43 protein-coding genes (1 of these 43 running past the window's edge) are annotated in these 57671 nt (G+C 69.4%); 25 read left to right on the top strand and 18 right to left on the bottom strand.

What is annotated here, in order from left to right; translation table 11 throughout:
- The 3 genes in view from ACLJRL_RS39955 to ACLJRL_RS39945 are tightly spaced (at most 20 nt apart) and all read left to right on the top strand, a layout consistent with a single transcriptional unit that may run on beyond the window.
- Window positions 1-39 carry the final stretch of a hypothetical protein gene (locus ACLJRL_RS39955; RefSeq protein WP_410661618.1) on the top strand. 288 nt of this gene lie to the left of the window's left edge, so only the last 39 of its 327 coding nucleotides appear in the window; the start codon falls outside the window, past its left edge; it ends in the stop codon at window positions 37-39.
- A 15-nt stretch (window positions 40-54) separates the two neighbouring features.
- Complete coding sequence (locus ACLJRL_RS39950) at window positions 55-14817, top strand: toxin glutamine deamidase domain-containing protein (RefSeq protein WP_410661617.1); 14763 nt, start codon at window positions 55-57, stop codon at window positions 14815-14817.
- A gap of 20 nt (window positions 14818-14837) precedes the next feature.
- Window positions 14838-15410 carry a hypothetical protein gene (locus ACLJRL_RS39945; protein WP_410661616.1) on the top strand — a complete coding sequence of 191 codons (573 nt, stop codon included), beginning with the start codon at window positions 14838-14840 and terminating at the stop codon, window positions 15408-15410.
- A gap of 102 nt (window positions 15411-15512) precedes the next feature.
- Here ACLJRL_RS39945 and ACLJRL_RS39940 read toward each other — a convergent pair whose 3' ends face one another.
- Both ACLJRL_RS39940 and ACLJRL_RS39935 read right to left on the bottom strand, forming a co-directional pair.
- Window positions 15513-16760, bottom strand: a complete 1248-nt coding sequence (locus tag ACLJRL_RS39940) for a sensor histidine kinase (RefSeq protein WP_410661615.1) — start codon at window positions 16758-16760, stop codon at window positions 15513-15515.
- The gene (locus ACLJRL_RS39935) at window positions 16757-17422 is read right to left on the bottom strand and encodes a response regulator transcription factor (protein WP_410661614.1); all 666 of its coding nucleotides are present in this window, start codon (window positions 17420-17422) and stop codon (window positions 16757-16759) included. Before ACLJRL_RS39935 ends, ACLJRL_RS39940 begins: the two co-directional genes overlap by 4 nt.
- Before the next feature lie 180 nt (window positions 17423-17602).
- On the opposite strand from ACLJRL_RS39935, the gene ACLJRL_RS39930 reads away from it, so the two are divergent.
- Genes ACLJRL_RS39930 through ACLJRL_RS39920 form a run of 3 tightly spaced genes read left to right on the top strand, consistent with a single transcriptional unit; the run spans window position 17603 to window position 20583 of the window.
- On the top strand, window positions 17603-18256 hold the full coding sequence (locus tag ACLJRL_RS39930) for a helix-turn-helix transcriptional regulator (RefSeq protein ID WP_410661613.1): 654 nt from the start codon (window positions 17603-17605) through the stop codon (window positions 18254-18256).
- Entirely contained in the window at window positions 18256-19911 is a 1656-nt protein-coding gene (locus tag ACLJRL_RS39925; protein WP_410661612.1) for a right-handed parallel beta-helix repeat-containing protein, read from the top strand. Before ACLJRL_RS39930 ends, ACLJRL_RS39925 begins: the two co-directional genes overlap by 1 nt.
- Window positions 19912-19920: 9 nt before the next feature.
- The gene (locus ACLJRL_RS39920) at window positions 19921-20583 is read left to right on the top strand and encodes a winged helix-turn-helix domain-containing protein (protein WP_410661611.1); all 663 of its coding nucleotides are present in this window, start codon (window positions 19921-19923) and stop codon (window positions 20581-20583) included.
- An 81-nt stretch (window positions 20584-20664) separates the two neighbouring features.
- On the opposite strand, the gene ACLJRL_RS39915 is transcribed toward ACLJRL_RS39920, so the two are convergent.
- Window positions 20665-21114 carry a hypothetical protein gene (locus tag ACLJRL_RS39915; protein ID WP_410661610.1) on the bottom strand — a complete coding sequence of 150 codons (450 nt, stop codon included), beginning with the start codon at window positions 21112-21114 and terminating at the stop codon, window positions 20665-20667.
- Window positions 21115-21178: 64 nt separating this feature from the next.
- Here ACLJRL_RS39915 and ACLJRL_RS39910 point away from each other — a divergent pair, with 64 nt between their 5' ends.
- Window positions 21179-22159: a helix-turn-helix transcriptional regulator gene (locus tag ACLJRL_RS39910; protein ID WP_410661609.1), complete on the top strand. Its 981-nt coding sequence runs from the start codon at window positions 21179-21181 to the stop codon at window positions 22157-22159.
- A 61-nt stretch (window positions 22160-22220) separates the two neighbouring features.
- Window positions 22221-22613, top strand: coding sequence for a hypothetical protein (locus ACLJRL_RS39905; RefSeq protein WP_410661608.1), 393 nt, complete (start codon window positions 22221-22223; stop codon window positions 22611-22613).
- Between the two features lie 97 nt (window positions 22614-22710).
- On the opposite strand, the gene ACLJRL_RS39900 is transcribed toward ACLJRL_RS39905, so the two are convergent.
- The gene (locus ACLJRL_RS39900) at window positions 22711-23412 is read right to left on the bottom strand and encodes an IclR family transcriptional regulator (RefSeq protein WP_005158149.1); all 702 of its coding nucleotides are present in this window, start codon (window positions 23410-23412) and stop codon (window positions 22711-22713) included.
- Between the two features lie 79 nt (window positions 23413-23491).
- On the opposite strand from ACLJRL_RS39900, the gene leuC reads away from it, so the two are divergent.
- From leuC to ACLJRL_RS39880, 4 genes are all read left to right on the top strand, one after another.
- Entirely contained in the window at window positions 23492-24910 is a 1419-nt protein-coding gene (gene leuC / locus ACLJRL_RS39895) for a 3-isopropylmalate dehydratase large subunit (protein WP_410661607.1), read from the top strand.
- A gap of 34 nt (window positions 24911-24944) precedes the next feature.
- Complete coding sequence (leuD, locus tag ACLJRL_RS39890) at window positions 24945-25553, top strand: 3-isopropylmalate dehydratase small subunit (protein ID WP_410661606.1); 609 nt, start codon at window positions 24945-24947, stop codon at window positions 25551-25553.
- Window positions 25554-25799: 246 nt separating this feature from the next.
- Window positions 25800-26474 (top strand): HU family DNA-binding protein, encoded by a 675-nt coding sequence (locus ACLJRL_RS39885; protein ID WP_410661605.1) that lies wholly within the window; start codon window positions 25800-25802, stop codon window positions 26472-26474.
- Window positions 26475-26635: 161 nt separating this feature from the next.
- Window positions 26636-29413 (top strand): BTAD domain-containing putative transcriptional regulator, encoded by a 2778-nt coding sequence (locus ACLJRL_RS39880; RefSeq protein WP_410661604.1) that lies wholly within the window; start codon window positions 26636-26638, stop codon window positions 29411-29413.
- Window positions 29414-29552: 139 nt separating this feature from the next.
- On the opposite strand, the gene ACLJRL_RS39875 is transcribed toward ACLJRL_RS39880, so the two are convergent.
- The 3 genes from ACLJRL_RS39875 to cofC are packed head-to-tail and all read right to left on the bottom strand — an operon-like array spanning window position 29553 to window position 33419.
- Window positions 29553-30488, bottom strand: coding sequence for an NUDIX hydrolase (locus ACLJRL_RS39875; RefSeq protein WP_410661603.1), 936 nt, complete (start codon window positions 30486-30488; stop codon window positions 29553-29555).
- The gene (locus ACLJRL_RS39870; RefSeq protein WP_410661602.1) at window positions 30485-32731 is read right to left on the bottom strand and encodes an RNA degradosome polyphosphate kinase; all 2247 of its coding nucleotides are present in this window, start codon (window positions 32729-32731) and stop codon (window positions 30485-30487) included. Before ACLJRL_RS39870 ends, ACLJRL_RS39875 begins: the two co-directional genes overlap by 4 nt.
- Before the next feature lie 58 nt (window positions 32732-32789).
- Entirely contained in the window at window positions 32790-33419 is a 630-nt protein-coding gene (gene cofC / locus ACLJRL_RS39865; protein WP_410661601.1) for a 2-phospho-L-lactate guanylyltransferase, read from the bottom strand.
- Window positions 33420-33517: 98 nt separating this feature from the next.
- Here cofC and ACLJRL_RS39860 point away from each other — a divergent pair, with 98 nt between their 5' ends.
- The 3 genes from ACLJRL_RS39860 (at window position 33518) to ACLJRL_RS39850 (ending at window position 35923) form a co-directional block, all read left to right on the top strand.
- A complete protein-coding gene (locus tag ACLJRL_RS39860) occupies window positions 33518-34222 on the top strand; it encodes a lysophospholipid acyltransferase family protein (RefSeq protein ID WP_410661600.1) in 705 nt (234 codons plus the stop codon).
- Window positions 34222-35247, top strand: coding sequence for an NAD(P)H-dependent glycerol-3-phosphate dehydrogenase (locus tag ACLJRL_RS39855; RefSeq protein ID WP_410661599.1), 1026 nt, complete (start codon window positions 34222-34224; stop codon window positions 35245-35247). The genes ACLJRL_RS39860 and ACLJRL_RS39855 overlap by 1 nt, the downstream gene beginning before the upstream one ends.
- A 196-nt stretch (window positions 35248-35443) precedes the next feature.
- The gene (locus ACLJRL_RS39850) at window positions 35444-35923 is read left to right on the top strand and encodes a cysteine dioxygenase (protein ID WP_410661598.1); all 480 of its coding nucleotides are present in this window, start codon (window positions 35444-35446) and stop codon (window positions 35921-35923) included.
- A gap of 95 nt (window positions 35924-36018) precedes the next feature.
- Here ACLJRL_RS39850 and ACLJRL_RS39845 read toward each other — a convergent pair whose 3' ends face one another.
- The 3 genes from ACLJRL_RS39845 to ACLJRL_RS39835 form a co-directional block, all read right to left on the bottom strand.
- Window positions 36019-37029 carry an asparaginase gene (locus ACLJRL_RS39845; RefSeq protein WP_410661597.1) on the bottom strand — a complete coding sequence of 337 codons (1011 nt, stop codon included), beginning with the start codon at window positions 37027-37029 and terminating at the stop codon, window positions 36019-36021.
- 40 nt (window positions 37030-37069) lie between these two features.
- A complete protein-coding gene (locus ACLJRL_RS39840) occupies window positions 37070-37912 on the bottom strand; it encodes an NAD(P)H-binding protein (RefSeq protein ID WP_410661596.1) in 843 nt (280 codons plus the stop codon).
- 79 nt (window positions 37913-37991) lie between these two features.
- Window positions 37992-39419, bottom strand: a complete 1428-nt coding sequence (locus ACLJRL_RS39835) for a short-chain fatty acyl-CoA regulator family protein (RefSeq protein WP_410661595.1) — start codon at window positions 39417-39419, stop codon at window positions 37992-37994.
- Window positions 39420-39648: 229 nt separating this feature from the next.
- Between ACLJRL_RS39835 and aceA the strand changes: the two genes are divergently transcribed.
- The 4 genes from aceA to ACLJRL_RS39815 all read left to right on the top strand — a co-directional run bounded on the left by aceA (window position 39649) and on the right by ACLJRL_RS39815 (window position 43951).
- Complete coding sequence (gene aceA / locus ACLJRL_RS39830) at window positions 39649-40935, top strand: isocitrate lyase (RefSeq protein ID WP_410661594.1); 1287 nt, start codon at window positions 39649-39651, stop codon at window positions 40933-40935.
- Window positions 40936-41036: 101 nt separating this feature from the next.
- The gene (aceB, locus tag ACLJRL_RS39825; RefSeq protein ID WP_410661593.1) at window positions 41037-42641 is read left to right on the top strand and encodes a malate synthase A; all 1605 of its coding nucleotides are present in this window, start codon (window positions 41037-41039) and stop codon (window positions 42639-42641) included.
- A gap of 267 nt (window positions 42642-42908) precedes the next feature.
- The gene (locus ACLJRL_RS39820) at window positions 42909-43700 is read left to right on the top strand and encodes a class I SAM-dependent methyltransferase (RefSeq protein ID WP_410661592.1); all 792 of its coding nucleotides are present in this window, start codon (window positions 42909-42911) and stop codon (window positions 43698-43700) included.
- Window positions 43701-43819: 119 nt separating this feature from the next.
- Window positions 43820-43951 carry a hypothetical protein gene (locus tag ACLJRL_RS39815; protein WP_410661591.1) on the top strand — a complete coding sequence of 44 codons (132 nt, stop codon included), beginning with the start codon at window positions 43820-43822 and terminating at the stop codon, window positions 43949-43951.
- A 200-nt stretch (window positions 43952-44151) separates the two neighbouring features.
- Here the strand turns inward: ACLJRL_RS39815 and ACLJRL_RS39810 are convergent, their stop codons facing one another.
- The 6 genes from ACLJRL_RS39810 to ACLJRL_RS39785 form a co-directional block, all read right to left on the bottom strand.
- Window positions 44152-45405, bottom strand: a complete 1254-nt coding sequence (locus ACLJRL_RS39810; RefSeq protein WP_410661590.1) for a glycosyltransferase family 4 protein — start codon at window positions 45403-45405, stop codon at window positions 44152-44154.
- Between the two features lie 68 nt (window positions 45406-45473).
- Window positions 45474-45704 (bottom strand): hypothetical protein, encoded by a 231-nt coding sequence (locus ACLJRL_RS39805; RefSeq protein WP_410661589.1) that lies wholly within the window; start codon window positions 45702-45704, stop codon window positions 45474-45476.
- Window positions 45705-46766 (bottom strand): serine protease, encoded by a 1062-nt coding sequence (locus tag ACLJRL_RS39800; RefSeq protein WP_410661588.1) that lies wholly within the window; start codon window positions 46764-46766, stop codon window positions 45705-45707.
- Between the two features lie 317 nt (window positions 46767-47083).
- Window positions 47084-47572 (bottom strand): glutathione peroxidase, encoded by a 489-nt coding sequence (locus ACLJRL_RS39795; RefSeq protein WP_410661587.1) that lies wholly within the window; start codon window positions 47570-47572, stop codon window positions 47084-47086.
- Between the two features lie 13 nt (window positions 47573-47585).
- The gene (locus ACLJRL_RS39790) at window positions 47586-49097 is read right to left on the bottom strand and encodes a 1,4-alpha-glucan branching protein domain-containing protein (protein WP_410661586.1); all 1512 of its coding nucleotides are present in this window, start codon (window positions 49095-49097) and stop codon (window positions 47586-47588) included.
- Window positions 49094-49867, bottom strand: a complete 774-nt coding sequence (locus tag ACLJRL_RS39785; RefSeq protein WP_410661585.1) for a methyltransferase domain-containing protein — start codon at window positions 49865-49867, stop codon at window positions 49094-49096. Before ACLJRL_RS39785 ends, ACLJRL_RS39790 begins: the two co-directional genes overlap by 4 nt.
- A 136-nt stretch (window positions 49868-50003) precedes the next feature.
- Here ACLJRL_RS39785 and ACLJRL_RS39780 point away from each other — a divergent pair, with 136 nt between their 5' ends.
- Window positions 50004-50426 carry a hypothetical protein gene (locus ACLJRL_RS39780; protein ID WP_410661584.1) on the top strand — a complete coding sequence of 141 codons (423 nt, stop codon included), beginning with the start codon at window positions 50004-50006 and terminating at the stop codon, window positions 50424-50426.
- On the opposite strand, the gene ACLJRL_RS39775 is transcribed toward ACLJRL_RS39780, so the two are convergent.
- On the bottom strand, window positions 50407-51258 hold the full coding sequence (locus tag ACLJRL_RS39775; protein ID WP_410661583.1) for a DegV family protein: 852 nt from the start codon (window positions 51256-51258) through the stop codon (window positions 50407-50409). The genes ACLJRL_RS39780 and ACLJRL_RS39775 overlap by 20 nt on opposite strands.
- 243 nt (window positions 51259-51501) lie before the next feature.
- Here ACLJRL_RS39775 and ACLJRL_RS39770 point away from each other — a divergent pair, with 243 nt between their 5' ends.
- The 4 genes from ACLJRL_RS39770 (at window position 51502) to ACLJRL_RS39755 (ending at window position 55100) form a co-directional block, all read left to right on the top strand.
- Complete coding sequence (locus ACLJRL_RS39770; protein ID WP_410661582.1) at window positions 51502-52287, top strand: electron transfer flavoprotein subunit beta/FixA family protein; 786 nt, start codon at window positions 51502-51504, stop codon at window positions 52285-52287.
- A 26-nt stretch (window positions 52288-52313) separates the two neighbouring features.
- Window positions 52314-53273, top strand: a complete 960-nt coding sequence (locus ACLJRL_RS39765; RefSeq protein WP_410661581.1) for an electron transfer flavoprotein subunit alpha/FixB family protein — start codon at window positions 52314-52316, stop codon at window positions 53271-53273.
- Window positions 53274-53427: 154 nt separating this feature from the next.
- Complete coding sequence (locus ACLJRL_RS39760; RefSeq protein ID WP_410661580.1) at window positions 53428-54210, top strand: GNAT family N-acetyltransferase; 783 nt, start codon at window positions 53428-53430, stop codon at window positions 54208-54210.
- The gene (locus ACLJRL_RS39755) at window positions 54207-55100 is read left to right on the top strand and encodes a lysophospholipid acyltransferase family protein (RefSeq protein ID WP_410661579.1); all 894 of its coding nucleotides are present in this window, start codon (window positions 54207-54209) and stop codon (window positions 55098-55100) included. Before ACLJRL_RS39760 ends, ACLJRL_RS39755 begins: the two co-directional genes overlap by 4 nt.
- Before the next feature lie 87 nt (window positions 55101-55187).
- On the opposite strand, the gene ACLJRL_RS39750 is transcribed toward ACLJRL_RS39755, so the two are convergent.
- On the bottom strand, window positions 55188-56078 hold the full coding sequence (locus ACLJRL_RS39750; protein ID WP_410661578.1) for an NADP-dependent oxidoreductase: 891 nt from the start codon (window positions 56076-56078) through the stop codon (window positions 55188-55190).
- Between the two features lie 134 nt (window positions 56079-56212).
- Between ACLJRL_RS39750 and ACLJRL_RS39745 the strand changes: the two genes are divergently transcribed.
- A complete protein-coding gene (locus ACLJRL_RS39745; protein ID WP_410661577.1) occupies window positions 56213-57490 on the top strand; it encodes a LuxR C-terminal-related transcriptional regulator in 1278 nt (425 codons plus the stop codon).
- Window positions 57491-57671: the final 181 nt, after the last annotated feature.

The raw sequence follows: 57671 nt of genomic DNA, 5'->3' as shown, positions 1-57671 counted from the left end.
AGCGCGCAGACCGAGGCGACCGACCGGCTCGGTTCCTGAGCGGGTTCGCAGACGATGGCTGATTTGTGGAGCATGACGGTCGCCGCGTGGGAGTGGATGGGTGGCGTCGTCGACGACATCTGGCCGCCGGACAACCCGCACGCGGCCGACGACCTCGGTGACGCGTGGGACAAAGCCGCGACGTTGCTGGAGAACGCGATCACCAGGTCGTCGGCTGTCCACGACCGTCTTCGCGAAACCTGGCCGGACCCGAACGGCGCCTTCGTTCAGGCGCGCATCAGGGAGGCCAACGACGGCGAGTTCGGCGGTGGCGGATCCGGTCACCGGGAGCTCGTCGTGAGCATGCGGAAGATGGCGACGTTCTGCCACAACTACGCGGATCAGATCGAGCGTGTGCGCAACCAGATCTGGTCGGAGATCATTCACGCCAGCGTGGAATTCGCTCTCATGGCCGCGATCCCCGGTGGGCAATGGCTGTTCGCCGTGCGCATGGCGAAGCGGACCGCCAGGATCATGGAGATCGCCGCGTCGATCGCCCAGGCGGGGAACAAACTCGGCAAGCTCGGCAAGCTTGTCACGATTCCCGTGCGCGAGGCGGCGGACGAAGTCATCACCAACAGCTTCGAGCAGGGCCTGAACATCTGGCAGGGCAACCAGGACGGGTTCAGCTGGAAGGAAAGCGCCACCAACGCGCTCGGCGGTGCCATCGGCGCCCCGGTCAGCGGCATCGTCGGCGCGCCGGGCAAGGCCATCGGGGCTCTCGCCAGGAAGAACCCGGCGGCCAAGAACGTGTTGGACAGCGGGCTCGGCAAACACGCGACGACTGCGGTCAGCTCGGCGAGCACCAACGCGGTGTCGTCGCCGATCTCCAGCCATGCCGCGCAAAGCATCATGAACGGGGACGGGGTTCCCACCGATCTCGCCGGCTATGGACAGTCCATCAAGGACAACTGGCTCACCTCGGCCGCGATCGGCCCGATCCGGGGGAACGCGCACCTCGCCGGCGAGCAGGTGATGGAATTCGGCAGGGAGAAGCTCGGGCTGCAGAAGCCGGCCGCGATGACGGACATGGGAACGTCGTCCGACGGTCCGCCACCGACCAACCCGCCGGGCGAGGTGAAATCGCCGGAGATGGCCGACGTCGGCGCCGGGCTGGGCGACAGCGGCGCCGCGGTAGGGCAGGGCGAGTCCGGGGCCGGTCAGTCCGGTAGCCCTACCGCGGAACAGGGCGGTGCGCCGGCTGCTGACGGTGCCGGACATGGCAGTTCCACCAATAAGTCCACTGTGGACACCTTGGCCGCTGGTCCGCAGCAGCACATCGGGGCGGGTTCGTCGTCGGGTCAGGCCACGATCGGATCCTCGGTGTCGCAGGCGGGAGCCGGCTCGGTGCCGCAGGCCACCACCGTCGGGGCGGCGCCGGCCACGACCGCGGCCGCCACTCCCGGTGCCGTGCCGTCGGCTACCGCCACCTCGGCTTCGGCGCCTGCCGCTTCGACGGGTCAGACCACTTCGGCACCGGCGGCGAGCGCCACGTCGAGCACCACGGCGACCGGCACGGCGCAGGCGAGCGCCGCGACCGCATCGACTGCTTCGACCACGACCGCTTCGACAACATCGGCCCCCGCCGCCACGGCTCCCACCAGCTCGCAACCCGGTGCGGCACAACCGGGTTCGGCACAACCAGGTTCGACACCGTCCACTGCACCTCAGTCCACTGCACCTCAGTCCGGTTCGGCTCAGCCTCAGGGCTCAACGCCCGCGGGCTCGAACCTGGGCACCGCGGCGAAGCCCGGCAAGGGCGAGCCGGAAGCCGATCGCGCGGAAGCCGCGCCGGAGCCCGACGACGACGGCCCGAACCCGCCCGAATCCGAAACTCCGGAACAGGAGCAACAGCAGAAGCTGGAGCAGGAGGAAGCTGCCGAATCCACTGTGGACGATCCGGCCGGAGAGGCCGGCGGGCGTCCCGGTCCTGGGACCGGGCAGGTCCTGGCCGCCGCCGGACCGGCCGCCGCGGCGGCACAGCAGGTTCAGCAGTCCCAGCAACCGAATCCGGCCCAGCCCGGCAAGCCGCGTCCGGCGCCCGCCCATACGACGATGCGCCGGCCCGCCGAGCCTCGGCGCACGCAGAGCGACCCGCCCGCCGATCCGCCCCGGCGGCCACCCGGCCCGCCGCGCGGCACCGGCGAGACCCCGGATATCCCGCGCGGCGTGCCGTCGCGGCTCGCCGCCGTGTGGGACCTGCTGCCGCCGACCGCGCGGCAGGCGATCACCGAGCTGATGAGCTCGGTCGATCCGGATGCGCTGGCCGATCAGGTGCATGAGTTCGCGGCGCGCCTTTCGCCGGGCCGGATGGACCGTTCGCTGGGCGAGATCCTCGGCGAGATGTCGGATTTCGCCAGGCAGGAGCTGGGTAGGCGGCTGGCCGCCGAGGCCACGGTGCACCGCTTGTGGGGCGCGTTTCCGGCCGCAAGGGAAGCGATGTCCGAGCTGCTCGGCCGCCTGCACCCGGCGGAGGCTGCGGCCACGCTGGCCCGCCTCGCACCGCTGCTGGCCAGACCGCCCGAACTGGCCGAGGCATGGGACGCGTTGTCGCCCTCGGCGCGGGAAGCGGTTGCGGGTCTAGCGGCCAAGATGAATCCGGACAAGCTGGTGAAACGGCTGACCGATCTCGCCGCGCGGGTGTCCACCGGGCCGAAGGGGCGTTCGCTCGGCGAGCGCGTCTCCGCGATGAGTGCCGACCAGCTCGCCGCGTTCGCCGAACAGGTGACGGCCGTGGCCGACCGGATCCCTGCCAGGGCCCCGGACGAAGGCGCGGCGACTCCGGCCGACCTGGCGAGGGTGGACCGGGGCAAGGGCCTCCTGCTCGAGGCCGCGGACATCCAGGCCAAGCTGGACGAGCTCACCGCGCTCGGCGTGGACGTCCGGGCCGCCGAGGAGGGCCTGCGGGAAGAGCTGGGCAAGGCGCGACGGGTGCTGGAAGGCAACACCCAGGTCCCGAAGACCGCGCTCGATTCCAACTACGAGAACGTCCGCGCGAAGTACGCCGCGGCCGACGTCGCGCTGGCGCTGGCCAGGCTGGACGAGCACCTGCTGGCCGAGATCGGGTTGCCCGGACTGCGGATCACCGGTCTCGAGGTGCCGGTGGACGACGGCGGACGGGCCGGTACGGAGGCCCGGAACAACGCCGGAACCGACATCGACATTCGCGGCGTGCTCGAAAACGGCACCGAGGTCCGCTTCGAGGTCAAGGACCGGACCGCGCTGGTCGCGTCCGACCTCGCACAGACCGCGAGACAACGGGAATTGGCCGGGCCCGGCCCGAAGGTCGTCCTGATCGCCACCCACCGGATCGAGCCCGGGTTCGCGGAGAAAGCCGTGGCGAACGGCGCCGACCAGGTCCTCCAGTACGACGGTTTCGAGGTGTTCATCGAGGTCGCGGCCACGGGAACGGAGGGCGCGCAGACGCCGACAACGCCACCCGCGCCGCCGCCGGACCAGACACCCCCTGGGACCCGGCAGGGACCGCCGGCGCCGGAACCGCCGTCTGCCGCGGCACAACGGTTCTACCATCCGGAGAACCCGAAGCGGGACTCCCATCCGATGCCGGGCAGCGACCTCACCGACGCCGAGCTGGCTTCGAGCAGGCACAGCGAGCGCGCACTGCGGGCGCTGATCGGCAAGTCGCGGCTGGCGTGGAACGACCTCCGGTTGCTGCTGCTCGAACACGGTCTGCTGCCCGCCGACTCGCGGCCGCTGCGCCTTCGTGATGTAGAACGAATCCTGGACGGCGCCCGGGTCCGGGCGCGGATCGCACCCGCGCTGCGAGCCGCGTTCGACAACGCGATCCAGGAGTTCGAGCGGCTGGCTCGTGGCGAAGCGCCCACGGTGAATTCGGAGTCATCGCGGAACCGGGCCTGGCAGGTCCGGAAGGAAATCCGCGACGGCTCGATGACGCCCGGCAGGCGCGAGCGGTTCATCCAGGAGATCTTCGCGGACGACGTTCTCGCCCGGCAGCAAGAGATTCTCGGTGAGCGGTTCGGCCGGTTCCAACTCCGGGCCGGGGTTGCGTACGGCCTCGACGGACGCGGGGAGAACGGCGATGGACGCTCCCACTACGCGGGGTCGACGGTCCCGGCCCTCACCCTCGATCTGCATCCCTCGGACGATCCGCGAACGCCGGGATCGCCGGTGGTGGTGCAGAGCTACCACCTGAACGCGGGCACCGAACCGTCCGCTCTGGACGTGCACCGCGACGATACTTTCACCCGCGCGCTGTTCGAACCGGAAATCCTGCTCCCCACCACGGGGGTGCCGCCGAACGAAACGCGACCCGAGCCCACCGAGCGCGCCCGCTGGTTCGACCGGATCACCTTCACCGGCCTGCACGTGCGCAAGGGCATAGCGCTGATCACCGCGCTGATCGAGGCGGGCAGCGTCTCGCGGCCCCAGCAGCGGGCCCTGACGCACGCGCTGGAGGGGTATGCCAGGGCCGCGGCGCGCCTCGATGAACGGCTTCCGGACGTCAAATGGCTTGTCCAGCGGGGGATCGAGCTCACCAGCATGGGGCAGGACCAGCTGATCGATGTCGTGGCGCTGGCCTACGGGATGTCACCGGCGATGGTCGCCGCCCTGGTGACCGATCCGTCGGTGCGCTCGCGCGTGCCGCGCGAGCTGATGCCGTCGATTCAGGAACTGGCCGACTTCTCCGAGGTCCTGGCCAAGGCGCGAACACAGTACGAGGAGCTGCTTCGGCAGACCGAGAAGACGGCAAGGGAACTGGAGTTCGCGGAGCGGGAGTGGCAGCAGGCCAGGGATGCCGCGCTGGAAGAGATGCAGCGAATCGGTGACGAGGCGGTCGCGAACGGGCTCCCGGAATGGGCGCGCCGAGACGCCGCCGCCGGATTGGTCGCCGAGCTCCGGTCGGTGGCCACCAGGGCGCGGGTCAGCCCGGAGGCCGATCCGGCGGTACCGGAACCGGTGCGCCGGCGCGGCTGGAGCGTCCGGGACCTCGCGGGGACCCGCGCCGCGCTCGCCGCCGCGACGCGGGCGGTGGAAGAAGCACGGTATGCGGCGGAAGTCGCCTACCACGCCGCGATGGCCGAGTTGCGGGCGGCGAGGGAGGACGTCCGCGCGCTGACCGAATGGGTGCCGCACCTGCTCGCCGCGGGCGACCGGACCGACGTCGCCGAGGCGCTGGGCCTGCCGGTCGAGAGCGCGGCCGCACATCGGCTGCTACCGGGCGCCGAGCCCGGTCTTTCGCTGGACGGAACCACCGAGGACGTGCAGGCCAGGGTGCGGGCCGAGGTCGCCGCGCGGCAGGACCGGCTGGAGCGGGCGACCGAACGCATGCGGCTGGCCGACACCGCTCGCACCGAGGCGCACGCCGAGTACGTCCGGGCGCTGGTTCCGGCGATCGAACAGGCAGCCGGCCGAGGACTGTCCAATGTGGAGATCGCCAGGATCGCCAAGCTCCTCGACAGCGAGGTCGCCGGCATCACCCGGCGGGCGGAGAACCTGCCGGCGAACCGGAAGCCGGTGGTGGACGCCTACGTCGACGCGCGTGGCTGGCTGCTCGGAGTGGGTAACCGGGTCGTGGGCCGCGATGACCTCGCTCCGCGTCGCGGCGCCCAGTTCGCCGCACTCGATCCGGACAGCCCGGACTACGCGGCGAAAGCCAGGGAACTCGGCGTCGACGCGGAACTCGCGGATCGGCTCGGCAAGCCCCGTCCCGTCCACTTCTTCCACGACATCCACATGCACCCGAAGGGATATGACGCCGCCAACATCAACTACAAGGACCTGGTGGGGTGGCTGATCGGCCAGGGACTGCCGAACATCCTGGTGGCGTCGCCGATTCCGCAGAGCGGGCTCGGCGTGATCGGTGGCTCCAGCGGTTCCTTCTATTACGCCCTCACCAACGTGGTCCGGATGACCACCGTCTTCGGCAAGAAGATGCTGGGCCTGCACGGCCAGCTCTCCGACATGCGTTTCTTCTCCGCGCGCGACGAGATGTCGGAGGAGGAGAAGTCACATTGGTTCCCCGGCGTTTCCGGGGCCAGAGTGGACATTCCCGGGGTCGGCGGCTATCTGATGGCGATGGCGGTCCTGTTCGGCGACGCGGCCCGCTACCTCGCCGAGACCACTTTCGTGAAGGAAATGGTCCGGACGATGCTGGGCCGGCAGGCGAGCGAGGTGATCAACCCGGAGTGGGTCGACTACTTCGGAAAGCTGATCGCCGCGGCGGAACTGGTCCAAGAGTCGATCCACAAGGGACGGATAGCGCCGGAGTTCTTCGCCGCGTATCTGGCCGACGGTTCGCCGATGGCCGAGCTGTTCCCGGTGGACGGCAGCCCGAGTGACCTGACCGAACTGGACTTCTACGACTCCCTCCTCGAGAACACCGGGCAGATCAGGGCCTTGCTGAAAGCGGCCGGACTGCGCGCCGAACTGCGGAGCCTGCCGGAAAACCCGCCGGAGATGTACAACCCGAACACCGTCGAACTGCTGGAGACCATCGCCGCCACCGGACAGGTGCTGATCCTGCACGACGACATGGGCCTGGCCAGGTTGCGCGGCAACGGGATGTACAAGGCGGGCCCGTCGGACGGACGCAATCTCGGCCCGATGGCCTACCTCCTCCAGCAGGAGAGGCTCGCCGGCGCGAGGGTGGTCTGGGCGCATCTCGGCATCGGGCACTGGACCACGCTCACCGTCGAACACATCGAGCGGTTGCAATGGCTGCTCGACACCACGAACACCGCGATGGACATCTCCTGGAATGTCCTCGCACAGCACGCGAAGGCGGATCCCGACGTCAAGGAGGCGTTGATCCAGTTCCTGATCCGGAACCAGGATCGGCTCATCTTCGGTACGGACACGGTGAATCCGCAACCGGGTGCGCACTATGTCCGCCACCGCAACGAGATGGACCCGCTGTTCGCCGAGGCCGCGCGCAGGCCCGAGGGAGCGGAGGCGGTCACGAAGATCCTGCACGGCAACTTCGCCCGGCTGCACGACGAGGCGGGTCAGCGGGTCACCGCGTTCGTGTTCAACGAGATCCTGTCGGGAGCCTGGGACGGGTTCCTCGAGTCGCTCGGTGGGCACTGGCAGCGCAAGGTGGACGGCTGGGTCGAGGCGAGAATCGCCGAGGGCTGGGTCGCTGACCCCGCCTATCAGCCACGCGGACCGTTGTACGGGCTGGACCTGACCGACGCGCAACGTGCGAAAGACCAGCCATGGCTGGCGAATCCGCAATTGCGGACGATGAAACTCTGGTACACCGCCGCCGATCCGCGACACGGCGCGAACGCCAACCCGCTGCGGCTGCAGGCGGTCGCGGCCAGGATCGCCGCCACCGATACCGCGGCAGGGGTCAAGTCCGCCTTCGATTCGCTGAAGCGGCGCTGGGACGAACGCGGTGGACTGCGACCGGTGAGCGGTGCCGACGCGCTGCTCAGTCGCCCGTTCACCACCCAGGCGCTGATGGCGGGCGAACGCATCAGGGCGGCCCTGGCCGCGGGAGAGATCTCCCGGGCCCGGCTGAACATGGATCCCGGACGGCTCGCCACGCTGCCGTTGGCGCCCGCCGAACGGGACGCCATGCTCGGGTCGTTGATCGAGAGCGTCGAGAAGACCGAGCGAGAACAGCTCGCGGAGCTCGAAAAGATCGCCGGGCTGCGGTCGGACTGGCTCTGGCGTGACGTGAAGGGCTGGGCGGTAGCGGGCGCCGCCGCGGCGACCATGTTCGGGGTCGGCGCGACGGTGGGCCTTCCGTTCGCGCTGTCGGCGGGGGTGAGCATCGTGGCGGGCAACGTGGCCTTCGTCGTCCGCGGGATGCTCAACATCGCGAAGACCGGGCACGCCCAGAGCAACCGGGTGAGCCTGGAAGGGATGCTCGAACGCGGCAGGCTCGACCAGCGGTCGGCCGAGGCGCTCGCCAGAGTGATCCGGGACTACCTGGAGTACGACGTCAACCCGCTCGACAAGTTCGACGACATCTTGCAGGAGGTGCGGGACGAGGTCGAGGTGAGAACCCGGCAGTTCCTGATCGACCTGCAGGCCATCATCCACACCCCGCTGGCGACCGGGGAACGCCCTTCCCAGCGCCAGGAAGACGTGAGCCTCGAGGTCTCCCGGTACCTGAACGAGGTCGGCCGGTCGTACGGCGCCGCACCCGAGTCGCTCAACAAGACGAACCCACATGCGGGCAGGCTCGGCAAGCTGATGGCCGCCGGTCTCGCCGGCACCTTCCTGGTCAACCTGCCGGTGCACGTCGCCCAGGCGACCAGCCTGACCGGGCTGGCGGCCGCGGTCGCGGGGGCCTACGCGATCGCGGACGGGCTGTTTCTTTCCACCGCGCTGTCCAACGCCATCGGGGGGATCGCCGGCTACGACAACGCGCTCCGGCCGCTGTACCGGAGGATTCAGAACGCGCTCGCGTTCCCGATGCTGACCGTGGCCAACGGCATGCTGGTCGCGCTGGAGCTGAGTCAGGGGGAGTGGCTGAAGGCGGTCGCTGCGACGACCCTGACCGGCGCCACCCTCTACATCTCCAAACTCGGTACCGAGCTGGAACTCCGGCTCGGCCGCCAGGCTGCTCGCAAAGGTCCGGCAGCCCTCTGGGTCACCGCGTCTTCGCTGGTCGGGCTGGGCATGATGGGCCTGTCCTCGGCGCCACTGGTCGCCGCCGCGGGTACCGCGCTCGCCTTGTCCGGCCCGGCGATCTACGTCGTGCGAGCCGCTCTGAACAAGGCGTACGACGTCTACCAGGCGCGGACTCCGTCGGGAATCGTGTACGCGTCGAACATCCCGGTGCTCGGCGTCGGCGCGGCCATCGACCTGAGCCTGCCGCGTACTCCACCGGCACCGAAACTCATCGAGCCGTCGCAGCCCGACAAGAACCCCGACGATCCCGATACGCCGGACGACGATCCCGGCGGTACGCCGTCGCCGGAACCGACGCCACCGACGCCACCACGCCCGGCCGGTCCGTCGAACCGGCCGGACCCCGGGACGAATCCGCCGGGCACCGGTCCCGTCGGCCTGGCGACCTCGGATTCGCTGCCGTTGAAGGGAAAACCTGACTCCACCGGTGTGCGCACCGATGCGCGGCGTGCGTTGGGGCGCGCCGTGCCGGACGCCGGTATGCGTGCGGTCGAGCGCCCGGCGAGCGGCAGCCGGTATGTGGTCACCGGTCCGGCCGGGAACACCTTCGACGCCACCGTGCGGGCGGGAACGCTGAATCCCGGCCAGGTCGCCGAGTACATTGTGGACACTGCGGAGAACTCGCTGGAGATCAAGATCTCCGAACTCGCCACCGAGGACGCGACGCGGGCCGCGGTCGCGAGGGCGCTCGGTGCGGCGGCGGCCGAGCTGGCCGGGACCCCGCATGGCGACGACTTCCTCAGCTCCACCGCCGATCCCACCGCGGATCCGTTGCTGAGCCCGGCCGATCACGGGCGTGCGGCGCAGCTGCTGACGTTCGGCGGTGCGCTGGCGGCCCATCCGCTGCCGTTCCAGCGGTCCGGGCTGAGCGCCGCGCTGCGGGCGCTGATCGCGGACATGGGCTTGCGTCCGACCGAACCCGGCGCCGCGCGGCGGCTGGCCGCGCTGCCGGACGAGCGGATGCGCGAGGTGGTGCGCCGGTACGCACCGGCGCCCGATGGCTACACCAGCAGGCTCGACTACGCGATGACCCGGCTGCTCGCCGGCAGCACGTCGTCGGTCGCGTTCGGCGGCGCCATCGTGGCCACCGCACCGGTGGTCGCGGCCGCGATGATCAGCGGTGCGGTCGCGCGCTCGCTGGCCGCCGGCCTCTACGACCGGTCGGTCGTGGCCCGCGAGGTCAACGCGGAGAAAGCGGCGAAGGCACCCGTCGAACGGGCGGTCGCCGAGCGGGCCGCGGCCAGGCGGGAGGCCCTCTTCCGCCCGCTTTTCGACCGCTGGACCGAGATTTCCGGCCGGCTGCGGGCCGGAACACCGTTGCCGGACGACCTTTCCCCGCCACGACCGGATGCCGAGCCGGAAGCGGCCGGAACCGGGAACCCGGATGCCGAGTACGTCGGGCTGACGCCGTACGCGGTGCGCCGGGCGGCCGGCGTCTCCGCCGGAACGCTCGGCACGATCGCGATGGCCTCGGTCGGCATGCAGCCGATGATGGTCGGCGCGCTGCTCGCGACGCTCTGGGCGCCCGCCGTGCTCGGGTCGTTCGCCGAGGCGTTCCGGGGGAGGCACCGCCAGGACGAGCGGGTGGCGCGAGCCTCGGAACGGCTGGACGCGGCCGATCAGGCGACCGCGGACAACGAACGGGAGCTGGCCGAATTCGGTCACGCCTTCCTCGATCTGATCGAGGCAAGGCCGGCGCGCACCCCGGGGTCCGCGGCCGAACCGGGGGAGCCGAGCGGACCCGGCCACCGGGCGAGCCCGTTGGCGATCTTCGCCGGGGTGGGCAACGACTCGGCGCTGCCGCCGATCGGCTACCGCCTTCCGGACCGGAATCTGCCGGACTCGTCCGACCCGACCTGGCTGTCCGCGGTGTTCACCAGCTACCTGGAATACCTCGGGCTCGGGGTGATCCAGGCGATCGTCGGCACCATCGCCGGTGGGGTGACCGGGCACAGCGCGTACCAGGCCGCGCAGGAGGCCGAGCACACCCGCAGGCTGCACGACCTGCTGGCGAAGGTGGACGAGCACAGCGAGCTGCGCACCCGGGTGCTGCGCGCGGCACTGAACCGGCTCGCCGAAACCGCGCCACAGGCGGCGGACCGCGACCGGCTTCACCGATTCTTGGCCGAGCACGGGCTGTCCGCACCCGAACCGGAGCCGGACGCCGAGCCCGACGGGGACCGGCCGCCGTGGCTCGCGTCGAAACACTGGCTGACCGCCGACATGGTGATCGCCTCCGCGTCCCTCGGCGCCACCACCGCGGGCTTCACGTTGTTCGGCATCGGCGGTCTCGGCCCGTACGCGGTGGCCGCGGCGGCCGAAACGCTGATCCCGTTGGTGCATCGATCGTTGACGGTGCGGGAATTCGCCGCCGAGGACGCGGCCACCGGGCCCGCCGACGCGCTGCTGAGGGCCGAGGCGCGGGCCAAGGCCGACGCGCTCGAACGGTACCTGTTCCGGCTGATGGACCGTGGCCTCGCCGAGTCCCCGGACCAGCCCGCCGGGCAGCTGTGGTGGCATCCGAGTCAGATCATCGGCCTGGTAAGGAAACTGGCGCCCGCCACACCGCCGGCCGAAGCCGCCCCTCTTTCGGTGCCAGGCCGGCTCAAGGCCGCCGCCGACGCGTCCTACCAGCACCTCCTCGAACAACCGGGTGACCTCAGCACACTGCCGGACCGGCTGGTCGCGCTGGAGGCCATCAGCGCCGCCGCGGACCGGGTGACCAGGACCGGGGACTGGGCGGCCGCGACCGGACAGACCCGCCCGGAAGCGTTGGCGCGCAACGAACTCGTCGAGGCGATCCAGCACTACAACGAGCTCACCGAGAACCCGCTGCGGCTCGATGACCTCTTCGACGGGGTGCACCAGGGCAACAGCACTCCCCAGCAGGTGCGTCAGCTGCTGCCCCATCTGCAGGACGCTGTCGGCGGCGAACCCGGCGAGGTGGTGCCCTGCCAGGTGGCGGCCGTGCTCACCGACCGGCACCTCGCCGATCGGGCGGCGGGCAGGCCGCCGGGACGGGCGGTCCCGCCGCGCACGCTGGCCGGGCTGACCGGCCGGGAGGGCTGGGCCGACCGGGTCGCCATGGCGGCCAGGGTCGCCGGGGCGGAGTTCGTCCCGATGGCGTCGGCCAACGATGTGGCGCAACGGTTGCGTGATCTCGGCTCCGGTGCCCGCGCGATCGTGCACGGCGAGCGCGCGGGTGTCACGCATCTGTTCAACGTGGCCAATCTGGACGGCGAGATCTACTTCATCGACGGGCAGCGCAACCTGTTCGCGGAGCTGACCGGCTACCGCGACGGACTCCGGCTGCTCATCACCGAGGACAACGGTGAGGAGGCTCGCCGGTGGGCCGGCCGTCCGGTGCCTTTTCTGCTGCGCAACGCCTACGCGCAGGCGATCGCCTCGGCCCGGGAGCAGTTCGCCCGGCTGCACAAGGATCCCGCCGCGCCGAAAGGCATCGACGACGTGATCAATCCTGAACCGTCCACACCGGACGGTCCGGAGAGAGCGGACGTTCCGCCGAGCACGGGCGGCCGGCGTTGGAAGGTGTATCGCGACATTGCGGCGCTGACCCGCGGGATGGTCCCGCCCAGCATCGAGCCGGGGTGGCACCGGCACACCCGGGGACTGGTGACGGCGGCGACGAACATCGTGAACGGCCCGCCGGCGCCGCCGTCCGGTCTGATGCGCTGGGTGTCGTTGATCGAGACGGCGTACGGCATGGTGCACAACGCGCGACAGCTCTCGGCCGGGGCCACCTACAACCCCGAGCTGGTGCGGTGGGCACAGGAACACCCGGAGGCCCTGAAGTACTTCCGGATGCCCGAGCTCTCGCCGCTGGCGCGGACGAGCGACGTCAATGCCCTGCCGGCGATCCACGCGGGGGTGGTGACGCCTGCCGAGCAGGCGTGGCAGATCGCCAAACATCACCCGCTGCTGCCCCAGGTCAACCCGAACTTCAAGCGTCCCGATGCCTACCGGGAAGGCTGGCGGAGCAACGGCCCACAGGCTGTCGTCGGCTATTTCCACGGCACGCTCGGCAAGGAGATGAAGGTAGAACCGGTCCGGCCCGAGGACGTCTGGCGGGTGGACGGGATGGCGTATGTCGCCGAGGAGTTCCACGGGACCTGGGAAGCTCACGACAGCTATGACAGTGTCATCGACGCGATCTACGGCGAGTGGTGGTCTCCGACGAGCCCCTCTCCGCTGCCGCCGATCGCCGCACTGCGGCTGACCTACACCGATCCCCGGTCCGGAGTGATCGTGGAGAAGTGGGGCCAGGTGCGGTGGACCGAAGGCGGGGTCGTGTTCCTGTCTCCGGTGCCCGGAACCCTGATGCTGTTGCCGGAAAATCCACTCTCGATATCCCTGCTGCCGATCACCTATGGCGAGGCGGGGTACTTCAATCTGCCGGAACGCGCCACCCGCGCGGTCACCCCGCCGGCCGTGCCGGACCAACCCGCTCGCCCCGCCGACCCCGGCCAGGTCGCGCGGGCGCTGGGCGAGTTGGATTCCGGGCGGCTGGCCGAGCTGGAGTTACCCGGGCTGGTCATCGAGGGCGTTGATCCCGATCGGCCCGCCATCCTGCAAGGCACGCTGGCCGACGGGACGGCGGTCCGGATCGACGTGGTGACAGGCGTTCCCGGCTTCGACGCCTTTCCCAGCCGGATCATCAGGGACCGGGCAGTGGCCCCGCCCGGCACCAGACTGGTGTACCTGTTCGCCGAGGGGCCGACCCCGCAACTGGCCGAGGGACTGGTCGGGATCGGCGCGGACGTGGTGCTGCGCCAGGAGGGCACCACGGACTTCGCAGTGGTCGCGGCCCGGGATCCCGGCCCGGCACCCGACCTGTTCAGCCGCCGGGCCGTCCGGGGCAACCAGGACATCCTCGACAGCGGCGACAGCCTGCCGCGTACGCAGGAGACCGTCGCCCGCACGGCCGCGGCCGCCGGGATCGACCTGAGCGGCGTCGACGTCCAACTGGTCGAGACGCCCGAGGTGATCGAATTCCTCGACGAGGTGGGTGCCTGCGCGGCCACCCCGCCGGAGCTGGCGGGCAAGGTGATCTGGCTCGGCCCGGCCAGTTTCGCCGACGTCGAGACCCTGGTCGCGGTGCTCGCACACGAGATGACCCACGTGCGCCAGCTCCGGGCCGGGGTCGTGCCGACCGAGCAGACGCGCGAGAGTCTCGAAGACGAGGCACAAGCCAGCGAAGAGCCCGCACTGGAAAGGTTCCGCGATCATGACGACGACGATGTTCGAGGTGCAGAAGACCTTCGACCTGCCGGGCCGGGACGGGATCCTGGTGGTCGGCCGGTTGCTGCAAGGCACGCTGGAGAGCGGTTCGGACCTCCGGCACCGGACGACGGGCGCGAGGATCCGGATCCTCGGCCTGGAATTCGCCGGCCCGAACCAGCGGGGGACCGACCGCCGGACCATCCGGATCGACCGGCGCGACGCGAAGCCGGTGACCCCGGGATCGATGCTGACGGGTCATCCCCCGACTTCCTGAACCTGCCGCCGGACCCCTCGCCGCCGGTCGCACCCCGCATCGACGCGGTGATCAATCAGGAACCGTTGCCGCCGCTCGCCGAACCCGAACCCGAACCGGACGAGAACGACCGGGTCCCGATCGCGGAGATTCCCGGACCGCTGTACCGGGACGAACCGTTGCCGGCATCGGAACTTCGAGCGACCTTCCGGGGCGAGGACGATCCGAACGACCCGGACCGGGCGTTCGCTCCCCAGGTCGTCGAGTACTTTTCACCCGAGCGAAGGGAGGAGCACCGGGTTTTCGTGCGGGACGGCAAACTCTATTGGGCCAAGGACGGGTCCCTGGTGGACACGTCCGGTGGCGACCCCATGGCCCGGACGGGGCCGTTCGATCAGGCGATCTTCGCGATGGATCCGCAGGGCAACCTGTACGTGTCGATGACGTGGGTCATGGGCCAGTTGCACCATTCCAGCTTCCTCGCCGGGCAGCCCGTCGCCGTGGCGGGCCACATCAAGGTGGTGAACGGCAGGCTGATCCAGCTGACCCGCCAGAGCGGGCATTACCAGCCGGAGAAAGAGCAGTTGCAGACCGGGCTGGGGATCCTCGCCGAGCAAGGCGTGGATGTCTCTCAAGTGGACACCGGTCCCCAGTTCTAGACGGAAGGGAATCCAGGCCAGTGAACTTCCCGTGGCGCGGATACGTCAACCAGCTCACCTACACGGCCGGCCTGCGGCACCAGGCGGACGACGAGCTTGTCGAGCGGATCGCGGACGAGCTGATCCGTCAACGGTTCTTCACGCTCCCCGTGGCGGACTACCACCGGGCGGCCACGGCGGCCCTCGGCTCCGGGGAACGGATAGCCGCCGAACAGGACGACGAGGACGCAACCCGCGATTTCCTCGCTCGGCTGGTGCGGGCCCTCGACGACCGCGCGCCGTGGCCCGAACCGCCGTACTCGACCAGCGGCACCAGCGAGTGGGCCGCTTTGCGGGACGCACCCACGGTCGCGCGCGTCCCGCTGACCGACCGGCAGATCGAAGTCTCGCTGAACCGCGTCTTCGCCGAGGAGCCGCCGGGCGTCGGCGACGTCCGGGTGCTGATCCTGCGACTGGGCACCGGGCAACAGATCGCCTTGCGTGCTTCGCGTCCCTTCATCGAGCCCGGTGTCGACCTGGTGACCTACGACGATTCAGTGTCCACTGTGGCCGCATTCGGCGAGCTGACCGGTATCGACGTGGAACCCGGTTAGTGTCGCGTCATATCACCGAGGTCCGTGAAGGACTCCTTGAGGGACTCTGAGTCCCTCAAGGAGTCCTTCACGGACAGGCATAAGGTGCCTGGTTAGACAGGGTCAGGAAGTGCTCAGCGGAAGCCGCAGTTCGAAGATCGCGCCGCCCTCATCGGCGTTGTAGACCGAAAGCGTCCCTCCGTGCGACTGGGCGACCCAGCGCACAATGGACAGTCCGAGCCCGGAAGACCCGCCGGTGCTGGCGAAACGGTCGAAGGCGTCGCCGGCCATCGTGGTGTCGATACCCGGGCCGTGGTCCGCGACGGTCACGGTGCCGCCCGCGACGGTCAGGTGCACGAACGCCTTCGCGCCCGGTTGGCGGCCGTAGCGCACGGCGTTGTCGAGGAGGTTCCCGATCGCGCGTTGCAGCAGCGCGGGGTCGGCGTTGACCTTCGTCGGCGCGGCGGTGACGGTGACTTCCGCGCTGTCGGTCGCGGTGTCCTCGACCACGCCCACCACCAGCTGATCGAGCCAGATCGGCTGGATGGCCAGCTGTTCCACGCCCGCCGCGAGCCGGGCGCGGACGAGCAGGTCGTCGATGATGCCGCCCATTCTCGAAGCCAGCCGGACGGTGCGGGGCAGCAGTTCCGCGGACTGGGCCGGGTTCGCCATCGCGGTTTCGGCGAGCGCGCGCAGGGCGGCGACCGGGGTGCGGAGGTCGTGTGCGGTCTCGGCGAGCAGGACTTCCTGCTGCTGCAGGGCAGCGGCGGCGGGGCGGATCGAGCGGCCGGACAGCAGGTGCCCGGCGAAGCCCAGCACGACGACCAGTAACACGGTGCCGCCGATCACGAGCAGCGTGAACTGCGTGTGCTCGGCGTTTTCGGGGCCCATGTCGGCGACGGCGACCACGGCCGCGAACGGTTTGCCGTCGCTGTCGCGCAAGGGTTCCACGCGTACCTTGACCAGCTCGCCGCCGGTTCCCTTTTGATACCCCGAGACCAGTTTCCCGGACCGCACGGCTTCGGCGGCGAGCCCGTTCAGCACCGTGGGGCTCATCGGAACGCAGGTCTCGCGCGAAAGATGTGGCTGGAACGCGGGCGCGCCGCCGGGCAGGATCGCGAACTGCGGGCAGCGGTCGTTCAGCACGTCGGTGTTGACCAGGCCGAAGTCCACGGTGCCGTCGAAACCGACCAGCCTGCTGACCGACGACGTGACCCGGTCCAGCGACGCGTCGATCCGTTCGTCTACCTGGTCGCCGTCCTCCGCGATGAGCAACCAGGCGAACACCACCAGCCCGAGCGTGTTCATCACGGTGAACAGCGCGGTCAGCATCCAGCGCAGCCTGCGCAGCCGGTCGGCCGAGGACTTCATCGGGCGCCCAGCCGGTAGCCGAGCCCGCGGACGGCGTGGATCAGTTCCGGCTCCTTCAGTTTGCGGCGCAACCGCTTGACCACCACATCGACCACATTGGACATCGGATCGGCCTGCGCGTCCCAGCAGTGCTCGATCAGATCGGCCCGCTGCACGGGCAGGCCCACCCTGGTGAGCAGGTATTCGAGCACGGCGTACTCCTTGTTGGTCAAGGTGAGCAGTACCCCGGCCCGGCGTACTTCACGGCGGGCGCAGTCCATCACCAGGTCTTCGTGGTGCAGCACCGAGGGCCGGTCGAACGCGGAACGGCGGCACAGGTTGGCGACCCGCTCGGTCAGCTCGGCCATCACGAACGGCTTGACGAGGTAGTCGTCGCCGCCGTGCTCGAAACCGGCCACCCGGTCGGCGAGCGCGTCGCGGGCGGTGAGGAACAACACCGGCACCCGCCAGCCCAGCTGCCGTCGCATGTGGACGTAGGAGATCGCGTCGCCGTCCGGCAGCATCCGGTCGAACACCACGCAGTCGTGGTGCGTTCCTTGCAGCAGCCTGTCCGCCGTCGCGATATCGCCCGCGCCGTCGACGTCGAAGCCGGCCGCGCGCAGCTGCGTGACCAGCGCGACCAGCAGATTCTCGTCGTCTTCGACGACCATGACCCGTGTCATCAAAACCTCATGTTCGGACAGCGAAAGTCGACGCATGCAGTTTCACCTACTCGCCGCGCCGGCCGTGATGCCCCTGAACGCTAACGCGTCGGGGTCGCTGCGCCGCCCGGACGGCGAGAACTGGCATGAACAGGACGTGGTGGTCTGGTCGCCGCGTCGGGGAAAGCGGGGGTACCAGCGATGACCGTTCAGACCAGCCAGCTCAGCCTGGTGATGGGTTCGGGGCCGTCCCGTGACCGGGCAGGGCTGACCGAGCTTCTCGCGGCCGCCACCGGCGAAGTGCTCATCATGAGCGCCGGGACGGACACCGCGTTCCGCCGGATCGCGCTCGCGAACGTGCGTCCCGGGGTGCGGTACAAGGTGCTCTTCCCCGACTCCGAGCGGATGTCCGGTGCGCTCAACCGGATGTCGCGTGCCGGTGCCGAAGTACGGACCGACGCCGAGGTCCCGATGGACGCGCTGGTGATCGACCGGACCTCGGTCGTACTGCCCGCGGACGGGCGGCAGACCGGGACCGCGGTGTTCCAGCTGCCCGGCGTGGTCACCGCGACGGTCGGCCTGTTCGAGCGGATCTGGCAGGCCGCCGCCCCGCTCGTCCCGCTGGACCTGCCCGACCCCGAGGACGCCTCGATGCTGTCGTGTCGCGAGCGCGAGCTGCTGACGCTGCTCTTCTCCGGCACCACCGACGAATCCGCCGCCGCCCGCCTCGGCATCTCGGTGCGCACGGTGCGGCGCATGGTCGCCGACATCATGAACCGCCTCGGCGCGCGCAGCCGGTTTCAGGCCGGCGCCAAGGCCGTCGACCGCGGCTGGCTGATGGCGAAGGCGGGCTGATGACGACCTCGACTCCAGGCCGTGCCCTGCTCGTCGCGCCGAAGCCCGGCGCCTATCCGTCCATCGGTGCCGCACTGGCCGAAGCGCCCGACGGCGCCGTCATCACCATCGCGGGCGGCGACTACGCGGAAACCGTCGAACTCGCCGGGTTACGGGTGACCCTGGCCGCGGCCGACGGCGCCACCGTGGTCGTCGACGGCCGTGGTGCCGAGTGCCCGGTATTCCGCGTCACCGGCGGATCGCTTGCCCTGAAAGGGATCGAACTGCTGGCCGATGGCGCGTCCGCGATCCTGGCCGACGACGCCGAACTGACCGTCGACCGCTGCACCATCTCCGGCGGGCGTGGCCCGGCGATCGCCATCCGCGGTTCGGCGGCCTTCGAGGTGACCGGCTGCGTGATTTCGGCGGCGGAGCAGGGGATCGTCATCGACGGCGCGTCCGGCAGGATCGAGGAGACCACCGTCGAGGACGTGACCGGCGACGGGATCACCATCGGCCTCGGCGCCGACCCGGTCGTCCGCAACTGCACGGTGACCGGATGCGGGCTGCGCGGCGTCTATATCTATCAGTACGCCCGGCCCGTCATCGAAGGCTGCGTGATCTCGCACACCGGCCATGAAGGCATCGCCGTGGCGCACCACGGGACGCCCGAACTCAAGCGGTGCACGGTCACCGACACCCGCGGCTCCGGGATCGCGTTCGCGTCCGGCTGCGGCGGCTCGATTTCCGCTTGCCGGGTCGAGAACACGGCCGAACCGGGGATCGCCATCGCCGAGGGGGCGACGGCGACCGTCACGGCGGCGTCGGATCCGGCCGATCCCGGTGCGGGCGACGGCCCCTTGGACGAGATGCTCGCCGAACTCGACGCGATGATCGGCCTTCCGGAGGTGAAGGAAGAGGTCCGCGCGCTGGTCGACGAGTTGCAGGTCAACGAATGGCGGCGTCGTGCCGGGCTGCCGATCGGGGCGACCGGCCATCACCTGATCTTCGCCGGCGCCCCCGGCACCGGGAAGACCACGGTGGCGCGGATCTACGGAAAACTGCTGAAGGCGCTGGGAGTCCTGCCGGACGGCCAGTTCCGCGAGGTGTCCCGCCGCGACCTCGTCGGGCAGTACATCGGGCATACGGCGGAGAAGACCGCGACCGTGTTCGAGGAGGCCAAAGGCGGCGTCCTGTTCATCGACGAGGCGTACACGCTGACGCGGCTGGCCGGATCGGGCGGCGACTTCGGCCAGGAGGCGATCGACACCCTGGTCCCCTTGATGGAGGAGCACCGCGACGAGGTGGCGGTGATCGTGGCGGGCTACACCGGCGAGATGGTCGACTTCCTGTCCGCCAACCCCGGTCTCGCGTCCCGCTTCGGCAAGACGATCGAGTTCGAGAACTACAGTCCCGAGGAACTGCTCGCCATCTTCGGCCGCATGGCGTCGTCGGGGGACTACGAGCTGGATCCGGACGCGGGCCCGGTACTCAGCGAGCATTTCCGGGAGATCGCCGGCGACGTCAACTTCGGCAACGCCCGGGACGCGCGCCGGTTGTTCGAAAAGGTGCGCAAGGCGCAGTCGCAACGATTACGGCTGCTGGGCCGGATGCCCGCGGTCGAGGAACTCCGCGGTCTGCACGTGGCCGACGTGGTGGTCGCCACGGCACGCTAACGTTCCAGGGTGCGGGTGCTGGTGACCGAGGACGACGAGAACTTGCGGGTGGCGCTGGAATTCGCGCTGCGCGGCGACGGTTTCGCGGTGGACACCGCCGCGGACCTGCCCGCCGCCGACGAGGCCCTGGCGGTGAACGCCTACGACTGCGCGGTGTTCGACCGGATGCTGCCTTCCGGCGACGCGCTGTTGTACGTGCGCAACAGACGGGGCGCCGGCTGGCCGATGCCCGTGTTGTTCCTCACCGCGCGCGACAGCGTCGCCGACCGGATCGACGGGCTGCGCGTCGGCGGCGGCGACTACCTGGTCAAACCGTTCGCGATGCCGGAACTTGTGGCCAGGGTGCGCAGCCTGTGCCGTCGCGACATGGCGGGACAGGCGGTGGTGCTGCGCTGCGCGGACGTCGAACTCGACAGCGGCAGGCACCAGATCTCACGGGCGGGGGTACTCCTGACCGTGACACCGAAGGAATACCTCGTGATGGAACGGCTGATGGCCGCGTCGGGGAGGCCGGTGTCACGGCAGGAGCTGATCCGGTACGCGTGGGACGAGATGGCGGATCCGGCGTCGAACGTCCTCGACGTCGTGATCGCGCGGTTGCGGCGCAAGCTCCGCAACCCGCCGCTGATCCACACCGTGCGCGGGGCCGGATACCGGATGGCGCCGATGTGAGGGTTGGGTCCAGACCGCAGGTCGTGAGTGATTTGGGTCGTTAGAACGACCCGGATCACTCACGACCTCCCGCAAGACCCGTCAGGCCCGGGTGAACTCCATGACCCAGTTGGATTCCCAGGTCCGGCCCTCGTCGAGCGAGAACTCCTGTTCCCACCGCGCCGACGTTCCGGTGATGTCGGACCAGCTGAGATGCACCTTGATCGGCTTCCCGTCGTGGGTGTCGTCACCGTAGAAGTCGCCTCGCCCTTCGGCGAAGGTGCCCACGACCGGCGGCTCGAGCAGCCCGGTCCGGCTGCCGGCCCAGTGAATGGACCACTCCTTCCGCTCGACGTCGAACAGGCGAAGCGCGAAACCGCTGTTGCCCAGTGTCGGAAAGTGGATCTCCTCGATGTTGCCGCCGCCCCCGAAGATCGGGCGGCAGGTGCTGGTGCCGGTGAACTCGTACCAGGTGTCACAGCCCTCGAATAGTGTCTCGAGGCGACGGCAGGCGACGTTCCATGAGCCGGTGTAGAAGTCGAAATCGTCCATGCCGCAGATCTTGCGGCGCCATCACTGACATCTTCTGTCAGTGGTCGCTGGCAGACTCCGGATCGTGCGAGCCGGCCGGATGGTGTCCCTTCTCCTGTTGCTGCAGAACCGGGGACGGATGAGCGCGGCCAAGCTGGCCGCGGAACTCGGTGTGACGGCTCGCACCGTCTATCGCGACGTCGAGGCGCTTTCCGCGGCGGGCGTGCCGATCTACGCCGAGCCTGGACCTTCCGGTGGCTACCAGCTGATGGAGGGCTACCGCACCCGGCTGACCGGGCTGACCGCCGACGAGGCCGAATCGCTGTTCCTCACCGGGATGCCGGAACCCGCCGCGGAACTGGGCCTCGGCGCGCAGGTCGCCGCCGCCGAGCTCAAACTGATGGCCGCCTTGCCGACGCCGTACCGGGAGGCGTCCTTGCGGATCCGGCAGCGATTCCATCTCGACGCGCCCGGCTGGTACCGGCAGGCGGATCCGGTGCCGCATCTGACCGCGGCGGCGGAGGCGCTGTGGCGCGACCAGGTCATCGAGATCCGGTACCGCCGTTGGTCTCCGCGGCCGGGCGTGGTCACGCGGCGGCTGCATCCGCTGGGTCTCGTTCTCAAGGCCGGGGTCTGGTACCTCATCGCGGCCCGGCGCGACGAGCCCCGCACGTACCGGGTCTCCTCCATCCAGCGGCTGCGGACGCTGCCGGAGAAGACCGTCAGGCCCGAGGGATTCGAACTCTCCGCGTTCTGGCGAGCACACGTCGAAGGCTACGAAGAGGCGGAGGACGTCGAGACGGCGCTCGTCCGCCTGTCGCCGCAAGGGATCGCCGCCCTGCCCGACGTCCTCGGCCCGAGGGCAGCCCGGCTCGCCCGGCTCACCCTGACCGAGGAGGACGAAGACGGCTGGCGGTGCGCCACCATCCCGCTGGAAAGCGTGCCCCACGCGGCCGCCGGGCTGCTCCGGCTCGGCCTGGACGCGCAGGCGCTGGAACCCGCGGAACTGGTCGCTCACCTGACCGGGACCGTGCACGCGATGGCCGCGCTCTATCCCAGCGGCTGAACCCGCCCCGGATGTGCGATGCTCGACATCGCATGAGGCGGCGAACCGAGAGGTGACGAGGGTGTCCATCTGGGCAGGCGTGATCAATTTCGTCCGGGCGCGGTACGAGGTGCTCGAAGAACGGGGCGACTGGCTTCGTTTCCGGGTCGACACCGAGGAAGGTCGCGGCCAGCAGGTGACCGTGCACCACCTGCCCGACCACGACGGCGCGGAATGGGTGGAGATCTCGTCTCCGGTCGGCTGGGCGGACAAGATCGACCTGCGGCGCCTGCTCGAACTGGCCGGCGGCGACTCGGTCGGCGGCGCGGCGGTCGTGGACGGCGTCGCCTTGCTCAAGCACACCATCCCGCTGGTCGACCTGAACCTGCGGAACGAGTTCGAGCATCCGCTGACGTCCCTCGTCGCCCGTGCGGACGCCTTCGAACACGAGCTGACCCGAGCCGACGAGTTCTGATCCCGTCAGGTCCTTTCAGGACTGTCCGACGGTATGTGAAGGCCCCCTGTACCGCGCTGAGCGCGGTACAGGGGGCCTTTTCACGACCTCGAAGGGCTCAGAGGCGCTCTTGCAGCGCGTCCGCGGCGGCGAGCAGATCAGCGGCCCAGCGGGCCCCCGGCTTACGCCCTATACGTTCGATGGGCCCGGAAACCGACACCGCGGCGACGACCGTGCCGGTCGAATCCCGTACCGGCGCCGAGACACTCGCCACACCGGGCTCCCGTTCCGCGACGCTCTGGGCCCAGCCGCGACGGCGGACTTCGAGCAGGGTGCGCTCGCCGTACACCGCCTCCGACAGGATCGTCCGCTGCGTATGCGGATCCGACCACGCCGCGAGGACCTTCGCGCCGGAGCCCGCGGTCATCGGCAGCCGCGAACCGATCGGCACCGTGTCACGCAGACCGCTGGGCGGTTCCGCGGTCGAAACGCAGACGCGCTGGACGCCGTCCCGGCGGTAGAGCTGGACGCTTTCCCCGGTGATGTCGCGTAATTTCGGCAGCACCGAGCTCGCCGCGTCGAGCAAGGGGTCGGTCGAACCGCCCGCCAGTTCCGCGAGCGCGGTACCCGGCCGCCACCGCCCGTCCGGGCCGCGGCGCAACAGGCGATGCACCTCGAGACCGACCGCGAGCCGGTGCGCCGTCGCGCGCGGCAAGCCGGTCCGCGTGCACAGTTCCGCCAGGCCACAAGGATCTTCGGCCACGGCCTGAAGCACGGCCACGGCCTTGTCGAGTACTCCGATACCGCTATGCTGTCCCACAAGCCGATACTATCTTCCCGAAGTTTGAGATGTCCAGATGGTGGGAAGTACCGATTTCATCGCATGTGAGGAGCCGGAAATGCCCCGGACACTGGCCGAGAAAGTGTGGGAGTCGCACCTGGTGCGGCGCGGCGAGGGGGCCGAGCCGGACCTGCTCTACATCGACCTCCACCTGCTGCACGAGGTCACCAGCCCGCAAGCGTTCGACGGACTCCGTCTGGCGGACCGGAAACTGCGCCGTCCCGACCTCACCATCGCCACCGAGGACCACAACGTCCCGACGATCGACATCGAGCTGCCGATCGCGGATCCCGTGTCCCGTACCCAGGTCGACACCCTTCGCAAGAACTGCAAGGACTTCGGCGTCCGGCTGCACCCGATGGGCGACGCCGAACAGGGCATCGTGCACGTCATCGGCCCGCAGCTGGGCCTGACCCAGCCCGGGATGACCGTGGTGTGCGGCGACAGTCACACCTCGACGCACGGCGCCTTCGGTGCGATGGCCTTCGGAATCGGTACCTCCGAGGTCGAACACGTGATGGCGACCCAGACGCTGCCGCTCCGTCCATTCAAGACGATGGCGATCACGATCGACGGGGAACTCCGCCCCGGCGTCACGGCCAAGGACGTCATCCTCGCCGTGATCGCGAAGATCGGCACCGGCGGCGGGCAGGGCTACGTCCTCGAATACCGCGGCAAGGCCATCGAAAACCTGTCGATGGAAGCCCGGATGACGGTCTGCAACATGTCCATCGAAGCCGGTGCGCGGGCCGGGCTCATCGCTCCGGACGAGACGACGTTCGCGTATCTGAAGGGCCGTCCGCACGCGCCGCAGGGCGCTGACTGGGACGCCGCCGTCGAGAACTGGCGTGAACTCGCCACGGATCCCGACGCCGTCTTCGACGCCGAGGTCCACCTGAACGCCGACGAGCTCACGCCGTTCGTGACCTGGGGCACCAACCCGGGCCAGGGTCTGCCGCTGGACGCCGCCGTGCCCGATCCCGAGCGGATCGGCGACGAGAACGAGCGGATCGCCGCCGAGAAGGCCCTGTCCTATATGGACCTGAAGCCGGGCACTCCGCTGCGTGAGATCGCGGTGGACACCGTCTTCCTCGGCTCCTGCACGAACGGCCGTATCGAGGACCTGCGGGCCGCGGCGGACGTCCTGCGCGGGCACAAGGTCGCCGGGTCGGTCCGGATGCTGGTCGTCCCCGGCTCGGTGCGCGTGCGGCAGGCGGCCGAAGCCGAAGGCCTGGACCAGGTCTTCACCGAAGCGGGCGCGGAATGGCGCCAGGCGGGCTGCTCGATGTGCCTCGGCATGAACCCGGACCAGCTCAAGCCGGGCGAGCGCAGCGCGTCGACCTCGAACCGCAACTTCGAGGGCAGGCAGGGCAAGGGCGGCCGGACGCACCTGGTCTCCCCGCTCGTGGCGGCCGCCACGGCCGTGCGGGGAACCCTGTCCAGCCCCGAAGACCTGCTGCCCGCCACCGCCCGCTGAGCCCGCCTGACATCCGCTAAGGAGTTCCCTCACCATGGAACCGTTCACCCACCACACCGGCGTCGGGGTCCCGCTGCGCAGGTCCAACGTGGACACTGACCAGATCATCCCGGCGGTCTACCTCAAGCGCGTGAGCCGCACCGGCTTCGAGGACGGACTCTTCGCCGCCTGGCGGTCCGACGAGTCGTTCATCCTCAACCAAGAGCCCTTCAAATCCGGTTCGGTCCTGGTCGCGGGCCCGGACTTCGGCACCGGTTCCTCCCGTGAGCACGCGGTCTGGGCCCTGATGAACTACGGCTTCCGGGCCGTGATCTCGTCCCGGTTCGCGGATATCTTCCGCGGGAACTCGGGCAAGCAGGGCTTCGTCGCCGCTCAGGTCGAGCAGGCGGACGTCGAACTGCTGTGGAAGCTGCTCGAAAACGAGCCCGGGACGGAGGTCACGGTGGACCTCGAGTCGAAGACCGTACGAGCCAAGGACTTCGTCGCGCCCTTCCAGATCGACGACTACACCCGCTGGCGGATCCTCGAAGGGCTCGACGACATCGCCCTGACACTCCGGCACGCTGAGGAAATCGACACTTTCGAGTCCCAGCGCCCCTCCTGGAAGCCGGTGACCCTTCCGGCGGCCTCCTCCACGGCCTAGTCGTGAGGTGCGGATTCCCTTGCTGAGCTGGGAATCCGCACTCCGGCGGAGGGTCCTTCGCAGAGCCCCGAAACCACGCCGAACGGCACTCCGAGAGGTCCGAGAGGGTCCCTCTGGAGGCGGAACAGCCCCCGAGACAAGGGAAATTTCCGCGCGTCGTTTGGAATTTGTGCTGCATTGGTAATACCGTGTGCGCTAAGTCGGCCGACGGGGCCGTGTACAACAAGTTCTTCTTGGAGGACTGGAATGGCCAACAAGGCCCAGCTGATCGAGGCGCTGTCGGAGCGCCTGGGCGACAAGAAGGTCGCGTCGGAGGCCGTTGATGGCCTTGTCGACATCATCATCCGGACGGTCAACAAGGGCGAGAAGGTGAACATCACCGGCTTCGGTGTGTTCGAGAAGCGCGCCCGCGCCGCCCGCACCGCGCGGAACCCGCGTACCGGTGAGACCGTTCGCGTCAAGAAGACCAACGTGCCCGCCTTCCGCGCCGGCACGACCTTCAAGGACGTCATCAGCGGTTCGAAGAAGCTGCCGAAGGCCACCGCTGTGAAGCGCGCGACCGCCGGCACCACCACCACTCGGGCCGCCGCGACCCGCGCGACGACGACCCGGACGGCCGCCAGCCGCCCGGCCGCGACGCGTTCCACCACCACGCGGACTCGCGCCGCCGCCGCCACGACGCGCACCGCCGCGAAGCCGGCGGCCAAGGCGACCGCGACCAAGGCCGCCGCCAAGACGACCGCCACCAAGGCGGCGCCGAAGACCGCGGCCAAGGCGACGACGGCCCGCGCCACCACGGCCAAGAAGGCGACCGCCACCAAGGCGACCGCCGCCAAGGCTCCGGCCAAGGCGACCGCGACGAAGACCGCTGCGAAGAAGGCTCCGGCCAAGCGGACTTCTGCGGCTGCGAAGAAGAAGTAAGCTCCCTCTCCTCGAGAGTGAGCCAACGGCAGGGCCCCGTGCATCGCGCGCGGGGCCCTGCCGCAGTTTTCGGGTACCACCGTTTTCCGGCCCCACGAGGCGGAATGCCGGGAACCCGCTCGGGCGTCGCCCGGTCTGTGTCACGCTTCTCGCCGGACGAAATGAGGCGGGGAACACAGGACTGGAGGCGGCCCACCATCGAAATCCGGCTTCTCGGTCCGTTCCACGTGGTCGTGGACGGCTCCCCGCTCTCACTGAGCAGCGCCCGTCAGCGCGCGCTGCTCACGACGCTGGCGCTGTCGTGCGGCCGCCTGGTGTCCATCGACGCGCTCGCACGCGGTGTCTGGGGAGACGAACCCCCGGAACGGATCCGCGGCAGCCTGCAGACGAATGTGATGCGTCTGCGCCGGTTGTTCGGCGAACAAGTCGTGGTGACCGAACCGGACGGTTACCGTCTCCTTCTCGATCCCGCCCGCGTCGACGCACTGAGGTTTCTCAGCCTGCTGGACCGGGCCGTGGACGAAAAAGCCCAGGCGGAACGGGTATCGCTCGCCGAGGCGATCGGCCTTTGGGGCGGGACACCGCTCGAAGGAGTCGGTTCTCCGACGCTGGCGGGCGAATGGGGACCGTTGCTGACCGAGCGGTATCTGTTCGCCGTGGAAAGGCGGATCGATCTGGATACCGGCACGGTCCCGGACGCGGAACTCGTCGCCGAATTGACCGATCTGGTCGCTCAGCATCCGCTCAGGGAATCGTTATGGGAAAGACTCGTGCGGATTCTCGCGCGTTCGGGCAGACGAGCGGAAGCACTCGCCCGATACGCCCGTCTCAGATCACTTCTCGCGGAAGAACTGGGCGTCGAACCGGGAGGGGAACTGCGACGGCTCCACGCCGAACTGCTGGCCACGGACAGGCCGGCCGTCCCTGCGTTCCCGGTGCCGCGCCAGCTTCCCTTCGACGTCACGGGTTTCTCCGGGCGGGAAAGTGAACTGGCCGAACTGGAGCGGTTCCTCGCCCAGGGCCAGACCGGAACGACACGGATAGTGGTCATCGAAGGCACCGCAGGGGTGGGAAAGACCTCACTCGCCGTCCATTGGTCGCATCGGCTGCGGGAAAACTTCCCCGACGGACAACTCTTCGTAGACCTGCGGGGGCATTCCGCCGGTACGCCGGTCACTCCGATGGACGCACTGTCCGGGTTCCTCCAGGCGGTCGGCGTGCTCGCCGACGCGCTCCCCTCCACTGTGGAGCAACGGTCGGCGGCGCTGCGCAGCAGGCTGGCCGGCACCAGGATGCTGTTGCTGCTGGACAACGCCCGCGACGCCGACCAGATCCGGCCGTTACTGCCCGGTTCGGGCAACCTCGTCGTCGTCACCAGCCGAAACCAGTTGCGGGGCCTGGTCGCCAGGGAGGGGGCGCGGCGGATGCCGTTGCGCTCACTGGACGATCACGCGGCCCGGGCGCTGCTCGCCGAAAGCGTCGGCCGCGCCCGGCTCGACGCCGAACCCGGCGCGGTGGCGGAACTCACCCAGCTGTGCGGCGGACTGCCGCTCGCGCTGGCACTGGCGGGGGAGCGGGCGTCCCGTTTTTCGGGAACCTCACTGGCGTGGATCGTCGACGAACTACGGGATCAGCGGGTCCGGCTCGACACCCTGCGGGACCCGCAGGACGCGGGCACCGATCTGCGGGCGGCGTTTTCGTGGTCGTACAAGGCGTTGCGCCCGGAGGCGGCGCGGCTGTTCCGGCTGCTCGGGCTGTTCCCCGGGGTGCCGATCCGGGTTTCGACCGCGGCCGTCACCGCCGGAGTCGACGTTCTCGCGGCGCGGGAACTGATCGACCAGCTGGCGTCGGCGCATTTGCTGAGCCAGCCCAGTACCGACCGGTACCGGTTCCACGATCTGCTGCGGGTCTACGCCGCCGAACTCGCCGAGGGCGATGTGCCGTCGGAACGGGAAGCCGCGCTACGACGGCTGATCGACTGGTACACCGCCGGCGTCGCCGCGGCGAACGAACTCATCCGGCCCGATCTGCTCACTTCGGACGTCGTGCTGGAACCGGCCGACGGGCCACCACACGATTTCGCCGACCACGACGAGGCGACGGCCTGGTACGTCGAGGAACGCCCGGCGCTCGCCGCGCTGGTCCGCGTCGCCGCCGACCACGACTGGGCTTCCCGCGCCTGGAAACTCGCGTGGCTGCTGCGTGCCTTCTACACCGAGCGGCACGACCAGGAGGACTGGATCGGCACCGCCGAGATCGCCGTCGAAGCCACCCGGGCCGCCGTCGACCCGCTGGGCCTGCAGTACGCGGCCAACAACCTCGGATCCGCCTACCTGCGGGCACTTCGCACCGACGAGGGGCTGGAGGCGTTGGAGGAGGCCAGGAAGGCGTCCGTGGAGACCGGCGGCTCCGAGGTCTCGGTCGCGATCCTGTCGAATCTTTCGGGCGCCTACTACCTCCGCTCCGAATTCGAGAAGAGCGAACAGGTCGCCGCCGAAGCCGCGCGGCTGGCGAGCGACACCGGACAGCGCACCTTCGTCCCGCACGCGCTCCTCAACATCAGCGCCAGCAGGATCGGCATCGGCGCCTACGACGGCGCCGTCGAAGCCGCACTCGAAGCGCGGCAGGCCTTCGCGGAACTCGGCGACCGGTACCACGCGGCCCTCGCGCTTTCCAACGCCGGCGAGGCGCTCGCGGGCGCTTCCCGCTACGAGGAAGCGGAGAGCCACTGTTCCCGTGCGCTGGCGGAACTCCGCGAACTCGGGGCCGAGTACGGCACGATCGACGTCCTCATCAACCTCACGAGACTCATGCTCGCCACGGGCTGGAGCGAAGAGGCCGAGGCATACGGAGCCGAGGCGCTGGCCGTGTGCCAGCGCCTCGGTGATCCCCGTGCCGACGAGGTCCGGACGATGCTGTCCGTTCCACCCCCAGGCTGAACGGTGAGCACCGCGGCGACCACACAAGGGACGCGGCCGGAGTAAACCAAGCCGCGCTGTCACCTCGCTGTCACGGGAGGGTCGGGTTGTCGTGAGTGATTCGGGTCGTTCTAACGACCTGAATCACTCACGACCCCCGTCAGGGATGGGCGGGGGCGGGTGTGGGCAGAGGCGACGCGAAGTAGTCCGCGGCCACCAGTACCGGCCCGTCCTCCTCGGTCGGCGCCCGGAACGACAGCACCCAGAACGACCCCTTCTTCGACGGCACCACACCACCGCGCGCGGCGGGCAGGTCGACGCCGTCGCGGTCGGCCAGCGCGCTGACCACGTCCGGGATCACGCCGCCCTGGCTGGACACCACCGGCGTCCCGCCGTCACCGGCGATCGCCAGCAGCCGAGCGACGCCGAGTACCGGATCCGGCCAGTAGCCCTCTTCCGACAGCAGCGGTTCGTGCCGGATCTCGGCGCCGAGATCTTCGGCGAGCCCGTTCACCGTCTGGACGCAACGGAGCCTCGGCGCCGAAAGCACTCTGTCCGGCGCGTAGTGCCGCAGCAGCGAACGCAGCGCTTCGGCCTGCCGCAGTCCCGCGTCCGACAGCGGACGCAGGTCGTCATCGCCGTTCCACTCGTCGCGTTTACCCGCTTTGGCGTGCCGCACCAGGATCATCGTGGTGAGTCCGGTGGGCAGCGCGGAGAACTCGCGCAGCACCCGGACGTCTCCCGGGCGGGTGAGCAGTTTCTCCGCCGTCTCCGCGTCGAGCCAGCGCAGTTCGTCGACCTCTTCGTTCGGGGCGAACGTGCCGGAGGCGACGTGCGCGGAGAAGTAGTCGACGGTCTTCGGGATCCCCGCCACGGTGTACTCGGTCCGCACGAGGTACCGGCCGAGCACGGCCTCGAACCCGGTCTCCTCCTGGATCTCGCGGACCGCGGCCCGCGCGATGGTCTCGCCCGGATCCAGTTTTCCCTTCGGCAGCGACCAATCGTCGTACCGTGGCCGGTGCACCAGCGCGACCTCGGTCCGCTCGCCGTCGCGACGCCAGAGGACGGCGCCCGCCGCCCGCACGACGCCGCTCATCCGGCCGCTCCGTGCCGCTTCGCCAGTTCGACCTGGTGATCGCGGACGTCGTCGCCGCTGGCCGGGAACGGCGTCCACTCGCCGGAGGCGGTCAGCACCCAGCATCGCGTCGCGGGATGCAGCGCGGACTCGAAGATGTAGTCGATCTGTTCGACGAGCTTCACATCCTTGACCCGCACCAGCGCCTCGATCCGGCGGTCCAGGTTGCGGTGCATCATGTCCGCGCTGCCGATCCAGTACGTGCCTCCGGCGCGGAAGTTGAAGATCCGCGAGTGTTCCAGGAACCGGCCGAGGATCGAGCGCACATGGATGTTCTCGCTCAGCCCCTCCACACCCGGCTTCAGCGCGCAGATCCCGCGGACGACGATGTCGACGGGCACTCCCGCCTGCGAAGCGTGGTAGAGCGCGTCGATGATCTGCTCGTCGACGAGCGAGTTGCACTTGAGCCGGATCCCGGCGGTCTGGCCGGCGAGGGCGAGTTCGATCTCCTCGCCGATCGCGCGCACGATGCCGCGGCGGATCCCGTGCGGCGACGTGAGGATGTTGCGGTAGGTGTCCTGCCGCGAATATCCGGTGAGGACGTTGAACAGGTCCGTCAGGTCCGCACCGATCGTCGGGTCGGCGGTCAGGAGGCCCATGTCCTCGTACAGCCGCGCGGTCTTCGGGTTGTAGTTGCCGGTACCGATATGGCAGTAGCGGCGGATCGTCGAACCCTCCTGGCGCACCACCATCGACACCTTGCAGTGCGTCTTCAGCCCGACGAGCCCGTAGACCACGTGCACGCCGGCGCGTTCCAGCGTGCGCGCCCAGGTGATGTTGGCCTGCTCGTCGAACCGCGCCTTGATCTCGACCAGCGCGACGACCTGCTTGCCGGCCTCCGCCGCGTCGATCAGCGCGTCGACGATCGGGGAGTCACCCGAGGTGCGGTACAGCGTCTGCTTGATCGCCAGCACCTTCGAGTCCGCGGCGGCCTGTTCGATGAACCGCTGGACGCTGGTGGAGAACGAGTCGTACGGGTGGTGTACGAGGACGTCGCCCTCGCGCAGCGTCGCGAACACGGACTTCGGGGTCTCGCGCTCACCGAACGCCGGGTGCGTGGCGGGAACGAACGGGCGGTCCTTGAGTTCCTTGCGGTCCACTCCGGACAGTTGGTGCAGGCAGGTCAGGTCCAGCAGGCCGGGGACCTCGACGACGTCGCGCGGGTCGACCTCCAGTTCCCGCAGCAGCAGTTCGAGCATGTGCTCGCTCATGTCCAGCGCGACCTCGAGCCGCACCGGCGGGCCGAACCGGCGCTGGGCCAGTTCGCGTTCCAGCGCCTGGAGCAGATCCTCGTCCCGGTCTTCTTCGACCTCGAAGTCGGCGTTGCGGGTGACCCGGAACGCGTGGTGCTCGGTGACCTCCATCCCGGTGAACAGCTCACCGAGGTGGGCGGCGATCAGCTCTTCGAGCGGAAGGAACGTCGCCGTGTGGCTCTCTCTCGGCTGCTGCTCGATCCGCATCAGGCGCGGCACATTGCTCGGCACCTTGACGCGCGCGAACCGCTCGGTTCCCGCTTCCGGGTCCCGGACGGTGACCGCCAGATTGAGTGAAAGGCCCGAAATGTAGGGGAACGGGTGCGCGGGATCGACGGCCAGCGGGGTGAGCACCGGGAAGATCTGCTCGCTGAAGTAGTTGGACAGCCGAAGCTGGTCCGCGCCCGCCAGGTCGTTCCAGCCGACGATGTGGATGTCTTCCTCGGTCAGCCGCGGCCGCAGGTGCAGCTCGAAGGCGTTGGTGTGCCGCTCGACCAGGTCCTGGTTGCGCTTGGCGATGTAGGCCAGCTGCTCGCGCGGCGTGAGCCCGTCCGCGCTGCGCACCGGCAGGCCGGTCTCGTCGCGGCGTTTCAGCCCGGCGACCCGCACCATGTAGAACTCGTCCAAATTGGACGCGAAGATCGCGAGGAACTTGCCGCGTTCGAGCAGCGGCTGAGACTCGTCCTCCGCCAGGGAGAGCACCCGCGCGTTGAAGTCCTGCCAAGACAGTTCCCGGTTGAAGTACCGGTCGTCGGGAAGCGTCTCGACGGCGGTGGGAGCGGACGTCACGGCAGGCGGCGCGGTGGGCAGCGCGCGGAACTCCTGGGCGGGACGGCTCGCCGAGCCGCCGCGGGTCGCGCGGGGGGTGCGGTTGGTCTTCGTCGCGGCGGAGGTCTTCCGCTTCCTTGCTGGGCTCGGGGTGCCGCCGTCGTTTGTGCTCACGGACTTCATTGTTCACCACTCAGGGCGATTATGTGCGCCCCGCGGTGGTCGTCCGGGTGAACTCGCGTCACATCACCACGCAGGGTGTCCCCAGCAACGCTGAAGTGCGCTTTCCGACACCGAGGGTGCAGACGTGAGCGAGATCATCCGCGGTGTCCACGTCACTGCGGAGTGACTCCGCCGCGATCGTGAGCGGGATCGCACCGGAACCGGTGTGCGCCAGTGCCGAGCCCCCGCCGAAGAGGGGTTCGAGCGGGCGGCCCGCCGCCGCGAGCAGCAACGTCGTGCCCGTGCCCTGCCGGTCCGCGACGAACGCCCGGCGTCCGGCGGCTTCGGCCAGCGCGGCGGTGAGGTCTTCGGTTCGCAGCGCGGGCAGGTCGGCCTGCAGTGCACCGACCACGCCGGTGGGCGAATCCCGGCGGAGCAGCGCTTCGCCGTACCGCAAGGCCGCGTTCAAGCCACCCCGCGACGGCTCGGCGACGATCTCGACGCCCAGTTCGGTGAGATCGGCCACTGACGCCGGATCGGCAGCCACCACCAGTACCCGGCGGACACCGTCCGCCGAGGTCACCGCGGACAGCGTGTCCTGGGCCAGCGCCAGTACCAATGCGGCGTGTTGTTCGGTCACGACCGCGCCACGAAGCCGCGACTTGCCCTCAGCCGGGCGTTTCACCGGCACGATCAGATCGATACCCACAACTATCTTCTTACCCGACCCTCCCTGGACCGCGCTCGCGTGCGCGCGGCAGGATCAGTGGACAGGGGGACGGACGTGCGACTTCAAGGAGGACGAAATTGGCTCGGCGTGAGAAGGGCGGCTTCTGGGTTGGCCTCGCCGCCGCGCTGTTCTATCCGGCGACGACCCTCGGCAAGCGGATCTACCTTGGCACCGAGAAGATCCCACGCGAAGGCGGCGCCCTGCTGCTGGTCAACCACGTGTCCCACATGGACCCGGTGGTGGACGCGGTGTTCGTGCACCGGATGAAGCGAGTGCCGCGGTTCCTCGGCAAAGAGAGCCTGACCAGGACACCGCTCTTCGGCAAGATCTTCGTCGGCGCCGGGCAGATCCCGGTTTCGCGGGGTTCGGCCGCCGCCGGCGACAGCCTTAAGGCCGCCCACCAGGCGTTGCGGGACGGGAAGGTCGTCGTGATCTACCCCGAGGGCACGATCACCAAGGACCCGGACGGCTGGCCGAAGAAGCCGTTCACCGGCGCCGCACGGCTCGCGCTGGAGACCGACGTGCCGGTGATCCCGATCGCGCGCTGGGGCACGAACCACATCTTCAACGGCTACACGAAGAAGTTCACGCCGTTCCCCCGCAAGACCATCACGCACCTGGTCGGGGAGCCGATGGATCTTTCGGCCTACAAGGACGGCCCGACGCGCAGCGCGTCCAAGCTGCGTGAGGTCACCGAACTGATGATGACCGACATCACCACCCTGCTCGCGGAGATCCGCCAGGAGGAACCGCCCGCGAAGAAACCGGGAGACGACGCCTGATGGCCGGAACCGCCACCGAGGTCCAGCGCCTGACCGTGCTCGGCGCGGGATCGTGGGGGACGGCGTTCGCCAAGGTGCTCGGCGACGCCGGACGCGACGTGACCATCTGGGCCCGGCGGCCCGAAGTCGCGGCGGAGATCCGGGACGAGCACCGCAACTCGTCCTATTTGCCGGATATCCTGCTGCCCGAGCGGATCACCGCGACGTCGGACCCGGCCGAGGCGCTCGACGGCGCGCAGGCCGTGGTCCTCGCGGTGCCGAGCCAGACCTTGCGGACCAATCTCTCGGAGTGGTCCGGTCTGCTGCCGCCCGAAGCGATCCTGGTGAGCCTCGCGAAGGGCGTCGAACTCGGCACGCTCAAGCGGATGAGCGAGGTCATCGCCGAGATCGCCGGCGTCGCCGACGGGCAGATCGTGGTCGTGTCCGGGCCGAACCTGGCGAAGGAGATCGCCCAGGGACAGCCGTCGGCCGCGGTGGTCGCCAGTACCGACCACGAGAACGCCAAGGCGATCCAGCGGGCCAGCTTCAATCAGTACTTCCGGCCGTACACCAACACCGACGTCGTCGGCTGCGAGCTGGGCGGCGCGTGCAAGAACGTCATCGCCCTGAGCTGCGGGATGGCGGCCGGGCTGGGGCTCGGCACCAACACCATGGCCACGCTGATCACCCGCGGGCTGGCCGAAATGGCCCGGCTCGGCGCGAAACTCGGCGCGGACCCGCTGACCTTCGCCGGGCTGGCCGGCGTCGGCGACCTGGTCGCCACGTGCTCGTCGCCGCTTTCGCGGAACCGGACCTTCGGCGAACGGCTGGGCCGGGGCGAAACCCTGGAGCAGGCGCTGCGAGCCGCGGGCGGGCAGGTCGCGGAGGGCGTCAAGTCGTGCACGTCGATCCGGGAGCTCGCGCAGGGCCTCGGCGTCGACATGCCCATCACCGACGCGATGCACCGTGTGTGCCACGAAGGGGTCGACCCTCGGAAGGCGGGAGCGGAGCTGCTCGGGCGGTCGCAGAAGCACGAGTGGTCCTGAGGACGCTGTCCACGCTATGGGATCGGTTGACCGCCGGGCCCCGCACTGGTTCGGTGAAGGCATGTTCGCACGTGGGATGACCGTGTCGCGGGGCCTCTCGGGTCTCGGCGCTGTCGCGTGTGCGTCGTGTCGCTGTTGTCGGTGAACCTCGACCCCGGCCCAGCTCGACACCTTCTTTCCTTGCGAGGACTCCTTCATGTTCGCCGTCCCGGACAACACGCTCGTCATTCCCGAAAACCCAGCCCTGCGGCACCCCGTGCGCGTCGCGCTCGAATTCGCCGCGGACCGTGACCGCTGGCGGCACCTGCTGCGCTACGACCCCGAACAGCGTTTTTCCGCGCTCGTCGACAGCGACGAGCTGGAAGAGGTCTGGCTGATGAGCTGGCTGCCCGGCCAGCGCACCGACCTGCACGACCACGAATTCGCCGCCGGCGCGTTCACCGTGGTCAGCGGGCAGCTGAGCGAGACCGTCGCCCGGCGGTCGTCCGATGGGCGGGCGGTGACCGAACTGCATTCGCTGTCGGCCGGCCAGTCGCGCGTCTTCGGTCCCGGGTACATCCACGAGGTCCGCAACGACGGTCCGGATCCCGCCGTCAGCGTGCATGTCTACCGGCACCAGCGCCGCGCCATGCGGCCGTACCACCTGGACCCGATCTCCGGCCCGATCCGCGACTAGCCCTCCCCCCCCCCTGCCGCGTTTCGTCCTCTAATGGCGGTAGTTCGCGACACCAACTACCGCAACTAGAGGACGAAACGCGGGGGAGTCGGGGGTCAGGTGAGGTCGCCTCGGAGGCGGAATTCGGCCTCGACGCGGTCGCGCGGGGCGCCGGTGGCGAGCAGGACGTGCAGCAGCATCCGGGACTTGCGCGGATCCAGCCAGCCCGCCATCGTCGCGCCCATCGCGATCAGGTCCGACTCCGAGCCGCGGAAGCCGTAGGTACCGCGGAACGTCGGCCCGGCGCCGGTGCGGCTCGCGACCACGATCGGCAGGTCCGGCAGTGCCCGCTCGATCACGCCGGCGGTCGCGGCCGAAACGTGCCCGCCGCCGTTCGCGGCGATCACGACGCCCTTCGCCCCGGCCTTGATCAGGGTCTCCAGGACCTCGCCGGTGTCCTCGACGCCGCTTTCGACGATCGGTACCAGCCCGGAGAAGTCCGCGTCCACCAGGGACAACGCCGCCGGGCGGGCGGCCACCGGGTGGAAGTAGTGCACCAGGCCTTCCGAGACCAGCCCGAGCGGGCCGGCGGGATTCGACGAGAACGCCTCGACGTGGCTCGAATGCGCCTTCCGGACCCAGCGGGCCTGGTGGACGTCGTCGTTGAACGCGACCAGCGCACCGCGGCGACGGCTGCGGGGTTCGGCGGCGACGGTCAGTGCCGCCACCAGGTTCCCCGCGCCGTCGGCGCTGGGCAGGCTGGGGTTGCGCATCGCGCCGGTGATCACGACCGGGGCCTCGGAATCCCAGGTCAGTTCGAAGAAGTAGGCGGTCTCTTCGAGAGTGTCCGTGCCCTGGACGACCACGACCCCTTGCGCGCCCTCGGCCACCGCGCGGGCGGCCCACTCCCGGGTTTTGACCAGCGTCGCGAAGTCCATGGACGCGCTGGAGATCCCCGCGAGCGTTTCCGCGTGGACGTCCATCGCCAGGTCCTCGCCCAGCCCGCCGAGCAGATCCGCGGCGCTCAGCCGCGGAACCGCCCGGTCTTCGCCGTTTCCGGGAACCATGGAGATGGTGCCGCCCAGGGCGGCGACGGCGACAAGAGGCCGTCGGGTATCGCTCGACATGGGTGCATTCTTCAAAGTCCACCGGGTCCGGGGCAACCACTCAGGCCCGGAAGGCCTCCAGGTGCGAACGCGCCCAGTCCGCGAACGGCCGCGGCTCCCGCCCGGTCAGCTCCCGGACCGCGGTCGTCACGCCGGAGTCGTCGAACTCCCCCTCGGCGAAGAACCGAAAGAAGGCGTCGACGTACTTCTCCGGCATCTCCGCGGTCATCTTCGTGCGGGCATCGGCTTCCGACAGCGGGTCCAGCCGCAGGTCCCGGCCCAGCAGTTCGCCCAGGACGCGCAGCCGGTCGGCGGGCCGCAGCGAGTCCGGGCCGGTGATCGCGTACGCCCGGCCTTCGTGTCCCGGCGTCGTCAGCGATTCCGCCGCGACGGCGGCGATGTCGTACGGGTCGATGGCCGCCACCGGCACGTTCGCGAACGGTTCGGCCACGACGTCGCCCGCCGCCAGCTGCGGGATCCACTGCAGCGTGTTCGACATGAACCCGCTGGCCCGCACGAACGTCCAGGCCAGTTCCGACGCGCGCACCGCGGCCTCGGCGGCCATGTGCATCCCCGCGACGGCGTTGTCCTCGTGCCCGCCGACGACCGATCGCGACGACAGCAGGGTGACCTGCTCGACGCCCGCGTCCCGCATCACCGCGAGCGCGCCCGGCATGTCGTTATAGCCACCGAGCAGGAAGACCGCCCGGACGCCGTCCAGCGCGGGTTTCAGGCTGGTCGGTTCGTTGAGATCGCCCGGTACTCCTTCGACGCCCGATCTCGCGACGCTCTCGGGCAGCGGCCGGCCCGTGCGCACCAGCGCTCGGACGGGATGCCCGTCCCCGGCGAGCAGCGCGGTCAGTTCCGAGCCGACGTTTCCGCCCGCTCCGGTCACCAAGATCATGAAGTTCTCCCCAGTGCAAGTGGCCGCCGTCGCAGGCGGCGGCCGTCCTCGGCAACCCTGCCAGGGAGATCACCGCGGCTCAAGGCGCTTTGGGCACCGCCGGGTACGGGACGAAGGTGCTGGTGTTCTCGTCCACGGTGAGCTGTTTGCCGATCGTCGGGAAGGCGCGCTGGGTACAGGCCGGGCGTTCGCAGACTTTGCAACCCATGCCGATCGGGGTGGCCGCGTCGCGGTCGTCGAGATCGAGCCCGGTCGAGTAGACCAGCCGTTTCGCGTGCCGCAATTCGCAGCCGAGGCCGACGGTGAACGTCTTTCCGGGGCTTCCGTAACCGCCGATGTTGCGCGACACGGTCCGCGCGATCCAGAAGTAGCTCTTGCCGTCCGGCAGGGTCGCGATCTGGGTGAGGATCTTGCCCGGCTGGGTGAACGCCTCGTAGATGTTCCACAGTGGACACGCCCCGCCGACACGGGAGAAGTGGAAACCCGCCGCGGACTGGCGTTTCGACATGTTCCCGGCGCGATCGACCCGGACGAACGAGAACGGCACGCCCCGGTTCTTCGGCCGCTGCAGGGTGGAAAGCCGGTGGCACACCGTCTCGAAGCCGACGCCGAAGTGGTCGCACAGCCGCTCGATGTCGTAGCGGAAGCGTTCCGCCATGGACAGGAACGGTCCATAGGGGAGGATCAGCGCGCCCGCGAAGTAGTTCGCCAGCCCGACCCTCGCCAGCGAACGCGCGGCCGGTCCGGAGAACGCCCACGAATCGGCGAGTTCGGTGATCAGGTCGTCGTATTCGAGCAGAGCGATCTGCGAGGCCATCCGGAACGCCTGCTGCCCGACGCGCAGGCTCGGCGCCAGCCGCAGCACGCGCGGCCCGGGCTCGTAGCGGTGCTGCTCACCGGCGGTTTCGTCGATGCCTTCGCTGGTGACGTCGACGCCGTAGCGCTGGATCAGGCTTTCCTTCAGCGAGGCGAGCACTTGGCCGCGCTGCAGCGGTATGTCGTGTGCCATCCGCTCGGCGCGTTCGTCCAGCTCGGCGACGTAGTTCTCTCGCTCGTAGAAGAAGTCGCGGACCTCTTCGTGCGGGAGCGAGCCGGCCGCGCTGCCGTGCAGGCCGAGGCCGTTCTCCGTGGTCAGCGCCGCGGTGTTCTCGACCGCGTTGCGGTAGCTGCGATGCAGTTTGACCAGGGCCGCCGCGATCGTCGGGAGGTTCGTGGCGAGGTCGTTCAGTTCGCTGGTCGTGACGTCCACGCCGAGGACTTCGTCGAGCAGGGCTTCCTTCACATCCGCGACCAGCCGCGCGGTGTCGTTGTTCGCGAAGAACTCAGTGTCCACTCCGAACGCTTGAGTGATGCGAAGGAGCACGGGAACGGTCAGCGGACGCGAGTTGTGCTCGATCTGATTGAGGTAACTGGGTGAGATCTCCAGCACACGAGCGAGATCCGCCTGGCTCATCGACCGGCTTTCGCGCAGATGCCGAAGCTTCGCTCCGGCGAAGGTTTTGTCCACGCTGGCCTCTCTGTCCGCAAGGTTTCCGGGCCTGAACGATTCAGTTAACGGTCAAGCCCGTGGATTTTCGCTCCCGTTGCGAACCTGCGATTCGCAATCTTTGCAAGATGCTACGGAAGCTTCGCAGAAATTGGCAAATTGGAGACCTAGATCGGATTTCCCCCGTCGTGTCAGGGTCGAAAGAGGAAAAGGCGATCACTCGCAAACTTCGCAACACCGGGAGAATCCGATGACTGAGCACGCGCAGCAGCTGGAGCAGGCGGCCGCCGAACTGACCAAGCAGTGGGCGAGCGACCCCCGCTGGTCGGGAGTGAAGCGGTCGTACTCGGCGGCTGACGTGGTCAAGCTGCGGGGCAGTGTGGTCGAAGAGCACACGCTCGCCCGCCGTGGTGCCGAGAAGCTGTGGGACCTCCTGCACACCGAGGACTACGTCCACTCGCTCGGCGCCCTGACCGGTAACCAGGCGGTGCAGCAGGTCCGCGCCGGCCTCAAGGCCATCTACCTGTCCGGCTGGCAGGTCGCCGCCGACGCCAACCTCTCCGGCCAGACCTACCCGGACCAGAGCCTCTACCCGGCCAACTCGGTGCCGGCCGTCGTCCGCCGCATCAACAACGCGCTGAGCCGCGCCGACCAGATCAACTGGGCTGAAGGCAACACCGACACCGACTGGTTCGCCCCGATCGTCGCCGACGCCGAGGCCGGCTTCGGTGGCCCGCTCAACGCGTTCGAGCTGATGAAGGGCATGATCGCCGCCGGCGCGGCGGGCGTGCACTGGGAAGACCAGCTCGCGTCCGAGAAGAAGTGCGGCCACCTCGGCGGCAAGGTGCTGATCCCCACCAAGCAGCACGAGCGCACGCTGAACGCCGCCCGCCTCGCCGCGGACGTGCTGAACGTGCCGTCGCTGATCGTCGCCCGCACCGACGCGCAGGCCGCGACGCTGATCACCAGCGACGTCGACGAGCGTGACCGCAAGTACGTCACCGGCGAGCGCACCGCCGAGGGCTTCTACAACGTCACCAACGGCATCGACCCCTGTATCGACCGCGGTCTGGCCTACGCCGAGTACGCCGATCTGCTGTGGATGGAGACCTCCAAGCCGGACCTCGAGGTCGCCCGCCAGTTCGCCGAGGCCATCAAGGCGAAGTACCCGGACCAGATGCTGGCCTACAACTGCTCGCCGTCGTTCAACTGGAAGAAGCACCTGGACGACGCGACGATCGCGAAGTTCCAGCGCGAACTCGGCCACATGGGCTACAAGTTCCAGTTCATCACGCTGGCCGGTTTCCACGCGCTGAACTACTCGATGTTCGACCTGGCGCACGGTTACGCCCGTGAGGGCATGACCGCCTACGTCGACCTGCAGGAGCGCGAGTTCGCTTCGGAGGACCGCGGTTACACCGCCACGAAGCACCAGCGCGAGGTCGGCACCGGCTGGTTCGACAACGTCGCGACCGCGCTGAACCCGACCAGCTCGACGACCGCGCTCGCCGGCTCCACCGAGGCCGAGCAGTTCTGATCCCCCGCAAGTAGGTGCCAGGCGGCGGTCTTTCGACCCCGGAGGACCGCCGCCTCCCATCCCCACCAACTCTCTTTCGCGAAGCCCAGCGGAGGCACACCATGGTTGAGAAGCTGAACTACCGGATCGACGTCTGCGGACCCGCCGGTGACCGGTTCGACGAGATCCTCACCCCGGCCGCGCTGGACTTCGTGGCCAAATTGGACAACGCGTTCGCCGGCCGCCGTCGCGAGCTGCTCGACGCCCGCCGTCTGCGCCGCGAGAAGCTGCAGTCCGGTGAGGAGCCGCTGGGTTTCCTGCCCGAGACGCGCGCCGTCCGCGACGACAGCAGCTGGCAGGTCGCCCCGGCCGCGCCCGGTCTCGAAGACCGCCGTGTCGAGATCACCGGCCCGACCGACCGCAAGATGACGGTCAACGCGCTCAACTCCGGTGCGAAGGTCTGGCTCGCCGACTTCGAGGACGCGACCTCGCCGACCTGGCACAACGTGATCGACGGCCAGCTCAACCTGTTAGACGCCATCCGCCGCAACATCGACTTCACCACCGAGGCGGGCAAGCGCTACACGATCGGCGAAGACCCCGCGACGATCGTCGCCCGCCCCCGCGGCTGGCACCTGGTGGAGAAGCACATCCGCATCGACGGCCGCCCGGTTTCGGCGAGCCTGGTGGACTTCGGCCTGTACTTCTTCCACAACGCGCGTCAGCTGCTGGCCCGCGGCAGCGGCCCGTACTTCTACCTGCCGAAGCTCGAAAACCACCTCGAAGCGCGGCTGTGGAACGACGTCTTCCTGCTGGCGCAGCGGGAACTGGGCATCCCGCGCGGCACCGTCCGGGCCACCGTGCTGATCGAGACGATCACCGCCGCGTTCGAGATGGAGGAGATCCTCTACGAACTGCGCGAGCACGTCGCCGGGCTGAACGCCGGACGCTGGGACTACATCTTCAGCGTCATCAAGAACTTCTCCTCGCACGGCGCGGATTTCGTGCTCCCGGACCGCGCGCAGGTGACGATGACCGTCCCGTTCATGCGGGCCTACACCGAACTGCTGGTGCGTTCCTGCCACAAGCGCGGGGCGCACGCCATCGGCGGCATGGCCGCGTTCATCCCGAGCAAGGACCCGGAGATCAACGCGACCGCGCTGCAGAAGGTCCGCCAGGACAAGGAACGAGAGGCGAACGACGGCTTCGACGGCTCATGGGTCGCGCACCCCGGCCTCGTCCCCGTCTGCCGCGAGGTGTTCGACGGCGTGCTCGGCGGCTGGCCCAACCAGCTCGGCAGGCTCCGTGAGGACGTCGTCGTCACCGCCGAGGACCTGCTCGACGTGGCCAGCGCCGGCGGCGAGGTCACCGAGGCCGGTGTCCGCGCGAACATCAACGTCGCGCTGCGCTACATCGACGCCTGGCTGCGCGGCACCGGCGCGGCGGCGATCCACAACCTGATGGAGGACGCCGCCACCGCGGAGATCGCGCGCTGCCAGGTCTGGCAGTGGATCCGCAACGGCACGAAGCTCGAAGACGGCACCGCGCTCACCCACGAGCTCGCCGTGTCCTATTTGGACGAAGAGCTGGCGTCGGCGCGGGCGGAACTGGGCGAGGGCAACCGGCTCGGCGACGCGTACGAGATCTTCACCGAGACCGCGCTGGGGGAGAAGCTGCCGAGCTTCCTCACCACCGGTGCGTACGCGCGGTACTTGACCACCAGCTGACACAGACTCCGGCCGCCCCTACCTGACGCGGGGCGGCCGGGTTCCACACCGGTTTTGGGACGGTGTGGCCCATCGGGTCCGGTGGCGGAGGGCTCCCCGCCACCGGACCCGCTTTGCGCGCGTGCCCCTCCGGTGGCGCCTGTTGGGCGCGCGCGGTCGCGAAGGCCTGTCCACACCACACCGCCGTGGACGGGCCTTCGCGACGTTTCGGTTCCGCCCACGGCGAAAGCGGCGACGGAACTCCGGGGCACCGGTCAGGATCAGGGCATGACGATCCTCAAGTTCAGCGGCGAGGTCGCCGAGCTCTACCAGCGCTTCCGTCGCGGCTATCCGGCCGAGGTCTTCGACGTGCTGGCGGCGGAATTCGGCCTCGGCGCCGAAGACGCGGCGCTGGACCTCGGCTGCGGTACCGGCCAGCTCACCCTGCCGCTCGCCGCCAGGACACGATCGGTCGTCGGCATGGATCCCGAGCCGGACATGCTCGCCCAGGCCAGGAAGGCCGCCGCGGACCGCGGGATCACCAACGCGAACTGGCTGGTCGGCGCCGACGCCGACGTCCCAGCGCTGGAATCCTTGCTGGGCAGGGAGAAACTCGGTGTGGTCACCATCGGGCAGGCGCTGCACTGGATGGATCGCACGACCCTGTTCCCCGCGCTCCGTTCGCTGCTCCGCCCCGGTGGCGGGGTCGCCGTGATCACCAACGGCACGCCGATGTGGCTGCACGACGACGCGTGGTCGAAGGCGTTGCGCGAGTACCTGTCCGGCTGGCTCGGGCAGCCGCTCGTGCGCACCTGCGGAGCCGAGCAGGAGGAGCAGGACCGCTATCGGGAGGGACTGGAAGCGGCCGGTTTCACCACCGGCGAGACGGTGATCGAATACGAGGACGAGATCGACCTCGAATACGTCATCGGCTCGGTCTACTCCGCGATGCCGGAGGATCTGCTGCCGAAACCGGACGAGCGCGCCGGTTTCGAGGAACGGCTCAGCGTGGTCGTCTCCCCGCACGCGCCGTTCGTGGAGCCGGTCCGGGTGCGGATACTGACCGGCGGAAAGGGATGAACCGGTCACAGACCGCGAATAGGTAGGGGTACCTACTGATTCCCCTGTTGTTTCCGTGCCGGGTCGCGCGGATGCTCGGCGCCGGGAGGACGTTCCGCCCGAAATTCCGAGGAGCACCTATGAAGAAGCAGTTGAGGACCGTCTTGGCCGCAGCCTTCGCCGTCCTCGCCGTCGTTCTCGCCGCACCGGCCGTGTCCGCCTCGCCGGCGGTCTCGGTGCAGCCGGCCTGTGTCCGGCCCTGCCATTTCTGATCTTCGTCACCTAGAGCAGCCACGGGGGTCGCGCCCCTCGCGACCCGCGGTGACCGCGCTCGTGGACGGGGGATCCGGGAACCCCGATGCCTCGGATCCCTCGTCCGCCCCATCACGCGAGTTCGCCGCCCAATCACGCGAGTTCGCCATCTGATCACGGGTGTTCGCCGTCTGATCACGACAAACCCGGCTTTCGCGGCTCAGGGCTCGAAGGCGTTGCCGGTGGCGATCTTGGGACGGCCCAGTTCCACCGGCTCGCCGATCCGCGCCCGCCGGTAGACCGCGGCCGTGGCCTCCGCGATCCGGCCCCAGTCGAAGTCCGCGGCCAGGCGTGACTGCGCGGCCAAGGCCCGTCGCGCCGCGGCGACCTCGTCGTCCAGCACCGCCTCGACCGCATCCCCGAGCGCGTCGACGTCGCCGGGGGTGAACGCCAGCCCGGTTTCGCCGTCGATGACGACTTCGCCGAGCCCACCCGCGGTCGACGCCACCAGCGGCGCCTTCGCCGCGGCGGCCTCCAGCGCGACGATGCCGAACGGTTCGTACCGGCTGGGCAGCACGACGGCGTCGGCGGCGGCCAGCACGGCGCGCAGTTCCCGGTCGGAGAGGTGCCCGACGAAGTCGACCGCCCGGCGGACACGCAGCTTGCGCGCCTGATCGACGAGTTCTTCCAGGTGCCTGCCCTTGCCCGCGATGACGACGCGGGTCCCGGGCTTGTTGCGGCGGATGCGGGGGAGCGCGGCGAGCAGGTCCTGCACACCCTTCTCCCACTCCAGCCGTCCGAAGTAGAGCAACAGCGGCGCGCCGGAGGGGCTGTAGACCTCGCGTGCGTGCGCGACCTCTTCTTCGGGCACCTGCCAGGAGCGTTCCTCGATGCCGTTGTGGATCACGGTGACCGCGTCGCCCTCGACCTCGAACAGGTGAGCCACCTCGCGGCGCATGGCCTGCGAACAGGTGATCAGCGCGTCCGAGCGGTTCGCGAGCCACCACTCGACCGAGTGCACCTGCTGGTTGAGCGGATGCGAAAGCCATCCGGAGTGCCGCCCGGCCTCGGTGGCGTGGATCGTGCCGACCAGAGGTACCCGCGCGGCTTCGGCGATCGCGATCGCGGGGTGGCTGACCAGCCAGTCGTGCGCGTGCACGACGTCCGGCTGCCAGGTGCGCAGCAGGTCGTTCGCGGCGCGGATCATCGCGTGCCCCATCGCGAGCGTCCACGCGACGAGGTCGCGTTCGAAGGTCACGTGCATCGGGTCCTCGGCGACCCGGATGATCCGTACTCCCTCGACCACCCGATCGGTGCGCGGGTGCGTTTCGGCGTCGGTGCCCGCCGTGTGGCGGCACAGGACGACCACCTCGTGACCCTGCCGGGTGAGGTGGCCGGCCAGGGCGTGGACGTGCCGCGCGAGTCCGCCGACGACCACAGGTGGGTACTCCCACGACAACATCAGCACGCGCATGGGTGGAGGTTACTCGCGAGTCGGTCATCGCCGGGATCGGGCGATGACCCGGCCACGTCACACCCTGGCTATTCGGGCTGTACCTCGATCGGGCCTCCGGAGGCCCGGACCCGGACCGGAACCCCGAGCAGCTGAGAAGGCAACCGCTCGGGGTCGTGGCCGGGGGTCACCCACACGTCGATCGTGGGCGCCCCCGCTTCCTCTCCTTGACCCACTCCCACCACGCCGGGGACGTCGTCGAGCCAGCGCGACGCCGTGACCAGCGCGGCTTCCACATCCGAGGCCTCGGTTCCGGCCATCTACGGGTGCACCCGGATCCCGAGCGAGGCCTCGACCAGCGTGATCCGGTTGATCACGGTGACCACCGGCGAACCGGCGAACAGCAGCCCGACGGCGTTCTCGTTGAGGTCGGCCACGATGCTGCCCGAGTCGCCGCCTGCCGACATGTCGGTGGTCAGCAGTTGCTGCGCGAACCGGGCCACCCGGCCGCCGCCGTAGTTGACGTCGACGGTGGCGTTGATGTTCGTGATCCGCCCGGTCGTCCAGTTCGTGGTCCGGCCGGTCTTCTGCACGACCGTGCCGACCGGGGGAGCGACGTTCGTGCCCTTGAGGTCGCCGACCCAGAAGATCCGCCGGTCGAGGTCGTGGAACTGGCCTTCGGCGATGGCGGCGTCGACGAAGTTCAACGGGACAGGCTGCCCGGAGGTGATGAACTTGATCGGCACGAACCGGCTCAGCCTGGCGATGACGTCGGTGGGGACGACGCCGCCGTCGAACGGGCCGGGCTGCAGGATCGGGTCGCCGATGGCGGCGCCATTGGAGTTCGCCAGCACGTGGTTGTTGCTCAGGATGTAGTACCTGGGCGGTTTGCCGGGCAGCGCCGTGGCGTCGTAGACGGCGGTGCCGTAGGTGCCGGCGGTGATCTTGAAGTGACCGACGCTCAGTCCGCCGAACGCCGGGCGGAACCGCTTGGCCAGCGTGAACGGGCCGACCTGTTCGCGGGCCAGCTCGTCCGGGCGGGCCAGGCTCGGCGACGGGGGCTCGTCGAGCATCGTGGGGGAGCCGTTCACCTTCGGCGCCGTGATGCTGCGGCCCGCCTGGAGGACGCCGACCTCCTGCACGTCGGTCGGGACGCCTGCCAGCGTCGCGGGGACGAGGTCTTCTTCGCGGAGCATTTCGTGCGGCATTTTCGTGTCGACCAGGACGGTGATCGCCTTTTCCTCGGTGTCCAGCCCGTTCGACCATTTGGTCCCGAGCGCGACGCCCACGACGTTCTGCCGGTCGAGCAGCGCGTCCTGTTCGGCCGCCTGGACGCTCGCGAGGGAGAGGTATTCGTCCGGGATCATATTGTTTTCGATCATGTCGGCCACACTTTTCTGGTTGTCGTCGTTGACCAGGTGCGGGCTCGGTCGAGCGGATTCGGGAGTTTCGCAGGGAGCCCAGAAGTGGGAGTCTTCCCCTGTGCGCGGAGCCGCGCCATAGGGCAATCGGGTAGTCCGATTCAGCCTCGTTCGTCAAGGTTTCCCTTGCAGGAGAACACTTTGTGATTGATGTACCGGCCATCGCGCGGGTCGGTCAGGCATTGTAGGGACTTTGGCCCCTTTTTCTGGGAAAAGGAAACGGGCGGGTTTCCGGAGACAACTCCGGAAACCCGCCCGCCGCGGGGAATAATCGTGATTCAGGCGCCGACGGTGGCCTCGATCGCCTTGGTGATCTCTTCGTCTTCGGGTTCGGTGCGCGGACGGAATCGTCCTACCACTTCACCGGACGGGGCGACGAGGAACTTCTCGAAATTCCACTGCACGTCGCCTGAGGCGCCGTCGGCGTCGGCCGCCTTGGTCAATTCGGTGTAGAGGGGGTGCCGGCCTTCACCGTTGACGTCCAGCTTCTCGAACAGCGGGAACGAAACCCCGTACGTCGTCGAGCAGAAGGTCTGGATCTCCTCGGCGGAGCCCGGCTCCTGGCCCGCGAACTGGTTGCACGGGAACCCGACGACGGAGAAACCCTTGTCCGCGTAGCGTTCCTGCAGCTTCTCCAGGCCGGTGTACTGCGGGGTGAGGCCGCACTTCGACGCGACGTTCACCACCAGCAGCGCCTTGCCCTCGAGCGCGCCGAGCGTGCTGTCCTCGCCCGAGAGCGTCTTCAGCGGAATTTCGTGGATCCCCATGCTTCCCCTTTCGTCATTTCTTCAGCAGGTCACGGGCGTCGACGTGGCCGAAGGGGCCGTCGTCGCGCCGGAACGCCGCCGCGGTCTCCTGGGCCCGCTCGTGCGCGCCTTCCCGGAGCAGCCCGGCGAGTGTGTCGAACCGGTCGGTGTGCACCTTCGCCCGCCGCCGCGCGTAGTCGGCGGCGGAATCCTTGGTGACCATGAACGCCCAGTCGCTCGACAGCGCCAGCATCGCCTCGGCGACGGCCTGGTCGCGCACGGTGTCGCGGGTCGTGGTGTCCATGCCCGCGACGAGGTCGAGCATCCGATGTTGCAGCGCGGTGTTGTCCCGCACCATGTCGGCGACCTGTTCGCCGTCCCAGACCCGCCAGTCCTTGCCCGATCCCCACGAAGACGCCGGGAGATCGACCGGCCCGCCGAGGTGGCCGGCTTCGAGGGCGCCCTTGAGCGTGGTGACGCGGACGCCGGCTTCCGGCAGCGCGCGCAGGACGCCTTCGAGCCACGCCGGTCCTTCGTGCCACCAGTGCCCGAACAGTTCCGTGTCGTAAGCGGCGACGACGAGCGACTCGCGGCCGTGCTCGGCTTTGAGGGAACGCAGCCGCTCGACGACGGTGTCGACGAAGTCCTGGACGTGGCCGCCGAGCGTGCCCGCCGCCATCGCCGGGTCGTACGGCGCCTTGTCCGGCGGTTCGACGGTCTTCCCTGTCACGCGCGACGGCTTGAGGCCGACTTCGTGCGCCCAGGTGTGGAAGTCGCGGTAAGCGGCGTTGCCGGGGTACCCGGCCTTCGGTGACCAGACCCGGTAAGTGACTTCGAGGTCCCGGCCGAAGGCGACGACGTCGGAATCGCCGACCGTCCGGGCGGCCGACGTGTCCCCGCGCAGGGACGGGCCGTCGACCATGAAGCGTTGGACGCCCGCGGCGGAGTAGGCGGTCTCCATGCCCGGGTTGTAACCGCATTCCGGTGCCCAGATGCCTTCGGGTCGGTGCCCGACGCGGAGTGCGGTGTCGGCCAGGCCGCCGCGCAGCATGAAGTCGCGGACCACCGGGTCCAGCAGCGGCTGGAACGGGTGCGCCAGCGGGCCGCCGAGCAGTTCGATCGTCCCGGCGTCCACAAAGGAGCGAAGGATCGGCGAGAATCCGTGCCGCCACCGGGTTTCGAGCTCTTCCGAAGCCTTGACGGCGGTCCGGTACTCACTCGCGGCGAGGTCGCGCAGCAGCGGGTCGCCGCCCCACAGGGTGGAGGCGTGCCAGGCGCGCAGCTGCCAGTGGCCGAGCCAGTCGTGGAACGCCTTGATGCAGTAGGGGTCGTCGAGCTGTGCGGCGAGGATCGGCGTCATGCCGAGGGTGAGCACCTCGTCGCGGCCCTCGTCGGCGAAGCGGCGCAGGAGGTCGACCATCGGCAGGTAGGAATGCGCCCAGGCCTGGTACAGCCATTCCTCGCCGACCGGCCAGGAACCGTGGCGCGGCAGCCACGGCAGGTGGCTGTGCACGACGAGGCAGAACGTGCCCTCGTACTCGCTCATCGACGCACCGCCACGGCGACGAGGTCGAGGCTGGCGTCGAGGTCATCGCCGTGGATGGCGAAATCCGCGGCACCGATGCCTTCGACGTCGGCGAGCAGTTCCGGCGGCCAAACGGCCTGCCCGGGCAGCTGCCCCATGACGACGTCGAGCTGGGCGTCGATGATCGAGCCGCCGTATCTGCCGTCGAGTTCCCGGACGCCCTCACCGTGGTGGAGGCCGTGCAGCGTCTCGACCTCGAACCCGGCGCCCAGGAGCAGTTCGTCCAATTCGGACGGTGCGAGTTCCCTGGTGTGGAACGGGTTGAGCGGGGTGTCGCTGTCCGGGGTGAAGGTCAGCCGGTTGGGCGTGGTGACGATCAGCCGTCCACCGGGCGCGAGCACCCGGTGGCATTCGGCGAGGAAGGCACCCTGATCCCAGAGGTGTTCGATCACCTGGAAGTTGGCGACGACGTCGACCGAGGCGTCCCGCAGCGGCAGGAACACCAGGTTCGCCCTGGCCACCCCGATCGCGGGATAGCGGCGGGAGACGTGCTCGGTGGTGAGGACGTCGTAGTCGAGCGCGAGCACCCGCTCCGCCACGGTGGCGATCAGCCCGGCGCCGTAGCCCTCGCCGCAGCCGGCCTCCAGCACGAGCTTGCCCGCGCAGAGCGGCAGGAGTTCTTGATACGCCGCTTCGTGGCGGCGGTACCAGTAGTTCTCCTCGGCGATGCCCGGCACGGTGCGTTCACCCGTGAGGTGCAGCGCTTCGGCCCTGGTGGCTGGGGTGGTCACGCCGCGACCCTACCGGCCGGTCACTTCGACCCCCGTCGCAAGTAGTCCTCTGGTCGCGGTAGTTGCACGCGCAAGGATCGCCACCAGAGGACGACTTGCGATGTCACGTTTCGCGACGCTGTCCAGTCCAGAAGGTATGCAACGGACAATCACCCGCGTACTGCTCGCCGTCTTCGGCCTCATCGAACTGCCGGTCGGGCTCTGGCCCCTGCTCAGCCCCAGCGGCTTCTACCAGGACTTCCCGGGCATCCGCACCGGCTGGGTGTCCATGGACGGCCCCTTCAACGAACACCTGATCCGCGACTTCGGCGGACTCAACCTCGCCCTTTCCGCCATCCTGATCGGGGCCGCCGTGATCGGCACGACCGCCGTCGCCCGGCTCGCGGCCCTCGCGACCTTCCTCTTCGGAATGCCGCACTTCCTCTATCACCTGGGCCACGTCTCGCACTTCGAGCAGGCCGACCAGGTGCTCATCGTCACGACGACCGCGCTCGGCGCGGTTCTGCCGCTGGTACTGGTCTTGATCCCCGGCAAGCGGGCTACACCGGCGACACCGTGATGCCGATGGCGCCGGGGCCGAGATGGGCGCCGAGGATCATGCTGGCGTCGACCAGCGTGCTGTCGACCATGCGCGGCAGCCGCGCCCGCAGCCGACCGCCGATCTGCAGGTCGCGTTCGTCGGGCCCGAACCGGGTGATGGCGATTTCGACCTCCTGATCACCCGCCGCCTCCACGGCGAGGTCGACGAGTTTGTTGATCGCCCGGCGCGCGCCCGGGACGCGGGTCAACGGTTCGACCTCGCCGTTCTTCAGCGTCAGCAGGGGTTTGATCGAGAACGCGGAGCCGAGGAACGCCTGGGCCGCGCCGATCCGGCCGCCGCGCCGCAGGAATTCCAGAGTGTCGACGTAGAGGATCTCCCGGCTGCCGCGAAAGCGGTGTTCCGCGGCCTCGATGACCCGGGTGGCCTGCCCACCGGCGGCCGCGACCTTGGCCGCCGACGTCGCCGCGAAACCGAGGCTCATGCCGGTGGTCCCGGAGTCGAGAACGTGGACCGGGACGCTGACCTGTTGCGCGGCCTCGCGGGCGGCGTTGATCGTCTCCGACATCCTTCCCGAAATGTGGACGCTGACGATCGCGGACGCGCCCCGGCTCGCCGCCTCCTGGTACGCCCAGAAGAACGCGCCGACCTCCGGCGGTGCCGTCTTCACCGGCGTTCCGGCGCGCAGCGCGTCGACGACTTCGTCGCGGTCGTACCGGTTTTCCTCGTCGAACTGGCTGCCGACCTGTAATTGGACCTGAACGACGCCGATGCCCCAGCGTTCGGCGACCGGTGCGGGAAGGCAGGCGGTCGAGTCCGTGATCACGGCGACAGGGCCGGGGAGGGAACGCATGGTGCGGCAGGTTAACCCGTCGTACCCACCGTGAGTACCCCCGAGTACGGCCGTTCGGGTTAGTCGCCGGGTTACACTCACTTCCGGGTGAAAAACCTGGACGATGGTCCCACTAAAACGTGCATCCAGGTGAATGAGGTCACCTCACCGGGCCACGGCGCTGAAATGGCCCTAATCTACCGGCCAGTAGAGCTGTTGCCCCGTGGCCGACGCCGGCCACTAACGGGAGGTCGAAGTAGACCCATGACGAATATCGTTGTCCTGGTCAAGCAGGTACCGGACACCTACTCGGAGCGGAAGCTCTCCGGTGCCGACAACACTCTTGACCGCGAATCCGCCGACGCCGTGCTCGACGAGATCAACGAGAAGGCCGTCGAAGAAGCCCTGAAGATCAAGGAAGCCGGAGAGGGCGAGGTCACCGTCGTCTCGGTGGGTCCCGACCGCGCGACCGACGCGATCCGCAAGGCGCTTTCCATGGGCGCGGACAAGGCGATCCACGTCTCCGACGCCTCGCTCCACGGTTCCGACGCGATCGCCACCGCCAAGGTGCTGGCCGCCGCGATCGGCAAGGTCGAAGGCTATGACCTGGTCATCACCGGTAACGAGGCCTCCGACGGCCGCGGTGGCGCCGTGCCGGCGATCATCGCCGAGCTGCTCGGGCTGCCCCAGCTCACCCACGTGAACGAGCTGACCGTCGACGGCACCTCGATCAAGGCCGACCGCTACACCGAGGACGGCATCACGCATCTCGAGGCGAGCCTGCCCGCGCTGGTCAGCGTCGGCGAGAAGATCAACGAGCCGCGTTACCCCTCCTTCAAGGGGATCATGGCCGCGAAGAAGAAGCCGGTCGAGACGTTCACCGTCGCGGACCTGGGCTTGGACGCGGGCGACGTCGGCCTCGGCAACGCCTGGTCGTCGGTGCTCGAAGCCTCCCCGAAGCCGCCCCGCACCGCCGGTGAGCGCGTCGAGGACGAGGGTGACGGCGGCAGCAAGGTGGCCGCCTACCTGGTCGCGCAGAAGCTCATCTGAGACAGGTTTCGAGGAGGAATAGGGAAATGGCTGAAGTACTCGTCCTCGTCGACCACGTCGACGGTGAAGTCAAGAAGGTCACGCTCGAGCTGCTGACGGCGGCTCGCGAGCTGGGTGAGCCGTCGGCGGTCGTCGTCGGCCCGACCGGCACCGCCGCCAAGGCGAAGGAAGCCCTCGCCGCGCACGGCGCCGCCAAGGTGTACGTCGCCGAGGGTGACGACGCCACCGGCTTCCTGGTCACCCCCAAGGTGGATGTCCTCACCGCGCTCGCGGAGCGGACCTCCCCGGCCGCCGTGCTCGTCGCGGCCACCGCCGAGGGCAAGGAGGTGTCCGCTCGTGTCGCGGTCCGCCTCGGCTCCGGTCTGCTGTACGACGCCGTCGGCGTGAACAGCGACGGCAGCGTCGACCAGTCCATCTTCGGTGGCGCGTTCTCCGTGAAGTCCAAGTCCACCAAGGGTGTCCCGGTCATCTCGGTCCGCCCCGGCGCGGTCGAGGCGACCCAGGCCGAGGGTGCGGCCGCCGAGGAGACCGTCGAGGTCCCGGCGGGCGACCCGGCTAAGTCCGCCAAGATCACCGGTATCGAGCCGATCGTCGGCGGCGACAGGCCGGAGCTGACCGAGGCCTCGGTCGTCGTCTCCGGTGGCCGCGGTGTCGGCTCGGCCGACAAGTTCGACGTCGTCGAGACGCTGGCCGACTCGCTCGGTGCCGCCGTCGGTGCTTCCCGCGCCGCCGTCGACTCGGGCTACTACCCGGCGCAGTTCCAGGTCGGCCAGACCGGTAAGACGGTTTCGCCGCAGCTGTACATCGCGCTGGGCATCTCCGGTGCGATCCAGCACCGCGCGGGCATGCAGACCTCGAAGACCATCATCGCGGTCAACAAGGACGCCGAAGCCCCGATCTTCGAGATCGCCGACTTCGGTGTGGTGGGCGACCTGTTCAACGTCGCGCCGCAGCTGGCCGACGAGGTCAAGAAGCGCAAGGGCTGACGCTCTCGCTCCACGGAGGGGGCCGTTCGGGATTCGTCCCGGACGGCCCCTTTTCTGCCTGAGAGAACCCTGAGAACCCGCATTTAACTGAACGTGCACTAATCGGCCATCGGGCGCATCGTCGTTGGTCTACCCCGAGGGGTAGACCTTCCTTATGACGACGTCACAGCTCCTCGTCAGTACTGACCAGGCAGGTGTCGAACTCCCGGCCGACGCACCGCGTTACTCACTTCTCGTAGCCAACGGAAACGAAGAAGTCGTTGCCGCGCAACGACTTCGTTACCAGGTGTTCGCCGAGGAAATGGGGGCGAACCTCAATTCGCTCGAACCCGGCCTCGACGTCGACTACTTCGACGAGTTCTGCGACCACCTCGTGGTGCGGGACGACAACACCGGCGAGATCGTGGGCACGTACCGGATGTTGCCGCCGGATCGCGCCGCGCGGGCGGGAAAGCTCTACTCCGACAGCGAATTCGACCTCACGGCGCTCGATTCACTACGTCCTTCGCTGGTCGAGACCGGGCGTTCGTGCGTGCACCCGGACCATCGCGGCGGCGGCGTGGTGAGCCTCGTCTGGGCGGGGATCGGGCGCTACATGCTGCTGGCCGGGCACCGGTATCTCGCGGGGTGCGCCTCGGTGCCGCTGACCGACGGCGGCGGCTACGCGGCCGGTGTCTGGGATGTCCTGCGCACCAAGCATTACGCGGACGAATCGCTCCGGGTCACGCCTCTGAACCCGTGGCGGACCGAGGGTGTCGAGCGGCCGACCAGGTCGATCCTGCCGCCGCTCATCAAGGGCTACACACGCCTGGGGGCGAAGGCCTACGGACCGCCCGCGCTCGACGAGGATTTCGGCGTCGCGGACTTCTTCGTCGTGCTGGATCTGCACAACGTCGACGAGCGCTACCTCAAGTACTTCCTTGGAGTGCAGGGATGACTCACGCCTGGATGCCGAAATCGCCTTGTGGCGACGGATGTCTGAGCGAAGGGGCGCCGACGGTGGCGTTTCCGCGGCGCGTCCTGCGGTTCGCCGCGGCGATCGGCGTCCTCTTCGCCGCGTTCCTGAGCTCGCCGCTGGTGCTCGTGCTGCGCGGCAAGGTCCGGGAACGGTTGGTGCGCCTGCTTTTCGCCGGCATCCTGCGGTCGTTCGGGGTGCGGCTCGTGGTGCGCGGCGACGAGCGGTTCCGCGCCGTGCCCGGCCGTGGCGCGCTGGTGGTGAACAACCACATCTCGTGGCTGGACATCATCGCGATCAACGCCATCCAGCCGATGCGGGCGCTGGCCAAGAAGGAGGTCGGCACCTGGCCGGTGCTCGGCCTGCTGGTCCGCCGCGGCGGCAGCATCTTCCTCGACCGCGAGAACCTGCGGAGCCTGCCCGCGACGATGGCCGAACTCGCCGGCGCGATGCGCGGCGGATCACTCGTCAGCGTGACACCGGAGGGGACCACCTGGTGCGGTCTGGCCTCGGGTCACTTCCGTTCGGCGACCTTCCAGGCCGCGATCGACGGCGGTGTCCCGGTGCGCCCGCTCGCCCTGCGCTTCCGGCTCGCCGACGGCCGCGAGACCACACAACCGGCGTTCATCGGGCCGGAGTCGCTCATCGCGTCACTGCGCCGGGTCGCCGCGTTGCGCGGGCTGGTGCTGGAGGTGCACGTGTGCCCGGAAATCGCGCCCGGTCGTGCTTCCGACCGGCGGGAACTGGCTTCGCTGGCGGAATCCGCGGTACAGGCGGCACTCGGACGGGTGCAGATCCCGGCGCAGACGCGGCGTCGGCGCTCGGTCGCCGCTCCTGCTCCCGCTTCTGTCGCGAAAGTGCCCTCTCAGTAGCTTTCGCGCGCTATGAACGGGCCTTTCCTTGCAAAATTTGCAAGGAAAGGCCCGTTCATAGCGTCGGCCCCTTGACATCCCACGAGTTCAGTCCAAGGTCAGCGTGATCTTCCCGCCCGCGTGCCCGGTGAAGCTTTCCCGGTGTGCCTCGGCGACCTCGGCGAGCGGGTAGGCGGACCCGAGCTTGATCTTCAGTTCGCGCGTGAGGAGATCCTCGAGCAGTTCCTGGGTTTCCGTGCCGATCGCCGAGAACGTCAGCCCCTGCGCGAACGCGGCCGGGTCCGCGATGGTGATCAGCCTGTCTGGTGATCCGAGCAGGGCCACGGAATCAGCCAGTACGCCGAATCCGGCCGCGTCGAACACCGCGTCCACCGGTCCCGGGGCCGCCTCGCGGACGCGCTCCACCCAGCTGTCGCCGTACTGGACCGGGATCGCGCCCAACGCCTTGACCTCGTCCAGCGACCGCGCGCCCGCGGTGCCGATGACGGCGGCGCCCAGCGCGACCGCGATCTGCGTCGCGAACCGGCCGACCTGGCCGCTCGCCCCGTGGATCAGCACCGTTTCGCCCGGCTTGACCTCGAGTTCGCCCAGGACCCGCAACGCCGTCTCCCCGGCGATGGGCAGCGTGGCGGCTTCGGCCCACGAAAGCCCGGCGGGCTTGCGGGCGACGGTGTTCGCCAGCGCGTACTCCGCGTACGCCCCGGTGGCGGACCAGCCGAAGACCTCGTCCCCGACGGCGAACCCGGCGCCTTCGCCCGCCGCGTCCACCACGCCGGCCAGTTCCAGGCCGAGGATGTGCGGGAATTCGACAGGCCGGACCTCCGCCATGGCACCGGATCGGATCTTCCAGTCGATCGGGTTGACCCCGGCGGCCTTGACCGCGACCCGCACCTGACCCGGGCCGGGCTCCGGCAGCGGGACCTCGGACAGCCGCAGGACGTCCGGTTCGCCGTACTGGGTGATGGTGATCGCTCGCATTTTCACTCCTCATCGGATTTCTTCGCTGCGATCAGTCAACCTGCGGCATGAGGCCGCCCGAACCGCTCGGACGAGCAGTGTTCACTAGCCGGGCGAGCAGCGTCCCCGCGCCGGACCGCGCTTACTGTGGAGTCATGGACGAGTGGTCGGATCCGCTGTACGTGCTGAGCCAGGTCGAGCAGATGCTCGCCGTTCCGCGGCACGAACTGCTGCCGCGGTTCTCCGCGACGGCGGCGGCCGTCCTGCCGCATCGCGCCGCCGCCATGGAGACCGGCGACTGTTCCCGCCTGCCGATCAAGGTCTTCGGCGACGCGGCGATCACCGGCGCGGTCACCAGCGCGGAACTGCAGAAGCTCGCCGCGCTCGGCGTCCCCGGCGGGGCCCTGGTCGCCGACGAGGTACTCGGTGGGAAACGCCGGAAGCTGGTCATCCTGACGTCGGCACCGGCGATCGGGAACGGTGCGATGATCGCGCTCGTCCCCACTGAAGACGCGCCTCCGGACCGGGCGCTCAGGATCGTCGCCAAGCTGTGGGACGTCGTCAGCGTCACCGCCGCACAGCGTGCCGTGGACCCCGAACCCGAACTCCTCGCGAGCAACCTCGCGGCGGCGACGGCGCGGGCGCGGGCGATCACCGACCTCGGGCAGACCCACGCGACCACGCTGGCGTCCCTGCTCGCCGTGCTCCGGTCCCGGCAACTCGGCGACGCCGCCGCCCGGCAGACCGCGACCGATCTCGCCGCGGCCGCGCTGGTGGAACTGCGTTCGGTCGCCGACCGGGACCAGGAACTTTCGGCGGAACCGGCGTCTTCGGCGTTCGACACGCTCGTCTCGCAGCTGGAACCCTTCCTGCGCCACAACGAGGTGACCGTCGACCTGGCCGGGCCGGGCGACGACCGGCCGCTGCCGCAGGACATCGCGCACACCGCGCGCACGGTCACCCGCGGCCTGGTGCTCACGGCGGCGCTGGAACGCGGCAGCACCCGCGTCCGGGCGTCCTGGCAGATCGACGGTCAGGCTCTCCGGGTCACCGTGCGCGACGACGGCGCGGACGTCGCCCGAGCCGTGCCCGCGACCGGACTCACCGAGCGGATCACGCCGCTCGGCGGCCGCTGGGAGGTCGACGCCGTGCCCGGCTGGGGCGCCACGATCACCGCCGTCCTCCCGCTCGGAAGCACGGAGACGCCGGAGCTGCGGCCGCTGGACCGGCTGAACTCACGTGAACTCGAGGTTCTCGCCGGGATCGCGCGCGGGAAGCGGAACCGGCAGATCGCCGAAGAGCTGCAGCTGACCGAGCACACGGTGAAGTTCCACGTGCGGAAGATCCTCGGGAAGCTGGAAGTCACGTCACGCGGCGAGGCCGCCGTGCTGGCGCGAGAGCTGCGGCTGGAGTCCGTCACCCAAGTGTCGTGAGTGATCTCAAGGGTCCGTGAAGGCCTCCTTGAGGGACTCAGAGTCCCTCAAGGGGGCCTAATGGGTTGTGTTCGAGCTGGGTTTGGCAGGCTTGGATGTGGTGGCTGCTGGCGGGTGAGCACTCGTGAGGCCTGGGTTTTGCGAGACCTTCGTGAAGACCGTCGCCCCTGCTGGTAGCGGA

It is taken from the genome of Amycolatopsis sp. lyj-112 (assembly GCF_046549055.1).
Taxonomy (GTDB): Bacteria; Actinomycetota; Actinomycetes; order Mycobacteriales; family Pseudonocardiaceae; genus Amycolatopsis.
The sequence above is the reverse complement of the archived record's forward strand: the minus strand, read 5'-3'. Positions and strand labels throughout refer to the sequence as shown.

Excerpts from the sequence above, each read along its gene's own strand:
- ACLJRL_RS39950 (WP_410661617.1), top strand. The coding sequence starts at position 55 with ATGGCTGATTTGTGGAGCATGACGGTCGCCGCGTGGGAGTGGATGGGT.
- ACLJRL_RS39940 (WP_410661615.1), bottom strand. The coding sequence starts at position 16,760 with ATGAAGTCCTCGGCCGACCGGCTGCGCAGGCTGCGCTGGATGCTGACC.
- ACLJRL_RS39935 (WP_410661614.1), bottom strand. The coding sequence starts at position 17,422 with ATGACACGGGTCATGGTCGTCGAAGACGACGAGAATCTGCTGGTCGCG.
- ACLJRL_RS39930 (WP_410661613.1), top strand. The coding sequence starts at position 17,603 with ATGACCGTTCAGACCAGCCAGCTCAGCCTGGTGATGGGTTCGGGGCCG.
- ACLJRL_RS39925 (WP_410661612.1), top strand. The coding sequence starts at position 18,256 with ATGACGACCTCGACTCCAGGCCGTGCCCTGCTCGTCGCGCCGAAGCCC.
- ACLJRL_RS39915 (WP_410661610.1), bottom strand. The coding sequence starts at position 21,114 with ATGGACGATTTCGACTTCTACACCGGCTCATGGAACGTCGCCTGCCGT.
- leuC (WP_410661607.1), top strand. The coding sequence starts at position 23,492 with ATGCCCCGGACACTGGCCGAGAAAGTGTGGGAGTCGCACCTGGTGCGG.
- leuD (WP_410661606.1), top strand. The coding sequence starts at position 24,945 with ATGGAACCGTTCACCCACCACACCGGCGTCGGGGTCCCGCTGCGCAGG.
- ACLJRL_RS39885 (WP_410661605.1), top strand. The coding sequence starts at position 25,800 with ATGGCCAACAAGGCCCAGCTGATCGAGGCGCTGTCGGAGCGCCTGGGC.
- ACLJRL_RS39880 (WP_410661604.1), top strand. The coding sequence starts at position 26,636 with ATGAGGCGGGGAACACAGGACTGGAGGCGGCCCACCATCGAAATCCGG.
- ACLJRL_RS39875 (WP_410661603.1), bottom strand. The coding sequence starts at position 30,488 with ATGAGCGGCGTCGTGCGGGCGGCGGGCGCCGTCCTCTGGCGTCGCGAC.
- ACLJRL_RS39870 (WP_410661602.1), bottom strand. The coding sequence starts at position 32,731 with ATGAAGTCCGTGAGCACAAACGACGGCGGCACCCCGAGCCCAGCAAGG.
- ACLJRL_RS39855 (WP_410661599.1), top strand. The coding sequence starts at position 34,222 with ATGGCCGGAACCGCCACCGAGGTCCAGCGCCTGACCGTGCTCGGCGCG.
- ACLJRL_RS39850 (WP_410661598.1), top strand. The coding sequence starts at position 35,444 with ATGTTCGCCGTCCCGGACAACACGCTCGTCATTCCCGAAAACCCAGCC.
- ACLJRL_RS39845 (WP_410661597.1), bottom strand. The coding sequence starts at position 37,029 with ATGTCGAGCGATACCCGACGGCCTCTTGTCGCCGTCGCCGCCCTGGGC.
- ACLJRL_RS39840 (WP_410661596.1), bottom strand. The coding sequence starts at position 37,912 with ATGATCTTGGTGACCGGAGCGGGCGGAAACGTCGGCTCGGAACTGACC.
- aceA (WP_410661594.1), top strand. The coding sequence starts at position 39,649 with ATGACTGAGCACGCGCAGCAGCTGGAGCAGGCGGCCGCCGAACTGACC.
- aceB (WP_410661593.1), top strand. The coding sequence starts at position 41,037 with ATGGTTGAGAAGCTGAACTACCGGATCGACGTCTGCGGACCCGCCGGT.
- ACLJRL_RS39820 (WP_410661592.1), top strand. The coding sequence starts at position 42,909 with ATGACGATCCTCAAGTTCAGCGGCGAGGTCGCCGAGCTCTACCAGCGC.
- ACLJRL_RS39815 (WP_410661591.1), top strand. The coding sequence starts at position 43,820 with ATGAAGAAGCAGTTGAGGACCGTCTTGGCCGCAGCCTTCGCCGTCCTC.
- ACLJRL_RS39810 (WP_410661590.1), bottom strand. The coding sequence starts at position 45,405 with ATGCGCGTGCTGATGTTGTCGTGGGAGTACCCACCTGTGGTCGTCGGC.
- ACLJRL_RS39805 (WP_410661589.1), bottom strand. The coding sequence starts at position 45,704 with ATGGCCGGAACCGAGGCCTCGGATGTGGAAGCCGCGCTGGTCACGGCG.
- ACLJRL_RS39800 (WP_410661588.1), bottom strand. The coding sequence starts at position 46,766 with ATGATCGAAAACAATATGATCCCGGACGAATACCTCTCCCTCGCGAGC.
- ACLJRL_RS39795 (WP_410661587.1), bottom strand. The coding sequence starts at position 47,572 with ATGGGGATCCACGAAATTCCGCTGAAGACGCTCTCGGGCGAGGACAGC.
- ACLJRL_RS39790 (WP_410661586.1), bottom strand. The coding sequence starts at position 49,097 with ATGAGCGAGTACGAGGGCACGTTCTGCCTCGTCGTGCACAGCCACCTG.
- ACLJRL_RS39780 (WP_410661584.1), top strand. The coding sequence starts at position 50,004 with ATGCAACGGACAATCACCCGCGTACTGCTCGCCGTCTTCGGCCTCATC.
- ACLJRL_RS39775 (WP_410661583.1), bottom strand. The coding sequence starts at position 51,258 with ATGCGTTCCCTCCCCGGCCCTGTCGCCGTGATCACGGACTCGACCGCC.
- ACLJRL_RS39770 (WP_410661582.1), top strand. The coding sequence starts at position 51,502 with ATGACGAATATCGTTGTCCTGGTCAAGCAGGTACCGGACACCTACTCG.
- ACLJRL_RS39765 (WP_410661581.1), top strand. The coding sequence starts at position 52,314 with ATGGCTGAAGTACTCGTCCTCGTCGACCACGTCGACGGTGAAGTCAAG.
- ACLJRL_RS39760 (WP_410661580.1), top strand. The coding sequence starts at position 53,428 with ATGACGACGTCACAGCTCCTCGTCAGTACTGACCAGGCAGGTGTCGAA.
- ACLJRL_RS39755 (WP_410661579.1), top strand. The coding sequence starts at position 54,207 with ATGACTCACGCCTGGATGCCGAAATCGCCTTGTGGCGACGGATGTCTG.
- ACLJRL_RS39750 (WP_410661578.1), bottom strand. The coding sequence starts at position 56,078 with ATGCGAGCGATCACCATCACCCAGTACGGCGAACCGGACGTCCTGCGG.
- ACLJRL_RS39745 (WP_410661577.1), top strand. The coding sequence starts at position 56,213 with ATGGACGAGTGGTCGGATCCGCTGTACGTGCTGAGCCAGGTCGAGCAG.